Annotated in this window: 54 protein-coding genes and 1 pseudogene (1 of these 55 cut by a window edge); all 55 read right to left on the reverse strand. The window is 67.0% G+C overall.

The genetic code is table 11. The annotated features are described in order from the left end of the window. Positions 1-1,713 (reverse strand): methyl-accepting chemotaxis protein (locus N5D91_RS04185; RefSeq protein WP_279922661.1); only part of this gene is annotated, 1,713 nt, incomplete at its 3' end. Positions 1,714-2,105: 392 nt separating this feature from the next. Further along, positions 2,106-4,097 (reverse strand): chemotaxis protein CheA, encoded by a 1,992-nt coding sequence (locus N5D91_RS04190; RefSeq protein WP_180855437.1) that lies wholly within the window; start codon positions 4,095-4,097, stop codon positions 2,106-2,108. Between the two features lie 45 nt (positions 4,098-4,142). After that, complete coding sequence (locus N5D91_RS04195) at positions 4,143-4,508, reverse strand: response regulator (RefSeq protein WP_005409521.1); 366 nt, start codon at positions 4,506-4,508, stop codon at positions 4,143-4,145. Continuing rightward, the gene (locus N5D91_RS04200; RefSeq protein WP_005409522.1) at positions 4,505-4,813 is read right to left on the reverse strand and encodes an STAS domain-containing protein; all 309 of its coding nucleotides are present in this window, start codon (positions 4,811-4,813) and stop codon (positions 4,505-4,507) included. Before N5D91_RS04200 ends, N5D91_RS04195 begins: the two co-directional genes overlap by 4 nt. Positions 4,814-5,111: 298 nt before the next feature. Beyond that, on the reverse strand, positions 5,112-6,338 hold the full coding sequence (locus tag N5D91_RS04205) for a chemotaxis protein CheW (RefSeq protein ID WP_180855436.1): 1,227 nt from the start codon (positions 6,336-6,338) through the stop codon (positions 5,112-5,114). Next, the gene (locus N5D91_RS04210; protein WP_094001345.1) at positions 6,335-7,117 is read right to left on the reverse strand and encodes a ParA family protein; all 783 of its coding nucleotides are present in this window, start codon (positions 7,115-7,117) and stop codon (positions 6,335-6,337) included. Before N5D91_RS04210 ends, N5D91_RS04205 begins: the two co-directional genes overlap by 4 nt. A 154-nt stretch (positions 7,118-7,271) precedes the next feature. After that, positions 7,272-8,138 (reverse strand): annotated as a pseudogene (motD, locus tag N5D91_RS04215) (flagellar motor protein MotD); the annotation flags it as partial. Position 8,139: 1 nt separating this feature from the next. Beyond that, positions 8,140-8,880, reverse strand: coding sequence for a flagellar motor protein (locus N5D91_RS04220; RefSeq protein ID WP_049444851.1), 741 nt, complete (start codon positions 8,878-8,880; stop codon positions 8,140-8,142). 90 nt (positions 8,881-8,970) lie between these two features. Then, on the reverse strand, positions 8,971-10,815 hold the full coding sequence (locus N5D91_RS04225; protein ID WP_279907967.1) for a chemotaxis protein CheA: 1,845 nt from the start codon (positions 10,813-10,815) through the stop codon (positions 8,971-8,973). Between the two features lie 2 nt (positions 10,816-10,817). Then, positions 10,818-11,423, reverse strand: coding sequence for a protein phosphatase CheZ (locus N5D91_RS04230; RefSeq protein WP_006442968.1), 606 nt, complete (start codon positions 11,421-11,423; stop codon positions 10,818-10,820). Then, the gene (cheY, locus tag N5D91_RS04235) at positions 11,423-11,815 is read right to left on the reverse strand and encodes a chemotaxis response regulator CheY (RefSeq protein WP_006365466.1); all 393 of its coding nucleotides are present in this window, start codon (positions 11,813-11,815) and stop codon (positions 11,423-11,425) included. Before cheY ends, N5D91_RS04230 begins: the two co-directional genes overlap by 1 nt. A gap of 57 nt (positions 11,816-11,872) precedes the next feature. Continuing rightward, complete coding sequence (locus N5D91_RS04240) at positions 11,873-12,616, reverse strand: RNA polymerase sigma factor FliA (protein ID WP_110712211.1); 744 nt, start codon at positions 12,614-12,616, stop codon at positions 11,873-11,875. Continuing rightward, a complete protein-coding gene (locus N5D91_RS04245) occupies positions 12,613-13,500 on the reverse strand; it encodes a MinD/ParA family protein (protein ID WP_008267550.1) in 888 nt (295 codons plus the stop codon). Before N5D91_RS04245 ends, N5D91_RS04240 begins: the two co-directional genes overlap by 4 nt. Beyond that, entirely contained in the window at positions 13,487-15,109 is a 1,623-nt protein-coding gene (gene flhF, locus N5D91_RS04250; protein WP_180855433.1) for a flagellar biosynthesis protein FlhF, read from the reverse strand. Before flhF ends, N5D91_RS04245 begins: the two co-directional genes overlap by 14 nt. Before the next feature lie 145 nt (positions 15,110-15,254). Continuing rightward, the gene (flhA, locus tag N5D91_RS04255; protein WP_180855435.1) at positions 15,255-17,315 is read right to left on the reverse strand and encodes a flagellar biosynthesis protein FlhA; all 2,061 of its coding nucleotides are present in this window, start codon (positions 17,313-17,315) and stop codon (positions 15,255-15,257) included. Positions 17,316-17,359: 44 nt separating this feature from the next. Beyond that, on the reverse strand, positions 17,360-18,490 hold the full coding sequence (gene flhB, locus N5D91_RS04260; protein WP_110712214.1) for a flagellar biosynthesis protein FlhB: 1,131 nt from the start codon (positions 18,488-18,490) through the stop codon (positions 17,360-17,362). A gap of 138 nt (positions 18,491-18,628) precedes the next feature. Continuing rightward, positions 18,629-20,761 (reverse strand): bifunctional diguanylate cyclase/phosphodiesterase, encoded by a 2,133-nt coding sequence (locus N5D91_RS04265; protein WP_164162380.1) that lies wholly within the window; start codon positions 20,759-20,761, stop codon positions 18,629-18,631. A gap of 274 nt (positions 20,762-21,035) precedes the next feature. Further along, a complete protein-coding gene (gene fliR / locus N5D91_RS04270; RefSeq protein ID WP_094001353.1) occupies positions 21,036-21,827 on the reverse strand; it encodes a flagellar biosynthetic protein FliR in 792 nt (263 codons plus the stop codon). Positions 21,828-21,840: 13 nt separating this feature from the next. Continuing rightward, entirely contained in the window at positions 21,841-22,110 is a 270-nt protein-coding gene (locus N5D91_RS04275; protein ID WP_012510965.1) for a flagellar biosynthetic protein FliQ, read from the reverse strand. A 59-nt stretch (positions 22,111-22,169) separates the two neighbouring features. After that, entirely contained in the window at positions 22,170-22,949 is a 780-nt protein-coding gene (gene fliP / locus N5D91_RS04280; RefSeq protein WP_180855432.1) for a flagellar type III secretion system pore protein FliP, read from the reverse strand. Between the two features lies 1 nt (position 22,950). Beyond that, entirely contained in the window at positions 22,951-23,370 is a 420-nt protein-coding gene (gene fliO, locus N5D91_RS04285; RefSeq protein ID WP_110712217.1) for a flagellar biosynthetic protein FliO, read from the reverse strand. After that, positions 23,367-23,702 carry a flagellar motor switch protein FliN gene (gene fliN, locus N5D91_RS04290; RefSeq protein WP_005409543.1) on the reverse strand — a complete coding sequence of 112 codons (336 nt, stop codon included), beginning with the start codon at positions 23,700-23,702 and terminating at the stop codon, positions 23,367-23,369. Before fliN ends, fliO begins: the two co-directional genes overlap by 4 nt. Further along, entirely contained in the window at positions 23,699-24,703 is a 1,005-nt protein-coding gene (gene fliM, locus N5D91_RS04295; protein WP_049431106.1) for a flagellar motor switch protein FliM, read from the reverse strand. Before fliM ends, fliN begins: the two co-directional genes overlap by 4 nt. 10 nt (positions 24,704-24,713) lie before the next feature. Continuing rightward, positions 24,714-25,229: a flagellar basal body-associated FliL family protein gene (locus N5D91_RS04300; protein WP_164162381.1), complete on the reverse strand. Its 516-nt coding sequence runs from the start codon at positions 25,227-25,229 to the stop codon at positions 24,714-24,716. 192 nt (positions 25,230-25,421) lie between these two features. Continuing rightward, a complete protein-coding gene (locus N5D91_RS04305) occupies positions 25,422-26,558 on the reverse strand; it encodes a flagellar hook-length control protein FliK (RefSeq protein WP_180855431.1) in 1,137 nt (378 codons plus the stop codon). Continuing rightward, complete coding sequence (gene fliJ, locus N5D91_RS04310; RefSeq protein ID WP_110712220.1) at positions 26,558-27,025, reverse strand: flagellar export protein FliJ; 468 nt, start codon at positions 27,023-27,025, stop codon at positions 26,558-26,560. Before fliJ ends, N5D91_RS04305 begins: the two co-directional genes overlap by 1 nt. 3 nt (positions 27,026-27,028) lie before the next feature. Further along, positions 27,029-28,414, reverse strand: coding sequence for a FliI/YscN family ATPase (locus tag N5D91_RS04315; protein ID WP_088435729.1), 1,386 nt, complete (start codon positions 28,412-28,414; stop codon positions 27,029-27,031). Then, a complete protein-coding gene (locus N5D91_RS04320) occupies positions 28,411-29,052 on the reverse strand; it encodes a FliH/SctL family protein (protein WP_110712221.1) in 642 nt (213 codons plus the stop codon). Before N5D91_RS04320 ends, N5D91_RS04315 begins: the two co-directional genes overlap by 4 nt. Next, positions 29,049-30,035, reverse strand: coding sequence for a flagellar motor switch protein FliG (gene fliG / locus N5D91_RS04325; protein WP_024958226.1), 987 nt, complete (start codon positions 30,033-30,035; stop codon positions 29,049-29,051). Before fliG ends, N5D91_RS04320 begins: the two co-directional genes overlap by 4 nt. A 7-nt stretch (positions 30,036-30,042) precedes the next feature. Then, the gene (gene fliF, locus N5D91_RS04330; protein WP_110712222.1) at positions 30,043-31,689 is read right to left on the reverse strand and encodes a flagellar basal-body MS-ring/collar protein FliF; all 1,647 of its coding nucleotides are present in this window, start codon (positions 31,687-31,689) and stop codon (positions 30,043-30,045) included. A gap of 13 nt (positions 31,690-31,702) precedes the next feature. Beyond that, positions 31,703-32,068: a flagellar hook-basal body complex protein FliE gene (gene fliE / locus N5D91_RS04335; protein ID WP_005409552.1), complete on the reverse strand. Its 366-nt coding sequence runs from the start codon at positions 32,066-32,068 to the stop codon at positions 31,703-31,705. A 492-nt stretch (positions 32,069-32,560) separates the two neighbouring features. Next, positions 32,561-32,977: a hypothetical protein gene (locus tag N5D91_RS04340; protein WP_110712224.1), complete on the reverse strand. Its 417-nt coding sequence runs from the start codon at positions 32,975-32,977 to the stop codon at positions 32,561-32,563. 185 nt (positions 32,978-33,162) lie between these two features. Continuing rightward, entirely contained in the window at positions 33,163-34,668 is a 1,506-nt protein-coding gene (locus tag N5D91_RS04345; RefSeq protein ID WP_180855430.1) for a sigma-54 dependent transcriptional regulator, read from the reverse strand. Continuing rightward, positions 34,665-35,042, reverse strand: a complete 378-nt coding sequence (locus N5D91_RS04350; RefSeq protein ID WP_010485922.1) for a response regulator transcription factor — start codon at positions 35,040-35,042, stop codon at positions 34,665-34,667. The genes N5D91_RS04345 and N5D91_RS04350 overlap by 4 nt, the downstream gene beginning before the upstream one ends. 14 nt (positions 35,043-35,056) lie before the next feature. Further along, positions 35,057-36,466 (reverse strand): RNA polymerase factor sigma-54, encoded by a 1,410-nt coding sequence (rpoN, locus tag N5D91_RS04355; RefSeq protein WP_164162953.1) that lies wholly within the window; start codon positions 36,464-36,466, stop codon positions 35,057-35,059. A 322-nt stretch (positions 36,467-36,788) separates the two neighbouring features. Continuing rightward, positions 36,789-37,421 carry a response regulator transcription factor gene (locus tag N5D91_RS04360; protein WP_032970105.1) on the reverse strand — a complete coding sequence of 211 codons (633 nt, stop codon included), beginning with the start codon at positions 37,419-37,421 and terminating at the stop codon, positions 36,789-36,791. Positions 37,422-37,512: 91 nt separating this feature from the next. After that, the gene (locus N5D91_RS04365) at positions 37,513-38,091 is read right to left on the reverse strand and encodes a PilZ domain-containing protein (RefSeq protein WP_032127386.1); all 579 of its coding nucleotides are present in this window, start codon (positions 38,089-38,091) and stop codon (positions 37,513-37,515) included. Continuing rightward, positions 38,088-38,381: a hypothetical protein gene (locus tag N5D91_RS04370; RefSeq protein WP_180854442.1), complete on the reverse strand. Its 294-nt coding sequence runs from the start codon at positions 38,379-38,381 to the stop codon at positions 38,088-38,090. Before N5D91_RS04370 ends, N5D91_RS04365 begins: the two co-directional genes overlap by 4 nt. Continuing rightward, positions 38,378-38,794: a flagellar export chaperone FliS gene (fliS, locus tag N5D91_RS04375; RefSeq protein WP_005409561.1), complete on the reverse strand. Its 417-nt coding sequence runs from the start codon at positions 38,792-38,794 to the stop codon at positions 38,378-38,380. Before fliS ends, N5D91_RS04370 begins: the two co-directional genes overlap by 4 nt. Positions 38,795-38,922: 128 nt before the next feature. Continuing rightward, the gene (gene fliD / locus N5D91_RS04380; RefSeq protein ID WP_110712228.1) at positions 38,923-40,341 is read right to left on the reverse strand and encodes a flagellar filament capping protein FliD; all 1,419 of its coding nucleotides are present in this window, start codon (positions 40,339-40,341) and stop codon (positions 38,923-38,925) included. Between the two features lie 439 nt (positions 40,342-40,780). Continuing rightward, complete coding sequence (locus N5D91_RS04385) at positions 40,781-41,998, reverse strand: flagellin (protein WP_164162942.1); 1,218 nt, start codon at positions 41,996-41,998, stop codon at positions 40,781-40,783. A gap of 86 nt (positions 41,999-42,084) precedes the next feature. Then, positions 42,085-43,287: a flagellin gene (locus N5D91_RS04390; protein ID WP_180846575.1), complete on the reverse strand. Its 1,203-nt coding sequence runs from the start codon at positions 43,285-43,287 to the stop codon at positions 42,085-42,087. A gap of 72 nt (positions 43,288-43,359) precedes the next feature. Then, a complete protein-coding gene (locus tag N5D91_RS04395) occupies positions 43,360-44,586 on the reverse strand; it encodes a flagellin (RefSeq protein WP_279907995.1) in 1,227 nt (408 codons plus the stop codon). Positions 44,587-44,982: 396 nt separating this feature from the next. Continuing rightward, the gene (gene flgL, locus N5D91_RS04400; protein WP_180854440.1) at positions 44,983-46,185 is read right to left on the reverse strand and encodes a flagellar hook-associated protein FlgL; all 1,203 of its coding nucleotides are present in this window, start codon (positions 46,183-46,185) and stop codon (positions 44,983-44,985) included. Next, positions 46,182-48,062: a flagellar hook-associated protein FlgK gene (gene flgK / locus N5D91_RS04405; protein ID WP_153855277.1), complete on the reverse strand. Its 1,881-nt coding sequence runs from the start codon at positions 48,060-48,062 to the stop codon at positions 46,182-46,184. The genes flgL and flgK overlap by 4 nt, the downstream gene beginning before the upstream one ends. Positions 48,063-48,070: 8 nt before the next feature. Continuing rightward, a complete protein-coding gene (flgJ, locus tag N5D91_RS04410) occupies positions 48,071-49,270 on the reverse strand; it encodes a flagellar assembly peptidoglycan hydrolase FlgJ (protein ID WP_180854439.1) in 1,200 nt (399 codons plus the stop codon). A 1-nt stretch (position 49,271) separates the two neighbouring features. After that, entirely contained in the window at positions 49,272-50,408 is a 1,137-nt protein-coding gene (locus N5D91_RS04415; RefSeq protein WP_275942996.1) for a flagellar basal body P-ring protein FlgI, read from the reverse strand. A 2-nt stretch (positions 50,409-50,410) separates the two neighbouring features. Next, positions 50,411-51,103, reverse strand: a complete 693-nt coding sequence (gene flgH, locus N5D91_RS04420; protein WP_088025898.1) for a flagellar basal body L-ring protein FlgH — start codon at positions 51,101-51,103, stop codon at positions 50,411-50,413. Between the two features lie 22 nt (positions 51,104-51,125). Next, positions 51,126-51,911 (reverse strand): flagellar basal-body rod protein FlgG, encoded by a 786-nt coding sequence (gene flgG, locus N5D91_RS04425; protein ID WP_005409571.1) that lies wholly within the window; start codon positions 51,909-51,911, stop codon positions 51,126-51,128. 102 nt (positions 51,912-52,013) lie between these two features. Continuing rightward, the gene (locus N5D91_RS04430) at positions 52,014-52,763 is read right to left on the reverse strand and encodes a flagellar basal body rod protein FlgF (protein WP_180854438.1); all 750 of its coding nucleotides are present in this window, start codon (positions 52,761-52,763) and stop codon (positions 52,014-52,016) included. A gap of 32 nt (positions 52,764-52,795) precedes the next feature. Then, on the reverse strand, positions 52,796-54,019 hold the full coding sequence (gene flgE / locus N5D91_RS04435) for a flagellar hook protein FlgE (RefSeq protein ID WP_107431886.1): 1,224 nt from the start codon (positions 54,017-54,019) through the stop codon (positions 52,796-52,798). A 32-nt stretch (positions 54,020-54,051) separates the two neighbouring features. After that, positions 54,052-54,735: a flagellar hook capping FlgD N-terminal domain-containing protein gene (locus N5D91_RS04440; protein WP_164161868.1), complete on the reverse strand. Its 684-nt coding sequence runs from the start codon at positions 54,733-54,735 to the stop codon at positions 54,052-54,054. A gap of 23 nt (positions 54,736-54,758) precedes the next feature. After that, a complete protein-coding gene (gene flgC / locus N5D91_RS04445) occupies positions 54,759-55,166 on the reverse strand; it encodes a flagellar basal body rod protein FlgC (protein WP_005416461.1) in 408 nt (135 codons plus the stop codon). Positions 55,167-55,169: 3 nt separating this feature from the next. Next, the gene (flgB, locus tag N5D91_RS04450) at positions 55,170-55,565 is read right to left on the reverse strand and encodes a flagellar basal body rod protein FlgB (RefSeq protein WP_005409576.1); all 396 of its coding nucleotides are present in this window, start codon (positions 55,563-55,565) and stop codon (positions 55,170-55,172) included. A gap of 149 nt (positions 55,566-55,714) precedes the next feature. Beyond that, on the reverse strand, positions 55,715-56,464 hold the 3' portion of the coding sequence (locus N5D91_RS04455; protein ID WP_180846579.1) for a chemotaxis protein. The gene runs 195 nt beyond the window's last position; only the last 750 of its 945 coding nucleotides appear in the window; the start codon falls outside the window, past its right edge — the gene reads right to left on this strand; the stop codon is at positions 55,715-55,717.

Here is a 56,464-nt window from a genome sequence, read left to right on the forward strand (position 1 = left end):
GCCCTGTTCACCGGCACGCGCGGCTTCCACCGCCGCGTTCAGCGCCAGGATGTTGGTCTGGAAGGCGATGCCGTCGATGACGCTGATGATCTCGGCGATCTTCTTCGACGAGGCTTCGATGGCCGACATGGTGGTGACCACCTGGCCGACGACTTCACCGCCCTGCGAGGCGACGCCATGCGCGCCGATGGCGAGCTGGTTGGCCTGGCGGGCATGCTCGGCGTTCTGGCGCACGGTGGAGGTCAGCTCCTCCATCGAGGCGGCGGTTTCTTCCAGGTTGGCGGCCTGCTGCTCGGTGCGGCGCGACAGGTCGCTGTTGCCCGACGCGATCTCGCCGGCGGCCAGGGTGATGCTGGAGGCGCTGGCCTGGATCTGGCCGACGATCTGGGTCAGCTGCGCGACGGTGGTGTTGGCGTCGTCACGCATGCGTGCGAACACGCCATTGAACTGGCCATCCATGCGCGTGGTCAGGTCGCCGGCGGCGATCGACTGCAGCAGCTGCGAGAGCTGGCCCAGGTTGCCATCGGCGACCTGCATCATGGTGTTCAGGTGCTCGATCATCAGCTTGAAATCATGCTGGAAGCGCTGAGCGTCGCCGCGCTGGCTGAAGTCGCCGGCCGCGGCGGCCGAGGCCAGCTGCTGGATCTGGGTGTTGATCGCCAGCAGGCTGGCCTTGGCCGCATCCATCGATTCGTGCAGGATCGCGCGGCTGCCGGGCAGGCGCCGGGCGTCCGGGGCGAGGTTGCCGATGGCGTACTGGTTGAGCACGTCGATGGCATCACGGATCGCATCGAGGTGCTCGAAGATCACGGTATTGATGCCGCCGGCCAGCTGGCCATACACGCCCGGGAAGTCTTCCGGAATGCGATGGCCGATGTCCGGTCCGGCATGCATCTGCGCCATCAGCTGGGTCTGCTCGGAGAAGCGGCGCAGCATCGCGGTCATCTCGGCGGTGGCGGCCAGCATCTTGCCGGCTTCGTCCTTGCTGGTGGCCTGGGTGCTGACACTGAGGTCGCCACGGGCAACGGCCTGGATGGCATGCACGGCCTTGCCCAGCGGGCCGGTGACGGCGCGCGAGATGACCGTTGCCAGCGCGGCGGCCACCAGCGACAGCAGCACGATGCAGCCGATGATGGCGATCATGCTGGTGCGATGGGTGGCATTGGCAGCGGCGATCTTGCCGTCCATCAGGCCGGCGATGTGGGTGCCGAGGGTCTTCATCGCGGCGAACAGGTCACGACGGGCCGGGCGCGACTGTTCGTCGGAAATCTGTTGCGCCAGGGCGCCATCGCCGGCAGCCACGGCCTCGCGCATCGCCTTGTTGGCGGCGAAGTAGCGTTCCAGCTGCACGTTGGCCGCGCGATAGAGTTCGCGCTCCTTGTCCAGTGCCGGCAGCGCCGAGTACGCGGCCAGTTCGTCATGCACGGCCTTGGCGGTGTCGTCCATGCGCTTGTTGTAGTCGGCAACTTTCTCCGGCTGATCGAGCATGCTCAGCAGGGCCAGTTCGTAGGTGCGGAACTCGCCCAGCTGCGAGCGCGCCTCGCCCAGATGCTGGACCGACGGAATATCGTTGCCGGCCATCTCGCCCAGCTGATTGTTGGCCTCGCTCAGGCGCAACAGGGCGAAGGCGCCGAGGACCAGGGTCATCAACGTGGTGAGGGTGAACCCCACGGCCAGCTTGCGGGCGATGGGCAGATCTTGGAACCACTTCATGCAGGGTGCTCCAGGTGGGCAGGGTGCCGGCGTCGTTGCGTCGGCTGGGGGTGGTTGCAGAGCGAACGGGGGTGCCCGGTGGGGGTTCGGTGACGGCCGTCAAAGCGAGATAGCGGCGTGCTGTGGGCGGACTTTATGGACGCAGATCACATTCGGTTGCGTAGGGATGACCGCGCGAAAGTGCTGCAGTGGCGAGGCTTGCGCTTCGGTGGCGTGGTTGCGAACGAAACCAGCGCGGCGACGGAGATCACGGAATGGGTTCGGGCGCGGATTGGGGTCAGATCCCTTATCAAAGAAAAGGGATCTGACCCCGGCCACACATGGCCGGAGCGCACGCAAACAAAAACCGCCGCCCCGAAGGGCGGCGGTCCAGTGCACGCATGCAACGTGGATCAGGCGGCCTGCGACATCCGCAGCGAGCGCACCAGTCCGCCGATGTCGACGATCAGCGCGACGCGGCCATCGCCGAGGATGGTGGCGCCGGACACTCCGCCGATGCGGCGGTAGTTGTTCTCGATGTTCTTCACTACCACCTGCTGCTGGCCGACCAGCTCGTCCACTTCCAGTGCGATCTTCTGGCCATCGCCTTCCACCACCACCACCAGCGATTCGCTGCCCGGTGCGCGGTTGCCGTAGCCGTAGTACTCGCTCAGCGACAGGATCGGCAGGTACTCGCCACGCACGCGCAGCACGCGGCCCTCGCCGGCCATGCTGCGGATGTCCTCGGCCTGCGGCTGCAGGGCTTCCAGCACGTAGGCCAGTGGCAGGATCAGGGTTTCGCCGGCCACCGCCACGGTCATGCCATCGAGGATGGCCAGGGTCAGCGGCAGGCGGATCAGCGTGCGCGTACCAGCACCGAGGCTGCTCTCGATCTGCACCTCGCCACCCAGTGCCTGGATGTTGCGGCGGACCACGTCCATGCCGACGCCACGCCCGGACAGATCGGTGACTGCATCCGCAGTGGAGAAGCCCGGCTGGAAGATCAGGTCCCAGACCTGCGAATCGGTCGGGTTGTCCGGCACCGCCAGGCCGCGTTCGTGGGCCTTGGCCAGGATCTTGGTGCGGTCCAGGCCGCGACCGTCGTCGCTGACTTCGATGACGATGTGGCCGCCCTGATGCGAGGCCGCCAGGGTGATCGTGCCGGTTTCGTCCTTGCCCGCACCGCGACGCACGTCGGGCATTTCCAGACCGTGGTCGATCGAGTTGCGTACCAGGTGCACCAGCGGATCGGCGATCTTCTCGATCAGGCCCTTGTCCAGTTCGGTGCCTTCGCCGACGGTACGCAGGCGCACCTGCTTGCCGAGGCGGCTGGACAGGTCGCGGACCAGGCGCGGGAAGCGGCGGAACACCGCATCGACCGGCAGCATGCGCACGCCGATCACTGCTTCCTGCAGGTCGCGGGTGTTGCGTTCAAGCTGGTCCAGGCCGGCGAACAGGCTCTCGGCGTGGACCGGGTCCAGTGCGTGCGAGACCTGCTTGAGCATGGCCTGGGTGATGACCAGTTCGCCGACCAGGTTGATCAGTGCATCGACCTTGTCGACGCTGACCCGGATCGAGGTTTCGGCTTCCTGGGCAGCGCCGCCGCTGGCGGTCGCTGCAGCGGGTGCTGCGGATGTTGCGGCAGGAGGTGTGGAAGGGGCTGCTGCAACCGGTGCCTGGGTGGCCAGGCTCGGCGGCGCGGCGGGACGGATGTCCAGCTCGCAGTCGTCCAGCACCCAGGCAAAGGTGTCTTCGATCTTGCTGCGCGGCACCTTGCCGACCAGGCCCAGGTCCCACGCCAGGTGGGCTTCGAGCGGATCGAGCTGGGCGAAGCCCGGCAGGCGGTCCATGCGCGCGGCAACCTGCAGCGAACCCAGGTGCTCAAGTTCGCGGATGATGCGCAGCGGGTCGTTGCCGCTCATGAACAGCGATGGCGCCGGGGTGAAGCCGATCTGCCAGGCTTCCGGCGTATCGTCCACCTTGGCTGCGGCGGCCGCCGGGGCGCTCGCTGCGGCCTGACCGGAAAGAACCGCCTCCAGGCGCGCCTTCACCGCAGCAACTGCGGCGGGATCGGCGGCCTGGCCGTGTTCGGCTTCGCGCAGCAGGGCGCGCAGCACGTCCACCGAGGACAGCATGGCGTCGACGGCGTGGCCTTCCAGCGCCCGCTTGCCGGCACGCAGCTCATCGAGCAGCGTTTCCAGCACATGGGTCAGGCCGGCGATCGCATCGAAGCCGAAGGTGCCGGCGCCGCCCTTGATCGAGTGGGCGGCGCGGAACACCGAATTGATGATCTCCGCGTCCTGCTGCCCCGATTCCAGGGCCAGCAGGCCAGCCTCCATCGCGTCGAGGCCTTCGCGGCTCTCCTCGAAGAAGGTGGCGTGGAAGCGTTGCAGGTCCATGCTCATGGCAGTGGTGGTCCGGAAGCGAAGAGGGGGAGCGGTGGCGGGCGGTCAGCCCAGCACTTTCTGCACGGTGGCGACCAGCTGTTCCGGATTGAACGGCTTGACCAGCCAGCCGGTGGCACCGGCGGCCTTGCCTTCGGACTTCTTGTCGGCAGCCGATTCGGTGGTCAGCATCAGCAGCGGCGTGAACTTGTAGTCCGGCAGCTGGCGCAGTTCGCGGATCAGCGCGATGCCGTCCATGTTCGGCATGTTGACGTCGGTGACCACCGCATTGAAGCGCTGGCCCTTGGCGCGACCGAGCGCGACCGCGCCGTCTTCAGCTTCTTCGACGGCAAAACCGGCCGAGGTGAGGGCGAAGGAAACCATCTGGCGCATCGACGCCGAATCGTCCACCACCAAGATACGTGCGCTCATGCAGCGTTCTCCACAGATTTCAGGTTGTCATGGGTTACGTCCAGGCCCAGGGCCTGGGTGACGCCCAGCAGGCGCGCGGCGTCACGGAAGGTTGCGGTGCAACCGTGGAAGCCGGTGCCCAGGCCTGCCTCGCGGCGGGCCTGCACGAACGCACACAGCACCTGCACGGCGGCCGTGTGGATGCGGGCGACCTGGCTGGCATCCAGGGTCAGCTCGCCCGCCTGCGCCACCAGCGGGGCGAGGCGGTTCTTGAGCTCGGTGCTGCTCTCGATGCCGAGATCCTCACCCAGTTCGACAGTGCTCATCGTTGCTCCGGACAAACGGTTCCGTGATCCATAACGGCACCCCGGCGGGGTTCTTTAGAAGAATCGACGCGGCGCGTCGATGCGGTGTTCTTCGGGGACGCCATCCAAAAGGGGACGGAGGGGATTAAGTCGCAACTGGCTCGGCGCTTTGCGCCGATGCGGTGCCTGTCGGGGACGCAAGGAGTTGATCCGTTGGATCAACACCTTACGTCCCCACTGCGTGGTCGCCGTTGCCGAGGGTGGCTGCGGGAGAGCCTGGTCGATTGCGACTTAATCCCCTCCGTCCCCTTTTTTGCGCTCAGTTCAACAGCCGGGTGGCATCCAGCAGGATCATTGGCCGCTGGCTGACCCGGGCCACGCCACGGAACAGATCGTTGGAGATCTGGCAGATGCGCGCGGTATCGGGCGGCTCGATCTGCGAGTCGGTGAGGTTGGCAACGTCTTCCACTGCCGACACGCGCAGGCCGATGGTTTCGCCGTCTTCTTCCAGCACCACGATTCGGGTCTGCGAATCGTCCTCGGCGGGGGCGGCGCCGAGGTGCAGGCCGAGGTCCATCACCGGTACCACCTGGCCACGCAGGTTCATGATGCCCAGCATGGCCGGCGCAGTGCCGCGCAGGGGCAGCAGCGGCACTGGCAGCACCACTTCCTGCACTTTCAGCAGTTCCAGTGCATAGGCCTGGGTGCCGCAGCGCAGGCGCAGCCAGCGCGAGGTGCGCTCGCCGGCACGGCGGTTCTGCGGGTGTGGGCTGCGGGCCGGCTGGTGGGCCTGGGCCTGCAGTTCCTGCCAGTTGCTGGGACGGCTGCTGGCGGGGGCATCCACGGCCACGCGCGGCGGCGGCGCGGCGGCCGCGCGTGCGGCCGGGGCAGGGTGTTGCGCCCGCGCTGCAACCGGTGCTGCGACCACGGCCGGCGGCGGCGTGGCAACGTCCTCGCCACCGGCAGCGGCTTCGAACGCTGCCTGCAGGCCGGGGCTGTCGGTGTGGGCGAGTCGATGGCTGTCGGCCGTATCGGTCTCGTAGATCACTTCGTCCGGCAGATCGTCCCAGGTGGGTTCCGGGCCTGCCTGGGCGGTGGCAGGCGCAGGGGCCGTCTCGTGGATCACCTCGTCAGGCAGGTCATCCCAGGTCGGTTCGCGCTCGAGGGCGGCGACAGGCATTGCGGCGGCCTCGAAGGCGGCCTCCAGTGCTGCGTCGTCCTCTGCCGCGGCAGCAGAAGCAGTCCCCGTTTCGTAGATCACTTCGGCGGGCAGATCGTCCCAGGTGGGCTCGCGCTCGGCCGTTGCGGCGGCCTCGAAGGCGGCTTCGAGCGTGGCGTTGTCGACGGCAGGCGCAGCGGCGACGGTCTCGGTTTCGTAGATCACCTCGGCCGGCAGGTCATCCCAGGTCGGCTCGCGCTCCGGTTCCGATGCGCTGGCCGAAGCCGGGGCGGCGCTGTCCGGCGTTGGCAGCACGACGGCCGCCGGGGCGATCGCTTCGCCCAGCAGTTCGTCCAGATAGTCGTCCAGTACGCCGGTGCTGTTCATGCGGCCTGCTCCAGGGCACGGGCGTCCTCGCCGAGGATCCAGTTCAGGGCGCGGCGATAGGCGGCCAGGCCGCGGCCCGGGTAGTCCTCGCCGACGCTCGGCAGGGTCAGGCCCGCCGCGTTGCTGATGCGGGTATCGATCGGAATCGCGTCTTCCCACACGCGGCTGCCGTGACGATCCTGCATCGTGCGCAGCGACTCGTTGCCTGCGCGCGTGCGGCGGTCGAACAGGGTCGGCAGGATCGATATCGGCAGCGGACGGCGGCGCGAGCGCTCGACCATCTCGCCGGTGCGGACCATGCCATCGAGCCCATGCAGTGCCAGCGGCTCGGCCTGGGTGGGGATGATCAGGCGGTCGGCCGCGGCCAGTGCGTTGATCATCAGCAGGCCGAGGGTCGGCGCACAGTCCAGCAGGATGTAGTCGTGCTGGCCCTGGTGGCGTGCCAGCGCGTTCTGCAGGGCCAGGCCGAGGCCAGGCTGGTTGGCGCTGCGGCGCTCCAGCGTGGCCAGCGCCGACTGCGCACAGACGTAGTCCAGGCCATGGATGCTGCTGGCATGGCACAGGCTGGCGAGGTCTGCGGGCGGGGCGCCGAACAGTTCCAGTACGCCGGCCGGCGGCGGATCCACCGGCACGCCGAACGCGCGGCTGAGCGAGGCATGCGGATCGAGATCGATCAGCAGTACGCGATGGCCAAGTGCGGCCAGGCCGCGGCCGAGGGCGAGGGTGGTGGTGGTCTTGCCGACTCCGCCCTTCTGGTTGGCGACTGCCCAGATGCGCATCGGATTACTCCTTCATTGCCGGGGGAACGGCGGCGCCGACACGGCTGCCAGCCGGCACCGGCGGCAACGTCACCGGTGCGATGGGGGAAGTGGCGGTGCTGGCCGGCGTTGCGGCGGCCTGCTCGGTGCTGGTGCTGTCGGCGGCGCCGGTGGCAGCGTTCAGGCGCTGGCCCAGCGGATCCACCGAATGCGAGGTGTCAGCCAGGATGATGACCATCACCCGGCGGTTGCGGTTGCGGCCCTGCGCGCTGTCGTTCTCTTCGCGCGGGCGGAACTGGCCGTAGCCGACCATGGCCAGCCGTGACGGCTGCACGCCCTGGTCGGCGAACAGGTGCACCACGCTGGCCGCGCGCCCGGCTGACAGCTCCCAGTTCGACGGGAACGTGGCAGTGGCGATCGGCACGTTGTCGGTGTGGCCTTCCACGCGCACGCTGTTGGGTACGTCGCGCAGGACCTCGGCCAGGCTGGCCAGGGTCTGCCGCGCATGTACGTCCAGCGCCGCCGAGCCGGTGGGGAACAGGATGTCGCTGTTGATCTCGACTTCGATCCACAGTTCGGTGCGGCGCACGCTGATCATGCCGCGGTCGATCAGCGGCGCCAGTGCGGCGGTGAGGCGGTCAGCGATGCTGTTGAGCTGGCGCTCGGCGCGCGCGATCTGCTCCTGGTTGTGCACCGAAACAGGCATGCGCATCTGCGAGGCCATCGACGGCAGCAGGGTCGGGTCGTGCGACGGTGCCGGCGCGGACGGGCCGATCTTGGTACCGGATTTGATCACCGACGGGCTGTCCCAGCCACCGCCCTGCACCTGCTTGTTGCCGACCTGCACCGGATTGATCGTGCGTGGTGCGCCACCGAAGGCGTCGGTGAGCGCGTCGGCCATGATCCGGTACTTGCCCTCGTTCACCGAGGAAATCGCATACATGACCACGAAGAAGGCGAGCAGCAGCGTCATCAGGTCGGCATAGGGGATCGCCCATGCTTCATGGTTGGCGTGCTCTTCGTGGTGCTTGCGGCGGGCCATGTCAGTGCAGGAAGCCGGAGAGGTTGGTTTCGATGTTGCGCGGGTTCTCGCCCTGGGCGATCGAGATCAGGCCTTCGATGACCATTTCGCGGTCGCGGGTGTTGTGCGAGATCACACTCTTGAGCTTGGCCGAGATCGGCAGGAACAGCAGATTGGCCGAGGCGATGCCGTAGATGGTGGCGGTGAACGCGGCGGCGATGCCGTGGCCGAGCTTGCTCGGATCGGCCAGGTTCTTCATCACCGCGATCAGGCCGAGCACGGCACCGATGATGCCCAGCGTTGGCGCATAGATGCCCATCGCTTCGAAGACCTTGGCACCGGCCTGGTCCTGGTGTTCCTGGCTGCCCAGTTCGATTTCCAGCATGTGCCGCATCGATTCGGGTTCGACGCCGTCCACCAGCAGCTGCAGGCCCTTGCGCAGGAACGGGTCCTGCTGTGCTTCCACCTGCGATTCCAGGCCCAGCAGGCCCTGGCGGCGGGCGATGTTGCTCCACTCGACGATCTGCTGGATCAGTTCGCGGCGATCGCTGTGCGGCGGGCGCACGACCCAGCGCACGATCTTGAACGCATGCTTGAACACCGCCGGCGAGGTATGCAGCAGGATCGCGGCGATGGTGCCGACGATGACGATCACGAACGCCGCAGGCGACCACAACGACGCCAGGCCGGCGCCCTTGAGGATGCTGCCACCGACCAGCGAGGCCAGGGCGAGAAAGAGTCCAATGAGGCTGAGTCTATCCATGGATCCGGTATCGGCTTGTATGAATGGGACTTGAGACACCGGTACGGGCTACTGGTGCGACTTCACAGTTTTACGGGTTCAGCAAGCGGGTCAGTCATGTGGGCTGCGCAGTCCATCCACGTCCAGGATCAGCGCCATGCGACCATCGCCGATCAAGGTTGCACCGGCGTAACCGCGCAGGCCACGCAGGGCTTTCGGCAGCGGCTTGATCACCACTTCCTCGCGCCCGCGCACCTGGTCCACGACCAGGCCGAAGCGCGCTTCGCCGGCCTGCAGCACCACGATGGTCAGCAGGGTCGACGCGGCCGGCGTCACATCCAGCCACTGGCGCAGATCGACCAGCGGCAGGGTGTGCGAGCGGCGGTCAAGCACGGCGCGGCCGTCGAACCAGCCGAGCGACGTGCGCGGCGCGTGCAGCACTTCCATCACGCGCGCCAGTGGCAGCGCATAGACATCCTCACCGGCCTGCACCAGCAGGGTCGGCAGGATCGCCAGGGTCAGTGGTACTCGGATCATGAAGCGGCTGCCACGTCCCAGTTCCGACTGGATCTGGATCTGGCCGCTAAGCTCGCGGATCCGCGACTGCACCACGTCCATGCCGACACCACGGCCGGAGATGTCGGTGACCTGCTGCTTGGTCGAGAAGCCTGGCAGGAATACCAGGTGCAGGCATTCCTCGCTGCTCAGGCGGGCGGCGGCTTCCGGGTCGATCAGGCCCTTCTCGCGTGCCTTCGCGCGCAGCTTTTCCGGGTCGATGCCGGCGCCATCGTCCTGTACCTCGATGCTGACGTAGTCACCTTCCTGCTGTGCCGACAGGCGCACATGGCCCATCCGTGGCTTGCCCTGTGCTTCGCGCAGGTCGGGCATTTCCACGCCATGGTCGATGGCGTTACGGACCAGGTGCACCAGCGGGTCGGCCAGGGCTTCCACCAGGTTGCGGTCGAGCTCGGTCTCGGCGCCGATCAGCTCCAGGTCCACTTCCTTCTTCAGCGAGCGGGCGACGTCGCGGGCGACCTTGGGGAAGCGCGAGAACACCTTGCCCACCGGCTGCATGCGGGTACGCATCACGGCCGACTGCAGGCGGGCCGTGGCGATATCCAGAGTGGACACGGCGCGGTCCAGCTCCTCGTCGCGCAGGCGCGCACGCAGGGTCTTGAGCCGATTGCGCGACAGCACCAGTTCGCCGATCAGATTGACGATCGCATCCAGGCGCTTGGTGTCCACGCGCACGGTGTGTTCGGCTTCGGCCAGCGGCTTGGCGGCCGGCTTGGCCGCCGGTGCCGGTGCGGCCGCCGGGCGCGGGACGGCGGTCGGCGCCGGCGCCACTACCGCAGCGGGCTTGGCGCCCGGGGCGGCGCCACCGTGCAGCTGGTCGAGCAGGGCTTCGAATTCGTCTTCGCTGATCAGTCCGTCGTCAGCCTTCTTCGCTGGCGCGACCGCGGTCGGCGCGTTGCCGCCGTGCAGCTGGTCGAGCAGGGCCTCGAATTCGTCGTCGGTGATCAGGTCGCTGCCACCGGCAGCGGGTGCGGTGGTGGCCACGGGCGCGGCGGCGCCGCCGCCATGCACGTCGAACTGGGCGATCAGGTCCGGCGGTGCATAGCCCGGTTCTGTGCCGGAAGACACGGCATCCAGCATCGACTGCAGGTAGTCCAGCGATTGCTGGGCGGCATCGAAGTGGTGGGCCTGCAGCACGGCCTGGCCGGCACGCGCGGCGCCCAGCGCTTCTTCAGCGGCGTGGCACAGCTCGACCATGGCGGTGACGCCGAGGAAGCCTGCACCGCCCTTGAGCGTGTGGTAGCCGCGGAACACCGCGTTGAGCTGATCGCTGTCCTGCGGTGCCTGCTCCAGCGACACCAGCTGTTCGCCGAGGCGATCCAGGATCTCCTGCGCCTCGATGATGAAATCGGCAGTGATGTCGTCGGATACCGCGCTCATGCTTACAGCCCCAGATCCGACAACAGGTCGTCGGCGTCGTTCTGCGAGACCGCGTGGCGGTCCAGTCCCTTCAGTGCCGGCCCGGCCAGTTCCGGGTCGGTGCGATGCTGTTCCGGCGGCAGGCCGAGCGCGCCGAAACCTTCATGCACGCGGCGGACGATGCCGACCACGCGGCGGATGATCTGGCCGGTCAGGTCCTGGTAGCTCTGGGTCAGGGCGATCTCGGTGAGGTTGTGGCGGATGCGCTCGAGCTGCGCGTCCTGGCCCGGCTGCAGGCCTTCGGCGCGCAGCTGTTCGGTCAGGCTGCGGCATTCTTCGGCCAGGTCCAGGGTGCGGTGCGTGGCCTGTTCGGTCATCGCCACCACGTGGTCCAGGCGCGCGCAGGCATCGTCCAGTTCGCCGGCTTCGCTGGGTACGGTCGGCAGTTCACCCAGCGCCTGTCCCAGTTCGCGGGCCAGCCGCGAAAGGCCGCTCATCATCGGCTGCGTGCGCAGCGCGACCAGTCCGTCGATGCGCTGCCGCCAGGCGGCCTCGTCACCGGACTCCAGCGCATCCAGGGCTTCCTGCAGGCGCAGGGCGAGGGCGTTCTTGTCGACCGTGGTATCCATCAGGCGCTGGCCGCCAGGCGTTCGAAGATCTTGCCGAGCTTCTCTTCCAGCGTCTGTGCGGTGAACGGCTTGATGATGTAGCCGTTCACACCGCTCTGGGCGGCTTCGATGATCTGCTCGCGCTTGGCTTCCGCGGTGACCATCAGCACTGGCAGGGTCTTCAGCTTGGCATCGGCGCGGATCGCCTTGAGCAGCTCGATGCCGGTCATCACCGGCATGTTCCAGTCGGTGACCACGAAATCGAACGGCTGGCTCTGCAGCAGCGACAGCGCAGCATGCCCGTCCTCGGCTTCGGCGGTATTGGTGAAGCCCAGATCGCCCAGCAGGTTCTTGACGATTCGACGCATGGTCGAGAAGTCGTCGACGATCAGGATGCGCATGTTCTTGTTCAAAGCAGAATTCCTTTGTTGTTCATTCCGGGTGGCCGGGGGCAGCCACCTCGGGCATGTTCATTCTTCCAGGCCGGCGTCTGCCGCCTCGAAAATCTTCAGTCGACCACGCAGGCGCAGCACGGCCTGGCCGTGGATCTGGCAGACCCGCGACTCGCTCACGCCGAGCACCGCGCCGATCTCCTTCAGGTTCAGTTCCTGCTCGTAGTAGAGCGAAAGCACCAGCTGTTCGCGCTCGGGCAGGTGGCCAATGGCCTTGCCCAGTTCGCGACCGAATTCGCCCCGCTCCAGCACCTGCTGCGGGGTCGGTCCGCCTTGGGCGACGGTGTCCAGCTCGCCCTGGTCCTCGATGCGCGATTCCAGGCTCAGCACCTGGCCGCGCGCAGCGTCTTCCATCAGTCGCAGGTACTCGGGCAGCGGCATCTCCATCGCAGCGGCCACTTCGGTGGCGCTGGCGGCGCGGCCACTGCTCTGTTCCAGGCGGCGGATGGTGGCGGCGGCATCACGAGCACGGCGGTGCACGGAACGCGGCACCCAGTCACCACGGCGGATCTCATCGATCATCGAACCGCGGATGCGGATCGAGGCGTAGGTCTCGAACGAAGCACCCTGGTCGGCGTCATAGCTGCGCGAGGCCTCGATCAGTCCCATCATGCCGGCCTGGATCAGATCGTCGACTTCGACGCTGGCAGGCAGGCGTGCGGCGAGGTGGTGGGCGATGCGCCGCACCAGGTCCGAGTGCAGGGCGATGACCTCGTTGGCTGCCGAGCGCTGCACTTCCCTGTATTGGGCTGCGCCTTTCATGCCGCCACCCCGCGCTGCTTGAGGATGCGTTCGAGGAAGAATTCAACGCCGCCACGCGGTTCGGTCGGCGCCTGCCAGCGTGCGGTGCGGCGCGCGATCTCGGTGATCGCAAGCGCGGCGGGGCTGGACGGATAGGCCTTCACCACCGGCTGCTGGCGCTGCACCGACAGGCGCAGCCAGTCATCCTGCGGCACACAGCCCAGGTAGTTCAGTGAGACATCGGCGAGGAACTTCTCGCAGACGCGGGTCAGCTTCTCGTACAGCACGCGGCCCTCGTTCGGGTCGCGCACCATGTTGGCTACCACCTGGATACGGTCCACGCCGCGCTCGCGCGACAACACCTTGATCAGCGCATACGCGTCGGTGATCGAGGCCGGCTCGTCACAGACCACCACCACGGTGTCCTGCGCGGCCTGGCAGAAGGTCAGTACGCCGTCGGTGATGCCGGCGGCGGTGTCCACCACCATGATGTCCAGTTCGCGTTCCAGCTCGGAGAACACGTTGACCAGGCCAACGTGCTCGGCCGGGGCGAGCTCGGCCATGTGGCGGCGGCCGGACGCGGCCGGGACCACCAGCACGCCGTTCGGGCCTTCGACAATGACGTCTTCCAGCGAGCAGCGGCCGGCGACCAGGTCGGCCAACGTAAAGGTGGGGTTCAGCCCCAGGATCACGTCGATGTTGGCCAAGCCGAGGTCGGCGTCCAGCAGCAGCGTGCGCTTGCCCATGCCGGCCAACGCCACGGCCAGGTTGGCCGACACGTTGGTCTTGCCCACGCCGCCCTTGCCGCCGGTCACGGCGATGGTGCGCACAGGGCCGAGCGGCTCGCTGCGGGTGGCCGACAGCGGGAAGGTCTTGGTCAGCTTGGCGTACTCACGCGACGGCATGGTTCAACTCCGGGTTGCAGGGCATATCGGCCGCTCGGCGCAAATCTTCAAGGCGAAGTACAAGATTGGCTGCACTGGCCCGGTGCAGGTCCTCCGGGACGTCCTGGCCATCGGTCACCCAGGTGATCGGCAGGGCATGGTCCACGGCCACCGACAGGGCGTTGCCGAAGCGGCCGGTCTCGTCCAGCTTGCTCAGCACCAGGCCCTGCAGGTTGGCGGCGCCGAAGCGGCGGACCACCTCGTCCATGTCGCCGAAGCTGGTGTTGGCCGGCAGCACCAGCAGGGTGCGGACCTGGCGCGCGGCGCGCAGCCACTGCAGCTGGGCGGCCAGTGCGCGGTCGCGCGGGCCCAGGCCGGCGGTGTCGATCAGCACCAGCTTGTAGTCCTTCAGGCGTTCCAGCAGCTGGTCCAGGTCGGTGCCGCTGTTGGCCTCGTGCACGGCGATGCCGAGCTGGCGGCCGTAGCCGTACAGCTGCTCGCGGGCGCCGATGCGGGTGGTGTCGGTGGTGACCAGGGCGACGTCACGCGCAGCGTGCTTCTCGGCGAAGCGCGAGGCCAGCTTGGCGATGGTGGTGGTCTTGCCGGCGCCGGTGGGGCCGACCAGTGCGATCACACCGCCTTCTTCCAGCGGGTCGACCGGGGCGATCGGCAGCTTGCGCGAGATCAGCCCCAGCATCAGGCCACGGCCACGGTGGGCTTCGGTCTCCAGCGGGATCTGCATGGCCACGTCGCGGGCGAGGCCGGCATCGAAGCCATACTCGTCCATCAGGTCCAGTGCGGTGGCGCGCACCGGGCAGCCGCGCAGGCGCTCGTCGGTGAAGCGGTTCATCTCGCGCTCGATCACCTGGCGCATGCCGGCCACTTCCTGGCGCAGCTGGCGGATCTCGGCGTCGTCCTGGGCAACCAGGGTCAGCGCCGGGGCCGGGGCCAGCATGGGGGCCGGGCTGGCTTCGCCGGCGGCTTCGACCGCTGCCGGTTCGCTGGCGGCGATCGTGGGCTGCGCTTCGGTCACGGCAGCGGTCGGCAGCGGCGGCGGCTGCACGGCCGGGGCCGCGCTTTCGTGATGCGCCTCGTGCGGTGGGTCGATCTGGAAGCGGGCGCGGTTGGCCGGCGTGGCGCTGGCGGGTTCCGCTGCGACGATGGCCTCGGCGAACGGGGCGAAGATCTGCTCCGGCAGCGCCGGTTCGTTGACGGCGGCGCGTGCCAGGGTGGCGGCGAAGCCGGTGCTGCCGCGGGTCGGTACGATCTCGTCGGCACTGTCCAGGGTGCGCCCGGTGGCGCCGACGGCGGCGCGGGCGAGGGCGGCCACCGCCGAGGTGGTGGCGGCCACCGGTTCCGGCGCCGGGGTGGTGCTGCGGCGACGGGTGACCGCGGCGATCACTGCATCGGCAGCGGTGCGCGGCTTGGGTGCCGGCGGCGGCGCCACGTCGCGGCGCGAGGCTTCCAGTGCACGCTGCACGGCGCTCTCGTCGTAGTTGGCGGCGGCGACGATCTCGATGCCTTCCTCGATCCGGCGGTTGGACAGGATCACGGCGTCAGGACCATGTTCCTTGCGCACCAGGTTCATGGCCGAGCGCATGTCGGCGGCGACGAATCGTTTGATTTTCATGCTGTGGTCACGGGACGAAGACGGCGGGGTGGCGGTCGGAGAACTCGGGTGGTCGGTGGTCTGCACGGTGCGGGTTCCCCTTGGTATCTGTCTGTTGCGTTGGTTCGAAAGTGGTGTCTGTTTTCTGGCGCTTCGGAGGGCGGCGTCAGCTGATCGTTCCGACCAGCTTCAGGCGCTTGTCCTCCGGCACCTCGCTGTAGGCCAGGACCGACAGCGACGGAACGCTGTGGCGGACCAGGCGGGCCAGCGCGGCGCGCACCGGGCCAGGTACCAGCACGACCGCGGGCTCGTTGCGGGCTTCCTGCTTGCTGACACATTCGGCCAGGCTCTGGTGCAGTCGCTCAGCGAGTCCGGGTTCCAGCGCGGCGCCGTTGCCCTGCGTGGACTCCTGCAAGACACGTTCCAATTGCGGGTTGAGGGTGAACACCGGCAGCTCCGCCGACATTCCGGCGATCTCCTGCACGATGAAGCGGCCCAGCGCGGTGCGCACGGCAGCGGTCAGCACCGCCGGGTCCTGGCTGTTCGGAGCGTGTTCGACCAGTGCTTCGGCGATCTTGCGCAGCTGGCGGATCGGAATGCGTTCGACCAGCAGGTTCTGCAACACGCGCACCACGGCCGACAGCGGCAGCGCCTTCGGCGTCAGATCTTCGACGAGCTTGGGCGCGCTCTTGGCCAGGTTGGCCAGCAGGTGCTGCACTTCCTCGTGGCCGAGCAGTTCCGGCGCGTGCTCGCGGATCAGGTGCGAAAGGTGGGTGGCGACCACGGTGGCCGGATCGACCACGGTGTAGCCGAGCGTTTCGGCCTGGGCGCGCTGGTGCGGCTGGATCCAGGTGGCATCCAGGCCGAACGCGGGGTCCTTGCCGGCGATGCCTTCCAGTGCGCCGAGCGCGCTGCCCGGGTCCAGCGCCAGCTCACGGTCGGGGTGGATCTCGGCGGTGGCTACCGGTACGCCGTGCACCAGCACGCGGTAGCCGTTGGCCGGCAGTTCCAGGTTGTCGCGGATGTGCACCGACGGGATCAGGAAACCGACGTCCTGGGTGAGCTTGCGCCGCACGCCCTTGATGCGTGCCATCAGTTCGCCGCCCTGGCTGCTGTCCACCAGCGGGATCAGCCGATAGCCGACCTCCAGGCCCAGCGGATCGACCGGGCGCAGTTCGTCCCAGCTCAGTTCGGCAGTCGGAGCCGGTGCCGCCGGGCGGCCAAGTGCGTTGAGCGCGGCAGCGTCATTGCCTGCGGCTGCCGGATCGGTGGCCGCGGCCTTGCCCTTGCGGTAGACCTTCCAGGCGATGAAGCCGAGGATCGCGGACAGCGTCAGGAAAGCGACGTTGGGCATGCCCGGCACCAGGCCGACCACGCCGATGATGCCGGCGGTGATTGCCAGCGCGCGGTACTGGCCGAACACCTGGCCGGTCATGGCCTGGGCCATGTCCTGCGAACGTGAGGCGCGGGTGACCAGCATGGCCACTGCACTGGAGACCAGCAGGGCCGGCAGCTGCGCCACCAGGCCGTCACCGATGGACAGCAGGGTGTAGGTGGCAGCGGCTTCGCCGAACGGCATGCCATGCTGCAGCACGCCCACGGCCAGGCCGCCGAGCATGTTGATGAACAGGATCAGGATGCCGGCGATGGCATCACCACGGATGAACTTGCTGGCACCGTCCATCGCACCGTAGAAGTCGGCTTCCTCGCGGACTTCCTCGCGGCGCAGCTTGGCTTCTTCGCGCGTCAGCAAACCGGCGTTGAGGTCGGCGTCGATCGCCATCTGCTTGCCGGGCATCGCGTCGAGGATGAAGCGTGCGGTCACTTCCGAGACGCGGCCGGCGCCCTTGGTGATGACCACGAAATTGATGATGGTCAGGATCGCGAACACCACGATGCCGACCGCGTAGTTGCCGCCGATCACGAATTCGCCGAACGCGGCGATGACCTTGCCCGCGGCGTCGTGGCCGTTCTGGCCGTTCAGCAGGATGACGCGGGTGGAGGCTACGTTCAGCGCCAGCCGCAGCATGGTGGTGATCAGCAGCACGATCGGGAAGATCGTGAAGTCCAGCGGGCGCTTCACGTAGACCACCGCCAGCAGCACCATCAGCGAGATGGCGATGTTGAAGGTGAACAGGGCATCGAGCACCGGCGCGGCCAGCGGCACCACGACCATGGCCAGCAGGGCCAGCACGATCAGCGGTGCGCCAAGGCCCTGGCGGATCATTTCCAGGGCGCGGCGGGTGTTGAAACCGGTGGAGGGCTGGGCGCTCACGGGCGGCCTCCCTTGCCGAATTCATCCACCTGGATGTGCGGGGCGTCCGGCATCGGGCCAGTGCGCCAGGCGCGCAGCTGGTAGACGTAGGACAGGACCTGGGCGACGGCCGAATACAGTCTCACGGGGATTTCCTTTCCGAGTTGGCCTTCCCGATACAAGGCCCGTGCCAAAGGCGGGGCGGAGACGATCGCCACCTTGTTGCCGTCGGCCACTTCACGGATGCGCAGGGCGGTCTCGTCCACGCCCAGGGCGACCACGGTGGGGGCGTTCATGGCGCCGCCCTCGTACTTCAGGGCCACCGCGTAGTGGGTGGGGTTGACCACCACCACGTCGGCGGTGGGCACCGCCTCCATCATCCGGCGGTTGGCCATCTGCTGCTGCAGCTGGCGGATGCGGCCCTTGACCTCGGGGCTGCCCTCGCTTTCCTTCATTTCCCGGCGCAGCTCTTCACGCGTCATCTTCAGCTTGCGCATCCAGTTCCAGCGCTGGTAGGGCGCATCGATGGCGGCCAGCACCAGCATCGCGCCGGCGGTGGCCAGCAGCAGGCGCAGGGTGAAGCCTAGGCCGTCGGTGATGGCGGTCTCCAGCGGGTGGTGGATCAGCCCGCGCAGGGTGTCGAAGCCGGTCCACACCACCAGCCCGGCGGCGACGCCGACGAAGGCCACGCGCAGCAGCGATTTGGTGAACTCGGCGATGGCTTCAGGGCCATACAGGCGCTTGAGCCCGCTCATCGGGTTCATGCGGTTGAAGTCGGGCATCATCGCCTTCTGCGACCAGCGCAGGCCGCCCATCACCAGCGGGGCGACGAAACTGGCCAGCAGGCAGACCAGCACCAGCGGCGCGATCACCAGCATGAACTGCAGCAGCAGGTCGCCGAAGTGGCCGAACAGTTCCTTCGGGTTCTGCCGCAGGCTCTGCTCAGGGCTGAGTGCGTGCTTCATCCAGGCGCTTGCACCACGGCCGATCGAGCCGCTCATGGCCATCACCGCCAGCACGCCGGCGCCGAACACGGCGGCCGTGCCAAGTTCGCGCGAGCGCGGCAGGTTGCCCTGTTCACGGGCGTCGCGCAGGCGTTTTTCGGTAGGTTGTTCGGTCTTTTCGCCGGCGGATTCGTTCTCGGACATCACGGGCACTGCGGCAGGGGATGCCGGGGTGCGTGCAAGAACCGTTCCGTGATGGGTTCATGTGCCAACCAAGGTTGGCACCTACCAGAGCAGGTACCGGCAGCCCCGGGGCGTGCCCGGTGGGCGCGCGGCCCGGTGTCAGCCGGGCGGGTGCTGCGTCGGCGGGCTCTGCGCCAGCTCCACCCGTGGGCGAGGCAGGTCGTGCAGCTGCATGAAGCGGGCGGCGTCGACCGGGCGGCCGAGCAGGTAGCCCTGCAGGAAGTCGCAGCCCAGGCGCTCCAGGTAGGCGCGCTGTGCGGCGGTCTCCACGCCCTCGGCCACGATGTCCATGTCGAGCGCGTGGCCCAGTGCCACGATCGCCGAGACGATCACCACATCCTCGGCGCTGTGCTCCAGATCGCGTACGAAGGCATGGTCGATCTTGATCTCGGTGGCGGGCAGCCGCTTCAGGTACAGCAGGCTGGAGTAGCCGGTGCCGAAGTCATCGATGGAGATGCCCACGCCCAGCGCCGACAGCGCCTGCAGCAGGCGCAGGCTGGCATCGGTATCGCGCATGACCGTGCTTTCGGTGATTTCCAGCACCAGGTGGCGTGGGGCAATGTCGTAGCGTTCGATCACTTCGCGCACATCCTGCAGCAGGTGCGGCGAACTGAACTGCACCGGCGACAGGTTCACCGACATCGACCAGCCCTCGTGGCCGGCATCGTGCCAGCGCCGCAGCTGCAGGCAGGCCTGGTCCAGCGCCCAGCGCCCGATGTCGTTGATCGCACCGCTGCGTTCGGCCAGCCGGATGAAGCGGTCCGGCGGGATCAGGCCATGCTCCGGATGGCGCCAGCGGATCAGCGCTTCGGCACCGGCCACTTTCTGCGTGGCTACCTGGATCTTCGGCTGGTAGTGCAGGAACAGCTGCTCGCTGCCGATGGCCCGGCGCAGGTCGGCCAGCAGCCGGAACTGTTGTTCGGCGCTGTCATTCATCCAGTCGGCGAACAGCACGAAGGCGTTGCGTCCGGATTCCTTGGCCTGGTACATCGCTGCATCGGCAAAGGCCATCAGCTGTCGCTCGCTGGCAGCGTGGTCGGGACAGATCGCCACGCCGATGCTGGCGGTCACCTGCAGTTCGTTGTCGGCCAGCAACGGACCGCTGCCGACCGCCTGAAGGATGCGCCGGGCCAGGGTCGGCAGGTCCTCATCGTGCTCGATGCGTACCACCAATACGAATTCGTCACCGCCCAGACGGGCCAGCATGTCGTTGGGTCGAAGCAGCTGGCGCGTGCGTTCGGCCACTGCCACCAGCAGTGCATCACCGGCCTGGTGGCCATAGGCATCGTTGACCTGCTTGAAGCCATCCAGGTCCATGAACATCACCGCGAAGCGGCTGCCGCCCTGTTCGGCCTCGGCCAGCGCCTGCACGATGCGACGCTGCAGCAGCAGGCGGTTGGGCAGGCGGGTAAGCGGATCGTGCAGTGCGGCCTGGGTCAGTTCCTGCTGTGCGTCGGTCAATGAGGTACTCAACAGGGAATTGCGCAGGCGCAGCAACTGCGCCTCCACCCGCTGGTCCAGCCAGGAGACCACCAGCACCACGGCCAGGATGGCGACGGTCAGCACCACCACCAGCATGGCCAGCCATTCGCTCTGCAGCCCATCGCCGACGGCTGCGCCGCAGATGCTGCCTTCCGGAAAGCGCGCGGCGGCCATGCCGGTGTAGTGCATGCCAACGATGGCCAGGCCGAGCAGGCCCGCCGCCGCCAGACGATCACCGATGCGGGTGCGCTGCGCGCGCAGGCGGAACGCCACGTACAGCGCAGTCCAGGAGGCGGCCACCGCCACCATCAGCGAGAACAACAGCCAGCCCGGGTCGTAGTCGATGCCTGGCTGCATGCGCATCGCCGCCATGCCGACGTAATGCATGCCGGCGATGCCGGTGCCCATCAGCAGGGCGCCGCCGGCCAGCCGCGGGTGGGGCAGGGTGCGTAGCGAGACCAGCCACAGCGCGAACACCGATGAGGCGATGGCAAGCGCAAGCGAGAGCAGGGTGATGGGAAGGTCGTAGCCCAATGGAATGGGCAGGTCGAAGGCGAGCATGCCGATGAAGTGCATCGACCAGATGCCCAGGCCCATGGCGAAGCCACCACCGAGGCGCCACCACCAAGCCGCGCCCTTGCCGGGTGCAGTGACCGTGCGCCCGGCCATGGCCAGCGCGGTGTACGAAGCCATCACGGCAACCAGCAGCGAGATCGCCACCAGCCACGGGTTGTACGTGCCTACCAGCATTCGTCAGTCTCCCGGACCTGCCTGTCGACGGAAACCACGGTGGGGCATGCATGAGGCAGGCCGACGCAGGGCGGCGGCCACGTGCGGCATCCCCCCGGTTGCCGCGCATTCACTCTAACGCGCAGACCCGGGGGAAGGGCAAGCAGCAAAGCGTGAAATTGCGCCCCCTGTAGAGCCGGGCCCATGCTCGGCTAGTGTTCCGGCCAATGGCAGCCGAGCATGGGTTCGGCTACAGAAACGAATGCATGGCAAGCGGCAATGCGTGATGACAGGGTCAGTGTGTGACCGCGTCTGCAGCCTGGAAGGCGGCATCGAACAGGCGCTGTACCGGCGGGCCCATTTCCCCGGCCAGCAGCGCCAGCAGGAACAGGCCCAGCAGCAGCGAGACCGGCAGGCCGAGCTGGATCGGGTTCAGCGCCGGGGCGGCACGGGCCAGGACGCCGAACGCCAGATTCACCGCCAGCATTGCCACGGTCAGCGGGATCGCCAGGGTCAGTGCGCCGCGCAGCACGGTCAGCAGGAAGGTCGGGGCGATGCTGAAGAAGGCGTGCGGGTCCGGCAGCGGGGCGCCGATCGGCAGCGCCCGGTAGCTGTCCACCACCAGCGAGATCAGCGCCAGGTGCCCGTTGGCGGTGAAGAACAGCAGGCCGAACAGCAGATAGAACCACTGGCCGATCACGCCGGAGGTGCCGCCACGCAGTGGGTCACTCATCTGCGCGAAGGCCAGGCCGGTGCCCTGGGCGATCAGTTCACCGGCCATCGCGCCGGCTTCGAACACCAGTCGCAGCAGGAAGCCGATGGCCACGCCGATGGCCAGTTCACGGGCGATGGTCAGCACGGTGGCGGCATCGAAACCGGTCCAGTCCGGAACCGGCGGCAGCAGCGGCGCCAGCGCGATGGCCAGGGTCCCAGCCAGCACCACGCGCACCCGCGCGGGAACGGCACGGGTACCGACCATCGGCATGGCCATGGCCACTGCGCCGATGCGCAGCATGGTCCATAGCACGGTGCCGATCATGCCGAAGGCCTGCAGGCCGTCGGCAGCCATCTGGGTGGCGGCGTCCATCGAGGCGCGTGTCCTAGCCGATCAGGTGCGGGATGCGCTGGAACAGCAGCGTGGTGAATTCAACCAGGTGGCCGATCAGCAGGCTGCCCAGCGCGAACAGCACCGCGGTCAGCGCCGCTGCCTTGGCGACGAAGGCGATGGTCGGTTCGTTCAGCTGGGTCGCAGCCTGTACGACACCGACCACCACGCCGACCACCAGCACGGTGAGCAGCAGTGGGCCGGCCACCCACAACACAGTAATCAGGCCGCCACGCAGTTCGGTCAGGGCAAGTTCGGGAGTCATTCGGGTTCCATCTGCTTATGTAGCGTCGAGCGATACTCGACTGCGCTTTGCGGGGGATATCAGGCCGGATTGAAGCTCGCCGCCAACGTGCCCACGGTCAGCACCCAGCCATCCACCAGCACGAACAGCAGGATCTTGAACGGTGCCGACACCAGCATCGGCGACAGCATCATCATGCCCATCGACATCAGCACGCTGGCCACCACCAGGTCGATGATCACGAACGGGATGAAGATCAGGAAGCCGATCTCGAAGGCGGTCTTCAGCTCGCTGGTGACGAACGAGGCGACCAGCACCGGGAATGGGATCGCATCGGGGCTGGCGTAGGTGCCATGCCCGGCGATGCCGGCAAAGGTCATCAGGTCGGTCTCGCGGATCTGCGCCAGCATGAAGCCGCGCAGCGGCGTGGTGGTCAGCGTCCAGGCGGTCTGGAAGTCGATCTCGCCGTTGAGGTACGGCGCCATGCCGGTGCTCCAGGCCTTGTCCCAGGTCGGCATCATCACCATCGCGGTGAGGAACAGGGCCAGGCCCAGCAGCACCTGGTTGGACGGCGTCTGCCCGGTACCCAGCGCCTGGCGCAGCAGGCCCAGCACGATGATGATGCGGGTGAACGAGGTCAGCACCAGCAGCATCGACGGGATCAGGGTGATCGCCGTCATCAGCAGCAGGGTCTGCAGCGGCAGGCTGACCGGCGCACCACCGATCTTGCCGACGTTGATGTCCGGCAGCGGGGTGGTCGGCGCGCCGGGTGCGGCGAATGCCAGCGCCGGCAACAGGCACAGGGCGAACATCAGCAGCCACGGCATCAGGGTGGCAAGACGGGTACGGGTGACACGCATGTCAGGGGTCCTTGCGCAGCCGCTGTTGAAGCAGCTGGGCGAAATTCGGAAGATTCTTGAAGTCCGGCACGCGCACCGGCGCGGGCGGCGGCAGCGGTTCGGGCAGGGTGTGCAGGGTGTTGATGCCGCCAGCGGTGACGCCCAGCAGCAGCTGCTGGCCATTGACCTCGACCACCACCACGCGCTCCTTGGCACCGACACTCAGGCTGGCGACCACCTTCATGCCTTCGGCCGGGCGGAAGCCGCTGCCGGGCAGGCGCTTGAGCAGCCAGCCGAGGCCGATGACCAGCGCCAGCACTGCCAGCAACGCCAGCACCGCACCGAACAGGCTCGGTGCGGCGGCTGCGTGCTGGCCGATCTGCGGGCCGACCGGAGCGGCGGTCTTGCCGACCGCCAGCAGGGTGGAGGCCAGCAGGCTCAACGCAGTCTCCGGATCCGCTCGCTCGGGCTGACCACGTCGGTCAGGCGCACGCCGAAGCGGTCGTTGATCACCACCACCTCGCCGTGGGCGATCAGGGTGCCGTTGACGAAGACATCCAGCGATTCGCCGGCGCCGCGTTCCAGTTCCACCACCGAGCCCTGGTTGAGCTGCAGCAGGTTGCGGATCGGCAGGCGGGCGCGACCGACTTCCAGTGACAGGGTCACCGGCACGTCAAGGATCACGTCCAGGTTCAGGTCCGGACCGTTCGCCTCATCGGCCTGCAGGCTGCTGAACTGGGCCGGGGTGGGTTCGAGGGCGTCGATATCGTTCATTGCGGGTCTTCCTGGATGACGGGTACGCGCGGGCGGGTGCCCGGCGGATGGGTAGCAGTGATCTTCACGGCGTTCATGCCGTTGGCGATGCCGAACTCGCCGGTGAACACCGGGATGTTCTCCACGCACAGCGGCACCTGCGGGCTGAGCTCGATCGGCAGGATGTCGCCGACCTTCAGCTGGGTCAGGTCACGCAGCGTCATGCGCTTGCTGGCCAGCACGCTGGACAGGGTCACCTCGGCGATGTTGAGCTGTTCGCGCAGGGTCTGGCCCCAGCTCTCGTCGCGATCATTGCGGTCGCTCTGGATGCCGGCGTCGAGCAGTTCGCGGATCGGCTCCAGCATCGAGTACGGCAGGGTCACGTGGATGTCGCCGCCACCGCCGTCGAGCTCGACGTGCAGGCGGCACACCACCACGTACTCGCGCGGCGTCACGATGTTGGCGAAGTGCGGGTTGATCTCCGAGTTGATGTACTCGAAGTCGACGTCCATCACCGGTGCCCAGGCCTCGCGCAGGTCGGCGAAGGTCTGCTTCAGCAGCAGGTGGATCACCCGCATTTCGGTGGCGGTGAACTCGCGGCCTTCGATACGGGTCGGGTAGCGCCCATCGCCGCCGAAGAAATTGTCGACGATGGCGAACACCAGGGTCGGCTCGAACACGATCAGGCCGGTACCGCGCAGCGGCTTGAAGCGGATCAGGTTCAGGTTGGTCGGCACATACAGCGAGTGCATGTAGTCGTTGAACTTGATCAGTTCGATGCCACGCACAGACAGTTCCGCCGAACGGCGGATCAGGTTGAACAGGCCGATCCGCCACAGGCGCGCGAAGCGCTCGTGGACCATTTCCAGGGTCGGCATGCGACCGCGGATGATGCGGTCCTGGCTGGCGAAGTCGTAGGAACGCGCCTCGCCTGACGGCGGTTCCGGATCGGTTTCGACCGCGCCACTGTCCACGCCGTGGAGCAGGGCATCGATCTCATCCTGGGACAGCAGGTCATTCATCGGTGGGCCCTTACTGGGTCACGAAGCTGGTGAACAGCAGATCGTCGGCGCCGTTGCTGCCGGTCTCGGCCTTGAGCACTTTCTGCACTTCGGCCAGCGAAGCGGCCTGCAGCTTCTGCTTGCCGGCGATGTCGGCGATCTGGTCGGGGCTAACCTGCGAGAACAGCATCAGCAGGCGTGCGCGGATGGCCGGGGCATGCGTCTTGATCGCTTCCAGTGCGGCCGGGTCGCGGGTCATCAGCTGCACTTCCAGCTGCAGGTAGCGCGGGCCGTCGACCGGGCCGTTGAGATTGACCACGAAGGCCGGGTCCAGCGCGAAGTACTGGGCCGGTGCCGGGGTCGTGGTCTTCTTCGGGGCCTGCGCGGCCTTGTCTTCGTGCTTGGACTGGGTGAAGAACCAGACGCCGCCACCGGCGGCAGCGGCGGCCAGCACGGCCACCAATGCGGTGATCAGGATCGGACTACGCGGCTTGGCGGTCTTGTCCTTCTCGGCGGTCTTCTTGGTTTTGTCAGCGGCTGCGGCCACGAGGTGAAGCTCCTGAGGGTTGCTTCACCGGGATATGCAAGGGGTGTGCCGGAGCCGGGGCAGAGGGGGGCGACGGAATTCCGTCGGGGTGCCGGTGGGGCCGTGCGGAGCAAGCTCCGCACCCACCAACGCGATACGGGTAGGTGCCAACCGTCCCGCTCTGGTGGGTGCCAACCTTGGTTGGCACGTCTGTCAGGCGTACGCGTCCAGCAGCCCGCGCTGGCGGATCAACTGAGTGGACGACACGCTGGTGTCACCCGGCGACGGTTCTCCGTCACCCGCGATGCCGCCACGACCGGCCTGGCCCGACGCATTGCCGTCACCACCGGGGCCCTGGTGGCCAACATCGGCGTGGGCCAGCTGGAAACCCTGTTCGCCCAGCAGTTCACGCAGGCGTGGCAGGCTGCTTTCCAATGCCTGGCGCACCTCCACGTGCGGACTGCTGAAGCTGGCGTGCACCTTGTCGCCGTTCAACTGCAGGCGAACATCCACCGGGCCCATGTCATCCGGACTCAGCCGGATGTGGGCGTGGCCGATCTTCTGGTCGGCCAGCCAGCCCAGGCGCGCACCTATGGCCTGGTCGAAACCATCGTCACCGAGCACCGGCTTCGGCGTCGGCTCGCCATTGAAGATGGCATTGCCGGTGGCCAGCGCGGCCTTCAGATCCTGCACGGCCGCGTTGCCCGGCGCATGCAGCAGCGGCGCCATGGCGCGGTCGCCGATGAGGGATGCGTCGCTGCCTTCGCCACGCTCGCTGCGCTTGCCGGGCAGCACCATCTCAGGCAACGGCAGCGTGGCCGCCTGGTCAGTGGCGCTGCTGGCGGTGGACGATGTGGCAGCCGCCGCTATGGACGGCAGGGCCGCTGCGACCGGCGCTGCAGCGGGCGCGGGCAGGGCGTTGCCGCCTGCGTCGCTGGCCGTCACTGCCGCGGCTGGCAGAGCGCTGGCAGGATCGGCAGGCGCCAGTACCGCCAGCACCAGCCCGGCCAGGCCGAGTGGCGGCCACGGGGCTTCCTCGGTCGCCGCCGGGGTGTCCTTTCCGGCAACCGGCTTGGCCGGTGCTGCGGGCACCGTGGCGGCGGGCTCGTCGGGGGCGGCAGCGCTGTCCGGCCTGCGATCGGCGCCGGCCTGGCCGTTGCTGTCGGACGCTGGACTCTGCGTGGACGGCGTCGGCGTACTCGACGGCTTGGCAGGCGCATCGGCGCCCGTGGCGCCCCCCTGCAGCAGCTGGCTGAACTCTTTGCTGCCGTCACCGCGTGGCGCGCGCGTTGCGCTGCTGCCGGAATTCTGTGGCTGCGCGTTGGCACTGCCGGCCAATGGGGTGGGCATCACGAGCGGCCTCCCTGCTCGGTGCCGTCCTGGTCTTCGGCCTGCACCAGTCGTGCGCGACGCGCGCCAATGTCATCCATCTCGCGCTGGTCACGGCGGTCGGTCACCACCTTTTCCTGTGCGCGGTAGCTGGCAGCCAGCTGTTCCAGCACGGCCTTGTCACGGCTGGCCAGGATCAGCCGCGCGCGCTCGGCTTCCACTTTTTCGCGGTTGCCATCCACGGTGCGCTGCTGCTGCTCCACCGCGCTGTCGAGGCGGTCGAGGAAGGCACGCCGGTTCAGCAGCTGCGCCGGACTGGTCGCCGCCATCTGGGCGTTGGCGTACTCCTCGGCGTAGCGGCGCAGTTCGTCCAGTCGCGATAGATGGGTGTCGAGCACGCGCTGGCGTTCGGCAAGGTCACGGGCAACCGCGTCCTCGTGTTCCTGGGCCCGCTTGAGCAGGGGATCGATGCGCTTGGACTGGTTCATGGCTTAACTCTCTTGTTCCACCAGGCGCTGCAGTGCCGCCTGGCTGTGCGGGAGATCTGCGGCCTTGGCAACGTCCTGGCCGAGGAACTCCATGATTTCCGGCCAGCGTTCCAGGGCTTCGTCGGTGGCCGCGTCGTTGCCACGCTGGTAGGCACCGATGGCGATCAGGTCGCGGTTGGCCGAGTAGGCCGAGACCAGCCGCTTCAGCTTGCGGATGCGCAGGCGCCACGGTTCGTCGGCGATTTCCGTGACCACGCGGCTGACCGACGATTCGACGTCGATGGCCGGGTACAGGCCACTGTCGGCCACGCGCCGCGACAGCAGGATATGGCCGTCGAGGATCGCGCGCGCCGCATCGGCGATCGGGTCCTGCGGATCATCGCCTTCGGTCAGCACCGTGTAGAACGCGGTGATCGAGCCACGGCCCTTGGCACCATTGCCGGCACGCTCGACCAGCGCCGGCAGCTTGGCGAACACCGACGGCGGATAGCCGCGGGTGGTCGGCGGTTCGCCCACCGACAGGCCGATCTCGCGCTGGGCCTGGGCGAAGCGGGTCAGCGAGTCCATCAGCAACAGCACGTTCAGGCCCTGGTCGCGGAACCATTCGGCGATGGCGGTAGCGCGATAGGCACCATGCAGGCGCGCCAGCGGCGGCCGGTCGGCGGGACTGGCCACCACCACGGCGCGGCGCAGGCCTTCCTCGCCCAGCGTGGTCTCGACGAAGTCGCGTACTTCGCGGCCACGTTCACCGATCAGGCCGACCACGATCACGTCGGCGGCGGTATAGCGGGTCATCATGCCCAGCAGCGTCGACTTGCCGACGCCGGAACCGGCGAACAGGCCGACACGCTGGCCGCGGCCGATCGGCAGCAGCGCGTTGATCGCGCGCACGCCCACGTCCAGCGGCTGGGTGATCGGTTCACGCGCCAGCGGATTGATCGACACGCCGGCCATGCCGACGTGGCCTTCGGCGCGGATCGGGCCCTTGCCATCCAGCGGCACGCCGTCGCTGTCGATGACGCGGCCGAGCAGGCCTTCGCCCACTTCCACGCCACCGCGGCGCGCCGATGGCACCACCCGTGCATTGGGCAACAGGCCATGCAGCTCTGCGCTGGGCATCAGGTAGGTGCGCTCGCCGGCGAAGCCGACCACTTCGGCATCGACCCAGCCACCATCAACCACTTCCACCTTGCAGCTGGCGCCGAGGGGCGCCTCGCAGCCGACGGCTTCCAGGGTCAGGCCGACCGCGCGGCGCAGTACGCCTTCGCGGATCAGGCCGCGGCCATGGGCGGTATCCACACGCAGGCCATCGAGGCGACGGGCCAGGCGCAGGTTGCGGGCCATGGCCCAGTCGGCCGGTGGCGGCGTCGGCTGCGGATCGGGGGTCATGCATTGGCTCCGGTCTGGCGGATCACCGCGTCCAGCGCGCCTCGCAGGCGGGCTTCCAACGTGCCGTCGATGCGCACTGCTTCGGCGTGCACGCGAAGATCGCCGCGGCTCAGGCTGGTATCGGGCACCAGGCGCTGTTGCGGCGGCAGGCTCAACAGCGGGGCGAGGGCGGCGATGTCGTCCGGGTGCAGTCGCACTTCGACCTCGCGGGTGCTGCCACCCACCGCGTCAATCGCTTCACCGACCAGCTGCGCCAGTAGTGCCGGGTCAGCTTCATAGGCGCGGCCGACCAGCGCGCCAGCGATGCGTACCGCCAGCTCGCCCAGTGCGCCGACCACTTCGTTCTCCAGCCGCACCAGCGGCCGGCTGAAGTTGTCGAGGATGCCTTCGATCTGCGCGGCGAGGCGACGCACTTCGGCCTGGCCCTGGCCGTAGCCTTCGGCATGGCCGTGCTGGAAGCCTTCCTTCTCGGCGCTGTCCTGGATCGCCTGGATCTCCTCCAGGGTCGGTAGTTGCAGCGGCGGTTCGGGTTCGTGTTCCGGGTCCGGCTCGGTGAGCTCGAACGCATCCTCCTGCTCCAGCGCCGGTTCGGGCTGGGCCAGCAGGTCCGGGGCGAGCCAGCGCACGACGTTGCTCACAGCATGGCCTCCGCGCTGCCACCAATGGTGACGGTGCCTTCATCGGCCATGCGCTTGACGATGGCCAGGATCTCGCGCTGCGCGCCTTCCACGTCGGACAAGCGCACCGGGCCGCGGGCTTCCATGTCTTCCAGCAGGATTTCCGCCGCGCGCTGCGACATGTTGCGGGTGATCTTGTCGCGCACCTTGATGTCAGCACCGCGCAGGGCCAGGCCCAGGCGCTCGCCGCTCACTTCACGCAGCACCAGCTGCATTTCGCGGTCGTCGAGGTCGACCAGGTCGTCGAACACGAACATCAGGTCCTGGATGCGGTTGCTCAACGGCGCATCGATGCGCGCGATTTCGCCCAGGATCGCCTGGTCCTGGCCGCTGTCCATGAAGTTCAGGATGTTGGCCGCGCACTGCACGCCGCCAATGTTGGACGACTTCAGGTTCTGGTTGCCGGCGAACTGGCGCTCCATGATCTCGTTGAGTTCATTCAGCGCATTCGGCGGAATGCCGTCGAGGGTGGCGATGCGCAGCAGCACGTCCACGCGGGTACGGTCCGGCAACAGTTTCAGCGCGTCGGCGGCCTGGTCGGTTTCCAGGTGCGCCATCACGATGGCGATGATCTGCGGGTGCTCGTTGCGCACCAGATCGGCCACCGCACGCGGGTCCATCCACTTCAGTGCGTCCAGGCCGGTGGTGTTGCGGCCGAGCAGGATGCGGTCGATCAGGTTGCCGGCCTTCTCGCTGCCCAGCGCCTGCACCAGCATGTTGCGGATGTAGTCGTCGGAGCCCACGCCCAGCGAGGTCTTCGAGCCCAGTTCCTGGCCGAACTGGTCCATCACCCGTTCCACCTGTTCGCGGGTGATGTCGGTCATGGTGGCCATGGCGATGCCGATCTTCTGCACTTCCTTGGGTTCCATGTGGCGCAGCACTTCGGCTGCGTCCAGCTCACCCAGGGACAGCAGCAGCACAGCCGCGCGCTGCACACCGGTCAGTGGCGCCTCAGTCATTGGCCACCCAACCCTTGACCACCTGGGCCACGCGCTTGGAGTCGGTCTTCACGGCTTCACGCGCCATCCGCAGTCGTTCCTCATATGAATCCACCGGCAGGGCCAGCGCATCCGGCCCGCCCAGGCTGGCCCGGTCGGCGCCGAGCGCCGGCAGTGGCATGCCATCGTCATCGACCAGCTGCACGTCCGCGGTATGCGGTTCCAGTGCCTGCGGGTCGTCCTTCTTGTTCTGGCCAGTGATCGCACGCAGGGCCGGGCGCAGCACGCCGAACAGCAGCGCCAGCACCACCACCGCGCCCAGCAGCATGCGGCCGGCATCGTGCACCCACGGCAGTTCCCACCAGGCCGGGCCTTCTTCGGGCGTGATCTCGCGCACGAACGGGGCGTTCATCACCGACACGGTGTCGCCACGCTCGGCATTGAAGCCGACGGCCTGCTTGACCAGCGCTTCGACGCGGGTCAGTTCGGCAGCCGACAGCGGCTGCGGGCTCATCTTGCCGTTGGCGCCGGCGCGCGGCACGTTGTCCACCAGCACCGCCACCGAGACGCGCTTGATGCGGCCGGCCGGCTGGCGAGTGTGCTGCAGCGTGCGGTCCAGCTCGTAGTTGCGGGTCGCGTTCTTGCTGCTTTCGGTCGGGGCCTGCGCAGTGGCCGGCGCGGCCTGCTGGCCCGGCGGGCTGTTGCTGGTCGCGCCCGGCACGCCCTGCGGGCCCGGCGTGCTGGTGGTGTTCTCGCTCATCTGCTCGCTGCGCAGCTTCTGCGGTTCACCGTTGTAGAGCTCACGGGCTTCCTCGGTCACCGAGAAATCCATGTCCACGCTCACTTCCGGATTGACGCGGCCGGGGCCGGTCATCGGTTCCAGCAGCTCGCGGATGCGCTGGTTGAACGAGGTTTCCTGGCGGCGCACCTGCTCGAACTGGGCCGCGTTGACCGCCGCCTCGCTGTTCGGGTCGGTGATGCTGAGCATGCGCCCGCTCTGGTCGACCACGGTCACGCGTTCCGGAGCGAGGTCCGGAATGCTGGCCGCGACCATGTGCACGATGGCGTCGACCTGGCTGCGTTCCAGCTGCTGGCCGCCACGCAGTTCCAGGGTGACCGAGGCGCTGGCCACGTCACGCTGCCGGGTGAAGGCGCTGGGCTTGGGAATGGCCAGGTGCACGCGCGAATCGCGCACCGGGCGCAGCGTGTTGATGGTGCGCGACAGCTCGGTTTCCAACGCATGCTGGTAGCGCGCGCTTTCCACGAACTGGCTGACGCCGAAGCCCGGGTCGCGCTCCATCAGCTCGAAGCCGAGCTTGCCGCTGTCGGTCAGGCCGGAGCCGGCCAGCTTCAGGCGGGCGTCGTGCAGGTTCTTTTCCGGCACGGTGATGCCACCGGTGGCCGGGTCGAGGGCGAACGGGATCTGCGCGGCGCGCAGCAGGTCGGTCGCTTCAGCGGTCGCCTTCTGGTCCAGACCGGTATACAGCGGGACCATGCCGGGCTTCTGTGACCAGAAGAACACGGACAGGCCTGCCGCCACCGCCACCGCGATCATCGCCATCAGGCCCAGCCGACGGGTGATCTGCAGACTCTGCAGGCGGTCGAACCATTGCCCGGCCTTCTCGGCGTTCAGGCTGTCCTTGGAGAGCGTCAGTGCCATGCGTCAACGTTCCTTACAGCGGCATGTTCATCACGTCCTGGTAAGCCTGGACGAGACGGTTGCGGACTTCCACGGTGGCGCGGAAGGCGATCTGGGACTGCTGCGAGGCGACCATCACCTTGGCCAGGTCGGCGCTGGGGTCGCCCATTTCGAAAGCCTTGGCGAGAGCGCCGGACTTCTGTTGCGCGTCGTTGACGCCGGCAATCGCACCACGCAGGGTTTCGGTGAAGCTGGCCGGCTGGGCCTGCGGTGCGTCCAGCACCGTGCCCGGCAGAGCATTGCTGCGCGGCGTTTCGCCCAGCGGGTTGAGCGCCGGCTGTCCCATCTGGGTCTGATAGGAGCGGATCTGCGAAAGGATCGAAGTGACGGAGTGGGACATCTGCAACGGTTCCAGAAACAGGGGATGGGGTTGTCTGCTGGAGCAGGTGCAAGTGCCGTGCCGAAACCGGTTTTCGATTCAGTGAAGTGAGGAGGTTGGGTGTGCGTGCGGGGTTGCACCCCGCTCCCCGCGGTAGCGCCGGCCGCTGGCCGGCAACCTCAGCAGCAACGGCCGAAGCCGAAGCAACGGCAGAAGCTGGCTATCCGTGGGGTGGCGCGGTGGATCCGGTTGCGGGGGACGCCGTAAACCCGTCCCTGGGGGCTTGGCCGCGGCATCCATGCCGCGGACACCCCCGCAACCGGACCCACCCCGCCTTCGACAGTTTCCCGCGATCTGTCGGAATTGCATGGGCTGCTCTTGGTGGGTGTCGACCTTGGTCGACACGGCTCTTCTGGGGTCGGATCCCGTTGCTGCGCAACGGGCTCTGACCCCATGGTCATGTGTGGACGAGGCGTCGACGAGGCGCCATTTAACCGGCGTCGGTTTTCTGGCCTATGGCTGCAGGGTCCAGCGGCCGGAATTCTGGCGCTGGCGCGGTGCGATGGGGCCGTCGTGCTGGGTGTAGATGAAGCGGCCCTGGCGGTCGCTCAGGCAGGTCAGCAGCAGGGTGTAGCGGGCAGGGCCTGCCGGGTGGGCTTCGGTCATCTGGATCTCGGCGATGTGCGGGGCCAGGCGCTGGTAGCGGTAGCTGCCGCCGATGCGCAGATCGGTGCCGAGAACGTCCAGCACGTACTGGTTGCCGGCGAAGCTGAGCTGCACCATGCGTCCGGCATTCGGATTATCTGGCTGGTACAGCGGATCGCTGAGGTTGGTGAACTGGCGCTGGTCCAGCGTGGTGGGCAGGGTGCAGTCGGCGGCGGTGGCCAGGGCCGGGAAGAGCAGGGCGGCGAGCAGGGTGAGGCGATGCATGGTCGGAGCTCCTTGGGATGTCCTTGCCATGCTCCGCACTGCGGCGGTGATGTCTTTAGGAAAACGTGCAAATGCAATGGGGTCAGATCCCTTTCCGCAGGAAAGGGATCTGACCCCAGGTACTGGAAGCACCAACGCCCGGGCAAGCCCAGGCGTTCGTGCCCCCTTCATGCTGGTCGCGAGCTTCAGCCGGCCAGTTCGGCCTGCTCGCGTTCGATGCCGTACTTGCGCAGCTTTTCCACCAGGGTGGTGCGGCGCAGGCCGAGCAGCTGGGCGGCGTGGGCGACCACGCCCTGGGTGCGTTCCAGTGCTTCGTTGATCAGGCCCAGTTCGATGTTGGCCATATGGTTGCGCAGGTCCATGCCTTCATCGGGTAGCGCCGCCGGTGCTGCGGCGCGATTGACGGCAATGCCGTGCTCCAGTGCCGGTTGGCTGCCGCCGCCCGGGGTGTGGAACGAGAAGCTGCGCAGGTCCAGGCGTTCTTCGCTCGCCGTCGGCTGTACCGGTGCCGGTGCGGCCACCGCTGCCAGTGCAGCGTCGCCACGGTAGCGGGCCGGCAGGTCCTGCACGCGCACCGAACCGCCCGGATGCAGCACCGCCAGGCGCTCGACCAGGTTGGTCAGCTCACGCACGTTGCCCGGCCACTCGTAGCCGGCCAGTGCCTGCAGGGCTTCCGGAGTGAAGCGCACTTCGCCACGGCCGGTACGGGCCAGCTGCGCGGCAATGGTTTCGACCAGTGCCGGCAGGTCTTCGCGACGCTCGCGCAGGGCGGGCACGTCGATCGGGAACACATTGAGGCGGTAGAACAGGTCCTCGCGGAACTTGCCTTCGGCAATACGGGTTTCCAGGTCGCGGTGGGTCGCTGCAACGACGCGCACGTTGCAGCGGATGGTCTGGTTGCCACCGACGCGCTCGAAGCTGCGCTCCTGCAGCACACGCAGCAGCTTCACCTGCATCGGCAGGCTCATGTCGCCGATTTCGTCCAGCAGCAGGGTACCGCCTTCGGCCATTTCGAAACGACCCTTGCGCGCGGTCAGTGCGCCAGTGAAGGCACCCTTTTCGTGGCCGAACAGTTCGCTTTCCAGCAGGTCGGCCGGAATGGCGCCGCAGTTGATCGCCACGAACGGGCCATCACGGCGCGGCGAGCGCTGGTGGATCGCGCGCGACACCACTTCCTTGCCGGTACCGGATTCGCCCAGCACCAGCACGGTGGTGTCGAATGCGGCCACCTGTTCGATCATGGTGCGAAGTTCGGTCACCGCCGGGCCGTTGCCGGTCGGGCCCTGGTCCTGCGCGGCGCCGGCCTGGTGCTCGGCATCCAGGCGCTTGAGGCTGGCGCGGCGCAGCAGGGCTTCCATCTGCGCATGGCGCAGCGGGGTTTCCAACGGCCAGATATTGGCTTCGTGCAGGCCGTGTTGGTGGGCAAAGGCTACGGCATCACCGTCGGCCAGCAGTACCGGCGGCGGCAGGCTGCTGCCGCCCAGCCAGTTGTACAGTGCGGTGCTGCCGGCGTTGTCGTCCAGAGTGCCGACGATCACCGCCATCCAGTCGTTCTGGCGCTGGCGGCCCAGGTCGAAGTCGGCCGCGTCGGAAACCCAGCGCGGGTTGAAGTCCATGAATTCCAGCAGGGCAACGGTGCGCTCGGCACGCACGGCGTCGTTGTCCAGCACCAGGATGCGCGATTCGCTCACGATCGATCCTCCCTGAGGCCTTCCAGGATCGGCATGACTTCCTGGATGTAGGACAGCTTGCTGACAAAATTGTCGGCGCCGGCACGCAGCGCGTGTTCGCGGTGTTCGGCGTCGTCGAAGTGGCTGGCGATCACGATGTACGGTGCATCGTCCTGCGACTTGATCAGGCGGGTGGCCTGCAGGCCGCCCATTTCCGGCATTGCCAGGTCCATCAGCACCACCTGCGGGCGCAGCGTTTCCGAGCGTTCGATCGCTTCCAGGCCGTTGCCGGCGCTGCCGACGATCTGCAGCCAGTCGATCTTGCGGAAATGGCGCATCGCCGCGTTGATGAAGCCCTCGTGGTCATCGACCAGCAGGACCGTGAGCTTGTTCATGTCCAACATCCTTTTCAGCCCACCCGGGCCAGCTGCGGTTGCCTGGCGCCAAGCCGGCGCCGTTCACGGGCCGGGGCGATGTCCAGTTGTTCTCGGTATTTTGCGACGGTTCGGCGGGCAATGTTCACCCCCTGGCGCGACAGCAGACCGGCGATGGCCTCGTCGGCCAGCGGCCGGCCGGCGGGTTCGGCGTCGATCAAGCGGCGGACCATGGCCTTCACGGCCTGGCCGGAGACGCTGGCACCTTCCAGGCGCACGGCGAAGAAGTGCTTCAGTTCGAAGGTGCCGCGCGGGGTCTGCAGGAACTTGCCGGTGGTGATGCGCGAGACGGTGGACTCGTGCATGCCGATTTCCTCGGCCACTTCCTTCAGGGTCAGCGGCGCCATGGCCTCCTCGCCACGCACCAGGAACGCGGCCTGGCGCTCGACGATCACTCGCGCGGTGCGCAGCAGGGTGTCATAGCGCATCGACAGGCCGCGGCTGAACCAGCGCGCTTCCTGCAGCATTTCGCGCAGTGCCGGTGCGGCCTCGCTGGTCTCGGCCAGCGCCTGTTCGTACTGGCTGTTGATCGAGACGCGGCGGCTGGTGGCCGGGTTCAGTGCCACCTTCCACTGGTCGTCGGCGTGCCAGGCGATCACGTCAGGTACCACCACGGCATTGCGTTCGGGCAGCAGGCTGTCGCCCGGCCGCGGCTGAAGCGACAGGATCAGGCGCACGGCTTCGCGCACGTCGTCGATCTCGGCATCGTGCTGGCGGGCGAGGGCGGGGTAGTCGTGCGCGGCCAGCGCGTCGAGCGCGCCATCGAGGATGCGGGCGGCCAGGTGGCGGGCGGGGACTACGCCGTGCAGGCTGCGCAGCTGGGCCTGCAGGCCTTCGCGCAGGTCCTGCGCGGCCATGCCAGCAGGTTCCCCGTGCAGCAGCTGCTGGCGGATGGCTTCGACGCCGTCGGCGGCGATGTCGAACTGGGCGCTGGCCAGCAGCTGCAGCTGGTCCAGCGGTGCCTGCAGGTAGCCTGCCTCATCGCAATGGTCCAGCCAGAATGCGGCCACGGCCAGCTCGCGGTCGTCCATGTCCAGCGCCAGGCGCTGCAGTACGCGCAGCTGCGGGTCGGTCGATTCGCCGGCGGCGATGCGCGCCATGCGGTCGTCGTCGCCGTCCTGCCAGCTGGCGCCGGCCACATCCCACATGGAAGACTCCGGCAGTTCGTCGAACGCAGCGGTTTCCAGCGTGGTGGCGACGGCCTCGGTGGCTTCGGCGGCGGGGGCTTCAGCCTCTTCGATTTCCAGCAGGGGATTGGAGTCCAGCAGGCGCTGGATTTCCTGTTCCAGGTGCAGACCATCGAGCTGCAGCAGCCGGATCGACTGCAGCAACTGCGGGGTGAGGTGAAGTTGTTGGCCCAGCTGGGCCGAGAGTGCAGCCTTCATCGTGGTTCCCCGGCACCGCTCCCCGGCGCCTTGTGGAACGCATCTTGCTTTTGATCCGGCGGGGGCGGAATCAGGGGGTTCCTGAGGGGCTTCGTGAATGTCCTGACAGGGTGTAGGGGTATTCCCTACATTGTCGCGGAATGTTGACGATGATCGCCGCTAAGTTGCTGATTTCCGGTGTGGGTCCCGGATTGATCGGGCTGCGCCGTGTACGGATTCCTGTCGGGGCCTGTCAGGGTGACGGGAATTCGTCGCAGATGAGGGGTGTCGCGGGGTCAGATCCCTTTCCATGGGAAAGGGATCTGACCCCACTGGCAGGCAATCACTCCAGCTCGTGCTGGTGGCGTGCGGCCAGCAGCAACAGGTCATTGGCGCGCCGACAGCCCAGCGATTCCATCATGCGTGCGCGGTGGGTTTCCACCGTCTTGACGCTGATGCCGAGGTCGGCGGCGATTTCCTTGTTGCTCTCACCCTTGCCGATGCGGCGCAGGATCTCGCGCTGGCGCGGCGACAGTGCGGCGATGCCGGTGGGTTTCTCGCGACCGAGCATCGGTGCCAGCATCTTGGCGGAGATCTGCGGGCTCAGGAACACCTGGCCGGCGTGCGCGGCACGCAGCGCCAGTTCAAGCTCCTGCGGTGCGGCATCCTTGACCAGGAACCCGACCGCACCGCGATCGAGTGCATCGCGCACGTGGGCGGCGTCGTCGTGCATGGTCATCATCACCACCCGCGTGCCGGGGGCGCGCAGGCGGATGTCGCTGAGGGCTTCCAGGCCGGTGCGGCCGGGCAGTGACAGGTCCATCAGGATCACGTCCGGGGCGTGCTGCAGGGCCAGCTGCAGTGCCTGCTCGGCATTGCTGGCCTCGGCGACGAGCTGCACGTCGGCAAACCCCTGCAGCAGCCGCGCCAGGCCGGCGCGGACCAGGGTGTGATCGTCGACGATGAGAACTCGCACAGGCACGTTGGAGGTCCGTGAGGGGAGTCCACCTTAACTTAGCTGAACGGGCGCGCCAAGGGTTGCCCATCCGGCGTCATGGTGGCAGGTTTCAGCGGGCGCGGCGTGCTTCGGCCACCTGGCGGCGATGCAGGCGGAACAGATGCCGCTCCATTGCCATCTCCAGGCCATCGCCAAGACGCTGGAAACGCAGCCACAGGTAGTGACCACCGCCACCGTCCGCCGCTTCGGCGATCACTTCCACGGGCAGGTCGATATGGTCAGGCAGCCAGTCGCTGGGCTGCAGACGCACCAGGCCGGCCTGACCAGGGCTGGCGCCGCTGCGCGGCCCCAGCTGCAGGCGGATGCCGCGGCGTGACCAGCGCACGGGGCGCAGCGTCAGTTCCTGGCCCTGCTGGCGCACCAGCCGGCCGAGCAGCACCATCGCCAGATCCACCTTGGCTTCCAGCCGCTGCAACTGCAGGCTGGACTCATTGCGGTCGTCGTGCTCGTCAACGCGGCTGTCCTCGACCAGGGCCAGGCTGCGCAGCAGGCCTTCGGCACTGCTGGTACGACCGGCGGCGCTGCCTGCCTGGAACTCGGCCGGCAAGGCCAGCTCGCAGCTGAGCGTTTCGTCGAACAGCTCGCTTTCGGCGGGGTGGTGCAGCGACGTGGTCGGCAGTTGGGTCATGCGAGTGATTCTGCCTGCAGGTAGGCATGCGCCGCGCGAAGGGAGCGCTGGCCATCGTTCATCAGTGCGGCCACTGCATCACGACGCTGGCGCAGCAGGCCGAGCAGATCCTGCTGGCGTTCGAACAGCGCGGTCAGCGGTGCGTGGTCGGCGGCGGTCAGCGGCTGGCTGAGCAGCGCATGCAGCGTGCTGTCATGACCGTCTAGCAAGCTGTCGGCCTGGTCGAGGGACTCTTCGCCCAGGGCCTTCTCGAAGGCGTCCAGCTGGGCGTGTAGTTCGTGCAGGCTCATGGCGCCACCGCGGCCGGGCGGCGCTGTTCCTGCGGAATTGCATTCCAGGCGCTGTCGATCTCGCCCAGCAACTGCAGCGACTCATCCAGCGCGGCGCGGTCGTTGTGCAGGTTGGCCTCGGTCAGGCGCTGCAGCACATAGTCATACAGCGCCGACAGATTTCCGGCGATCTCGCCGCCGGCTTCATGGTCCAGCGAGCCGTTGAGGTGGCCGACGATCGCACAGACCTCGCCGATCGCCTTGCCCTTGCCGGCCTGGTCGCCACGCTCGAGGCTGGCCAGGGCCCGCCGCACGCGCTCCAGCGCGCCGGCCAGCAGCATCGCCACCAGCTTGTGCGGATCGGCATCGGCGACCGCACTGGTCACTCCCACCTGGCGGTACTGCTCGGCATATTGACGGCTGGAACCGTACATTCGTGATTCTCCTTGCGCGGGGTGCCGCCGGGCGGTCGTGGGGACCGCTGCCGGCGGTGCGGCGTTGATTGCTGTTGCGTCCGTTATCGGTGCGTTACACGCCAAACTTGAGCGTCGAACGCATTCCTTTAGCGGTTCAGCTGTGCCAGCTGCTGCTGCAATGCGGTGTTGCTTTGCTGCAGTTTGCCCATCAGGCTGTCCAGCGCCAGGAACTGCTTCTTGTAGCGTTCCTCGACGTTCTTCATGCGGACGTCCAGGTCCTTGCGTCGCTTGTCGATGTTGTCCAAGGTGGTGTTCAGGCCCTTGGTACGGGCGACGAAGGCGCCTTCCTTGCCCGTGGTCGTACTGACGTAACCGTCCACCATCGTGTAGAGCTTGCCGGCGCCGCCGGTATCACCGGTGATCGCCGAGCGGATCTTCTCCGGCTGGCTGGCGAGCGCCGCTGCGAATTTGGTCGCGTCCAGCACCAGGCTGCCGTCGGCATTGGGATAGCCACGGGTCTGCAGGCCGAGCTTCTTCGGATCCAATCCATCCGCGGACAGATCCTTCAGTACAGCGCCCATCATCGAACGCAGCTGACTGGATGCGCCGCGCATCTGCGCATCGCCCGTCAGCGTCGCCGCTTCCTTGGTCTTGGCGTCGTACTTGGTCTCGGTATTGATGGCGGCGATCGCATCGTTGTAGGCCTTGACGAAGTCCTGCATCACCTTGGTGGCTGCAGTGGTGTCGGTACTGATCACGACCGTGCTCTTGCCCTTGACCTTGAGGTTCAGGGTCAGGCCCGGTACGGCGTCGGTCACGGTGTTGCTGTCGCTGATCACCGTGACGCCATCGATGGTCAGCTCGGCATCGGCTGCCGCGGTGTTCTCCTGAAGGCTGCCAATCAGTGCGCTCAGCTTCGGGTCGCTGCCGCCATATTCCAGCTTGATCGCGTTGGCGGCGCCGGTTTTCTCCTGGGCGATCGACAGGTACTGGCTATCGCCCGAAGCGATCAGGGTCGCCTGCACGCCTTCCTTGCGGCCTGCGGCATCTATTTTGTTGCGCACGGTGGTCAGCGTATCTCCGGCCTCCACCTCGACCTTCATCGTCTTTGCCTTGTCGCCCACGCCAACGGTCAGCGTCAAGGTTCCGGCGCCGAAGGTGTCGGTCTTCGGCACCGAGGCGTTGGCAATCAGCTTGTGTGCCGTGGCGAGGGATTTCACCTCCACCTGGTGCGTGCCGTTGGAGGCCGCTGCCTTGGTCGTGCCTTGGTCGTACAGCGCCACCGATGCCGTCAGCACATCGTCGGTGTTGCCTGGCTGTGCTTTGCCGGTGGCGGTGACGGTGCGGGTGTCGAAGGCTGTCGTGGCCTTCAACGCGGTCAACGCGGTCTTCAGCTTGTCAAAGGCCGAGGTGACGGTGCCGATCGACGACAGCTGCATCTTGGCCTTGGACTGCTGCAGGTTCAGCGCGTTGTCGGCTGGCTTGCGGTCGGCCGCCACCAGCTGGCTGACGATGTCTGAAATGTTCAGGCCCGAGCCGATGCCACCGTATCCAAAGCTTGCCATGTGATTCTCCTGGTATCGGGCCTGGCCGCTAGGCGCTGGCCCGTCGTCAACGAAAATAGCGGCCTGCGCCGCTGGGTCTTGAGGACTTCGTTGATGCATGCGCCGTGCCAATGCTCTGGCGCAGGTTCTGGCACGCAGGTTGCAGGAGGGTTGGGGCAGGGTGCGGGGAGATTCACCGCGGGCTGCCGGGAGTCTGCAAAAAACCCTCCCCCAATGCAGGGGAGGGCACAGGCTACTGACAATCGGGGGGAGACGAAGCCGCCCGGTACGTACAGTCAAAGGTACAGCGCTGAAAGAGAGGTCCGCAGGAGCGGGCGATGCCAAGCCGGTTCGGGAGTACTCCCGGGCCGGGCATGGCCCGCGCCTTCGTGCATCGTGGCTTCCCGGTTGCCGCTACCGTCGGGACTAACCGACGGTAGCGGCGCCTTCTTGCCGTGGATCAGCGCAGCAGGCTGAGCACGCCCTGCGGCACCTGGTTGGCCTGGGCCAGCATGGCCGTACCGGCCTGCTGCAGGATCTGGGTGCGGGTCAGCTCGGCGGTTTCCTTGGCGAAATCGGTATCCTTGATGCGGCTACGCGAGGCCGACAGGTTTTCCGTCGAGGTCTGCAGGTTGGCGACGACCGAGGTGAAACGGTTCTGGATCGCACCGAGGTCAGCACGGGTGCTGTTGATGCCCTCCAGTGCCTTGTCCACGATCTGCAGCGCCTGTTGAGATTTGCCGTAGCTGGTGACGTCAAGGTCAATGGCATGCTTGGCATCGGTAGCAACCAGAGCTGCGTCGTCTGCGAGGGTTACGCCGGTTGCGGTGATCTGGTCGCCGACTTTCCCCTCTTTCCAGGAGCTGATGGTTACCTTGCCCGCGGAGTCCACTTCGGCAGAGACTCCGAGGTCGGCCGACTTCTGATTAATGGCCTTTGCAATGGCATTACCTTGGGAAACCACGCTGGCAGCCTCACCTGCGGCCTGCGTTGATGCGCTACCTGCGTCGAACTTCACACCACTGAAGTTCACCGTCGCGCCATTTGCGGAGATCGAGAAATCGGCAACGGTACCTGCAGCGAACGCAAATACCGAGGAACCGGCGGGAGTTTCTGCAACGGCAGTGGTGGTCGCTGTAGTGGTCGCCGAGGAGAACAGGGTGCCGCCCAGCGAATCAGTCTTGGCGTTGGTAATCTTGTCAATTGCGATTGCTTGGCCAGCATTTGCGCCAACCTGGAACAGCTGGCTGGAGAACGAGCCGTCCAGCAGCTTGGTGCCATTGAAATCGGACTGCTTGGCCACACGATCAATCTCGCTGACCAGCTGATTCACTTCCGACTGCAGTGCCTTGCGATCACTTGCCGAGTTGGTCGCGTTGGACGACTGTACAGCCAGCTCACGGATACGCTGCAGGTTGTTGCCGATCTCGGTCAGCGAACCTTCGGCGACCTGGGCCAGCGAAATGCCGTCATTGGCATTGCGGATGGCAACGTCGGTACCGCGGATCTGGGTGCCGAAGCGCTCGGAGATCGCCAGGCCAGCGGCGTCGTCCTTGGCGCTGTTGATGCGCGAACCGGAGGACAGGCGCTGGATGGTGGTGGCCAGCGAGCTGCCGCTGGTGCTCAGGTTACGCTGAGCATTCAACGACATCGTGTTGGTGTTGATGACTTGTGCCATGGTGCTTTTCCTTTGGCGGAGGTGATGCGTGGTTCAGTATCCGGGCACCGGATCAACCGGTGCCCGGAAGACGATCAGGAAGAGGATCAGCGCAGCAGGCTGAGCACGCCCTGCGGCACCTGGTTGGCCTGGGCCAGCATGGCCGTACCGGCCTGCTGCAGAATCTGGGTGCGGGTCAGCTCCGCGGTTTCCTTGGCGAAATCGGTATCCTTGATGCGACTACGCGAGGCCGACAGGTTTTCCGTCGAGGTCTGCAGGTTGGCAACGACCGATGTGAAGCGATTCTGCACCGCACCAAGGTCCGCACGGGTGCTGTTGATCGACTGCAGAGCGTTATCGACGATTTCCAGGGCCTTCTGAGCACCGGCCACGTCGGTGATCTTGACGTCCTTCAGAGTCGAGGCAGTGGTGCCAGCCTGGATCTGAGTGCCGACGGTGACGCTACCGGTGCCGCCGGCGACGGTCAGTGCCGTGATGTCGGCCGCCTTGAGGTCGGCCTTGACCGAGGTCAGGGTGATCGACCCAGCAGTGAACACCGGCGGGCTGGCCCCGTCATTTGTCTGCTGTGCGTAAACGCCGGTTTCACCCATCTTGGCGTTGATCGCCGCGATGGTGGCATTTGTGGCGTTGGCCTGGGTAGCGGTCGCATCGGCACCCTGCTCGTATTTCACAGTACCAAGATCCACGCTACCGATCTTCAGACCGGTGATTTCGCCGCTGGTCAGTGCGGTGCCGGCAGCCATCGTCAGGGTGCCGTTCTGAGCGAAGGTCGAGGAACCGATCGAACTCGCTTGGGCGTTTGTAATCTTGTCGATCGCAATGGCCTGGCCAGCGTTGGCACCCACCTGGAACAGCTGGCTGGAGAACGAGCCATCCAGCAGCTTGGTACCATTGAACTCGGACTGCTTGGCGACACGGTCTATTTCGCTGACCAACTGGTCGACTTCCGACTGCAAGGCCTTGCGGTCGCTACTGGAATTGGTGGCGTTGGCCGACTGCACCGACAGCTCACGGATGCGCTGCAGGTTGTTGCCGATCTCGGTCAGCGAACCTTCGGCGACCTGGGCCAGCGAAATGCCGTCGTTGGCATTGCGGATGGCGACGTCGGTACCGCGGATCTGCGTGCCGAAGCGCTCGGAGATCGCCAGGCCAGCGGCGTCGTCCTTGGCGCTGTTGATGCGCGAACCGGAGGACAGGCGCTGGATGGTGGTGGCCAGCGAGCTGCCGCTGGTGCTCAGGTTACGCTGAGCATTCAACGACATCGTGTTGGTGTTGATGACTTGTGCCATGAGGAGAGGTCCTTGAGCGGTTGCACGTGAGTTGGGTTAGACGCCCCCGACGTGCCCCGGGGGCGGCTCATGTCAGCGCTGCAACAGGCTGAGCACGTTCTGCGGTACCTGGTTGGCCTGGGCCAGCATGGCCGTACCGGCCTGCTGCAGGATCTGGGTGCGGGTCAGTTCGGCGGTTTCCTTGGCGAAGTCGGTATCGCGGATGCGGCTGCGCGATGCCGACAGGTTCTCCGAGGAGGTCTGCAGGTTGGCCACCACCGAGGTGAAGCGGTTCTGGATCGCGCCGAGGTCGGCGCGGACGCTGTTGACCGATTCCAGAGCCTTGTCGACGATTGACAGTGCTTGCTGGGCACCCTCAACGGTGCTCACATTGAGGTCCTCGACGTGGCGTGCGGTTGCGCCGGTCAGCGTGCCACCGGTTCCGGCCGCAACCTGCTGCAGGCCGATGTTGGCAAAGTTCGCGTCCACTGCTGTAGCGCCGGTGGTCGGAGTGGCGCTGACAGACAGCGCGAAAGTTTGGCCTGCCGTGGCTGAGTGCAGGGAGAGCTTACCGGCGTCCACCTTCGCCATGACGCCGGTCTCACCGAGGCGACTATTAACTGCTGCAGCTGTGGCGGCGGTGATCGATTCGCCGGCCTTCACAGTGAAGTCGGGAATCTTGATGGTGGTCGGGGTGGCCGCGCCCTGCGGGGTGATGCCGATCTGCAGGCCGGAGAAGGTCGTATCGGCCGTGGCCTTGTCGGCCCCGATGGCCTGGGTGTTGTAGACGTTGGCAAAGGTTGCCGCGCCCAGTGTGTCTGCCTTGGCATCGACCACGCTGTTGATGGCAATGGCCTGGCCGGCATTGGCGCCCACCTGGAACAGCTGGCTGGTGAAGGAACCGTCCAGCAGCTTGGTGCCGTTGAAGTCGCTCTGCTTGGCGACGCGGTCCACTTCGGAGATCAGCTGGGTCACTTCGGCCTGCAGGGCCTTGCGGTCGCTGCTGGAGTTGGTGGCGTTGGAGGCCTGCACGGCCAGTTCGCGGATACGCTGCAGGTTGTTGCCGACTTCGCTCAGCGAACCTTCGGCGACCTGGGCCAGCGAGATACCGTCGTTGGCGTTGCGGATGGCCACGTCAAGGCCGCGGATCTGGGTGCTGAAGCGTTCCGAGATCGCCAGGCCGGCGGCGTCGTCCTTCGCGCTGTTGATGCGCAGGCCGGACGAGAGGCGCTGGATGGTGGTGGCCAGCGAGTTGCCGCTGGTGCTCAGGTTGCGCTGAGCGTTGAGCGACATCGTATTGGTGTTGATTACCTGTGCCATGGGGTCGTCTCCTCTTATATGGAACCCGTTGGTGAATGAAACGAAGCGCCGCCTGTTTTTTTGTGTGGCTGTGTGCTTCGCTGTTGCCAAATGAATAACGGCGCTTTGTCAACAACCTTTAGCCGTGAATTCCGTTGGAGCCGTAATTCGTTGCCGGAGGCTGTTTTTCCGGGGTTTTCCAGCCCTGGAGGGGCGTGAAGGCGACCCCGGAGGGGGCGGTTGGGCAAGCCCAGCCAGCGCTGATGAAGGTATCGGCGGGGGCCAGCCGGGCTTGATGGGCAATCACGGAAAATCCCTGGTAGCCCGCCTGGCGCGCGCCTTGGCAATGGACCGCAGAAACGAAAAAGGCCGCGATGCAGGGCATCGCGGCCTTTCAGGACTGAGGTGGGAGAGCTGTCAGCCGATCTTGTTGAACAACGACATCGACTGCATCTGCGAGAAGATCGTCTGCGCCGCCTGCAGTGCGGTGCTCTGCAGTTGGTACTGGCTCAGCGCATCGGCGTAGTCCAGGTCGCGCATCTGCGACAGCGTGGTCTTCAGGGTCACACTGTTGGCTTCACGCATGTCGGCGGCATTGTCCAGCGCCTTCAGCTGGGCGCCGCCGGCCGCACGCGAGTCGATCATCCGCTCCGACGCCCGCGCGACGTCGCGCAGCACGCTTTGCAATTCGTTCTGCTGTGCGCTCATCTTCGCGGTGGTACCGGTGTCGGCATCCAGCGCGGTGATCAGCTTGTCCATGGTGTCGAAGATGTCGCGGCTGCTCGCCGGCTTTACGTTGAAGCTGTCGCCTGCGGCAGGCGCACCGGTGATCTGCAGGCGTACGCCGTTCACTTCCAGATCGTCACCGGCCTTGTAGGTGCCGGTGCCGGTCACATTGCCCGCACCATCCAGCACCTCGTACTGGTTGGCGGCGGTGAAGCGGACGCTGAAGCTCTGGCCGTTCCAGCTGTCGCTGCCATCGCGGGTGATGTTGGTCAGCACGCCGTTGCCGGTATTGCCGGCGGCGGCAGCTCCATCAACGAAGCCGTCGCCGGTGGGGATGCGCATGAAGATCTCGCTGCCGGGCAGGGCATCGCGGACGTAGGTATCGGGGCCGACCTCGATCTGGCGCTGGGTCTGGTCACCGCGGTAGACCACCTTGCCGTTGATCTTGGCGAACGGCGGGTCACCATCGTTGGTGCCGCCGAACACATAGCGGCCGGTGCCGTCTTCGGCGTTGGCCAGCGACAGCAGGCCGTCGCGGATCTGGTTCAGCTCGGTGATCAGCGTCTTCTTGTCGGACGCGCTCAACGCGGGGTTGCTGGCCTGGATGGTCAGGTCGTTGACCCGACCCATCAGGTCGTTGACCTGGGCCAGGGTATTTTCCTGCACGCCCAGCCGGTTCTGTACGTTGCCGGCATTGAGCTTCATGCGGTCCAGGGCGGCCAGGCTGCGATCAAGGCCCACGGCAGCACCGGCGCCGACCGGGTCGTCCTTGGCGCTGACGATCTTGCTGCCGGTGGCGATCTGCTGCTCCAGATGGCTGAGCTTGGCCTGCTTGGCCATCATCAGCGACACCGACTGGTTGTACATCATGCTGGTGGAGATGCGGCTGCTCATCGGCGGACGGCTCCCAGGATTGTCTGGAACATGCTGTCGGCGGTGGAGATCAGCTGCGAGGCGGCCTGGTAGGCCTGCTGCAGGCGCAGCATGTCGGCGGCTTCCTCGTCCAGATTGACGCCGGACACCTCGTCACGGGCTTCCTGCGCCTTGTCATTGATCACCAGCTGCGCCTCCAGCGAGTACTCGGCCGAGCGCGCGGCGGCACCGACCTGGGTGGTGAGGCCACCCAGTGCGCCGTTCAGGGTCACGGTGCCGGCATTGAAGGCCTTCGCGCTTTCCACCTTGGCCAGCTTGGAGGCATTGCTGTTGTCCGAGGAGCCGGCCGGGGTCGGGGTGATGTTGAAGGTGTCGCCGACCTTCGGTGCGCCATCCAGCACGAAGCTCCACCCGTTGGCACTGATGGTCTGGCCGGGGGTGTAGGTCTGCGGCGGGCCGCCATCGATGGTGTAGGTGGTGGCCGAGGTGAACACGATCGCGGCCGGATTGCGCAGGTTGGCGTTGGTCGAATCGCTGACGGTGACCCCACTCAGTTTGCCGGTACCGGTGTTGGAGGTCGCGGCCGCGCCCTTCACCGCAGCGGCCGCAGCGATGCGCGAGGGATCGGTGATCGCCACTTCCATGGTGCCAGCCACGCCTGCGGTGGGCTGCAGCAGGAACCGATCATTGGCGGCCGGGGTGCCCCCGACCACCATCTTGACGCCGTTGATCACCAGCGGATCGGCAGCGGTGCCGGTACCGGTCAGCGGAACGTTGGCGCCGGTGTCGGCACGGCTGGCCTTCCAGTTGGTGCCATCGAACTGCAGCACCACGTTCTGTGCTTCCAGCTTGCCGAGGTCGCCATAGGTGGCGCTCAGGCTGGCGCTGCCGGTATTGGCGTTGTTGGCGGTGACGCGCGGGTTGCCGATGTTGAAGAAGTCGCCACCCAGCTGGCCATACATGTCCACGCCCTGGTGATGGGCCTGGTTGAACGTTTCGGCCAGGCCCACTGCGAGCTTGCCCAGTTCGGCCTGGGCCGGGGTCAGCACGGTGTCGCGGAATTCCAGCAGGCCACCGATCTGGCCACCGACCGCCTTTGCGTCAAGCCTGATCGTGTTGCCCTGGGTCTCCAGCGCCAGCTGCAGGCGCTCGGGCTGGTACGGGTCGGCCACGGTGGTGACCTTGGTCGCCGTGGTACCCACCACCAGCGCGTTACCGCCGGCGGTGTAGACATTCATGATGCCGCCGTCCTGGATCACTGCCGTGCCACCGGTGTAGCCGATCAGCTGGGTGATCAGCTGGTCGCGGCGATCGAGCAGGTCAGGCGCAGCCGTGGCGATGTTGGTGCCGATGGCGCCGTTGATCTGCGCGATCTCCTGCGCCAGGCGATTGACCTCGGTGGCACCGGCCATCAGGCCGTTGTTGACCTCGCTGTTGAGGTTGTTCAGGTGCGTGTTGAGCTGCACGAAGCGGTTGGCCAGCGCCTTGCCACCGTCGAGCATGTTCTGTCGGTCGGCCGTGCCGGAGGCATTGGAGGACAGGCCGCTGACCGAGTCGAAGAAGTTCGACCACACGCCGGCCACGTTGGTGGCGGCTTCGGAGAACAGCGAGTTGACCCGGTCGGCCATGCCGGAGAGCTGCTTCAGGCGCGCCAGCTCACCGCTGCTGTCGAGCAGGCGCGAGATCGCCAGCTGGTCGGCGGTGCGGCGGATGTCGGTGATGCGGGTGCCGTTACCGACCGTGCCATAGCCGTAGTTCTGCGGATCAGCGGTGGCGAAGTTGACCTTCTGCCGGCTGTAGCCGGGGGTATTGAGGTTGGCCACGTTGTGGCTGGTGGTTGCCAACGCACGCTGGAAGGCGAGCAGGGCACCAGTACCGGTGGAAAGTACGCTGGACATGGGGTTCCTCAACGACGAGTGATACCCAGCGCCGCGGTTGCGGTGCTGGCGAAGGTCTGGCCAAGGCGCAAGCCGGCATCGGCCACGGCACTGACGGCGCGCTCGATGGTCGGGCCGCCGGCGATCGCGGCGATCTTGGCCGCGTAGCGCGGATCGGTGGCATAGCCGGCGCGCTGCAGGCCGCGGGCGAAGCCCTGCACGTCGGTGCCGGCCTGCAGGGCCTGCTGATAGCGCGGGCTGGTCTTCAGCAGGCGCACGTAGTCGGCGAAGCTCTCGGCCGGCGAGCTGTAGGCGCGGAAGCTGGCGGTCTCATTGCGGCGTACGCCGTCGACGTATTCATGGGTGCCGGCCACGGCGCGCTGGCCGTTCCAGCCATTGGCCTTGATGCCGAACAGGTTGTGCGAGGTGCTGCCGTCGGCATGCTTGATGTGGCGCTTGCCCCAGCCGGTTTCCAGCGCGGCCTGGGCGACCAGGGCGCGGGCATCCACGCCCAGTTCCTTGGCCGCACTCTGCGCGTGCTGCCAGATGCTGGCGACGAAGCCTTCCGGGGTGTGCTCGCCCAGCTGGGCGACGGCGGTACGGGTGGCCATTGCATCGGCCGGGCTGATCGCGGTGCCGCGATTGCTGGCGGTGGCCGACCACTGGTCGCTGTTGGCGGCCCAGTCCTCGCCCTGCAGGCTGCCGATGTACGGATCGTCGGTGCCCAGCGAGCGGTGCATGCTGTTGCTTTCGCGCCCGGCGATCAGGTCCAGGGCTTGTTCCATCGGCGCAACCGCGGCCTGCGCACCGTGCTGCGCACCGGCGGCCATCTGCTGCAGCAGGCGCACCGCCTGGCTGCCGTCTTCCAGCGGCAGCGACGGTGCCGGCTTGGCCGGTGCATTGAGCTGGTAGGCACGACTGGCCTTGGCCGGGTCCACGCGGGTATCCAGCGCCGGGCCCTCGGCGGCCTGGCCGGACAGCTGCCGGCTGATCATGCCCGACAGGCCCAGGCCCTTGCCGCGGGTCATCGCCTCGGCAATCTTCTGGTCGTACATCTCGCGGAACATCTTGTTTTCGCCGGGGAACAGCGAGTCGCCGAAGCTGGCGTCACGCATGCTCTTGACCAGCATCTGCGCGAACTGGCCTTCCAGTTGGAGCGCGACCTTGTCGATCTTGGCCGGATCGTTCTGTTGCGCCGGGTGCAGATCGAATGCGGGAGTGATGCGCATATCAGATCACCTCGAGCTCGGCACTCAATGCGCCGGCCTGCTTCAGGGCTTCCAGGATCGCGATGAGATCGCCCGGTGCCGCGCCAACCGCGTTCACCGCGTGCACGATCTCGTCCAGGGTGGTGCCGCCGCTGAACTTGAACATGCGGCTGCCGTCGTTGGTGGCGGTGATGGTCGACTGCGGGCTGGCCACGGTGCGGCCGCCGGACAGCGCATTGGGCTGGCTGACGTTGGTGTTTTCCTGGATGGTCACGGTCAGCGAACCATGCGAAATCGCCGCCGGTCCCACGCGCACCTGCTGGCCGATGACCACGGTGCCGGTACGCGAATTGACCACCACCTTGGCCGGGGCGCTGCCCGGGGTCAGCTCCAGGTTCTCGATGCGCGCCAGCAGGCCGATGCGCGCGCCCGGGTCGGTCGGTGCGGTGACCGCGACGGTCACGCCATCGACCGCACGCGCCGCGCCTTCGCCGAAGGCGTTGTTGAGCGCGGCGACCATGCGCGAGACTGTGGTGAAGTCGTTGTTGTGCAGGTTCAGGGTGATGTCGCCGCCGTTGGCCAGCGGATCGGGCAGGGCGCGTTCAACCGTGGCACCGTTGGGAATGCGGCCGACGCTGGGCACGTTCACCGAGACACGGGAACCATCCTTGCCCTGCGCACCGAAGCCGCCGACGATCAGGTTGCCCTGGGCGATGGCATAGATCTGGCCATCGGCACCGCGCAGCGGTGCCATCAGCAGCGAACCGCCGCGCAGCGAGACCGCGTTGCCGATCGAGGAGACCGTGATGTCGATCGGCTGGCCGGGCTTGGCGAACGGCGGCAGCTCGGCGTGGATGGCGACCGCCGCCACGTTCTTCAGCTGCGGATTGACGTTCGGCGGCACATTGACGCCCAGCTCGCCGAGCAGGTTCTTCAGGCTCTGCACGGTGAAGGGGGCCTGGCTGGTGCGGTCGCCGCTGCCGTCCAGGCCGACCACCAGGCCATAACCCACCAGCGCATTGCCGCGCACGCCACCGACCTGGGCCAGGTCCTTGATGCGCTCGGCGCTGGCCGGGGCTGCCACGACCAGCAGCATCAGCGCGACGAACGACGCCATGCGGCGCTGCCAGGAAAAAGAGAGGAAGAGTTTCATGGCCATACTCAGAACGGCGTCAGGCCGGAGTTGAAGAAGCGGCTCAGCCAGCCCATCGCGTTGGACTGCGCGACGGGACCGCGGCCGCCGTAGACGATGCGGGCCTCGGCCACGCGGCTGGACGGAATGGTGTTGTCCTGGCTGATGTCGCCCGGGCGCACGATGCCCTGCACCTGCACCAGTTCATCGCCCTGGTTCAGCCGCAGGTTCTTCTGCCCCTGCACCACCAGGTTGCCGTTGGGCAGGCGCTGCACCACGGTGACGGTGACGCTGCCCTGCAGGCGGTTGCTCTGCGCGCTGTTGCCCTTGCCGGTGAAGTCACGCTTGCCCGCCGCCGATGCGCTGAGGATGTCCTTGCCGCCGAGGGTGACCGGTGCGCCGAGAATGGACGGTGTGCCCAGGCTCAGGTTCGATTCCTTGTTGGTGGCGGTGTTGGCACTGGTCTGCGCGGTGGTGTTTTCCAGCAGCGTGATGGTCAGCAGGTCGCCGACATCGCGTGCGCGCCGGTCCGAATACAGCTGCAGCGTCGGGCCGGCAGCGTAGATCGCACCGGCGGTCGGCTGTGCCTGCGGCGGCATGATCGGCTGGATCGGTGCCATCGTCGGGTAGGGGCGCACGTCGCCCGCGATCACGCAGCCACCGAGCAGGGCGGCCACGGCGCAGGCGAGGGCAGTGCGGGCGAAGTTGGAAATGGGCGACATGGCGGTTTCCCGGTTTGGCCGGTCAGAGCTTGTTGTTGAGATAGCCGAGCATCGAATCGGTGGTGGAGATCGCCTTGGCGTTCATTTCGTAGGCGCGCTGGGTTTCGATCATCGACACCAGCTCTTCCACCACGTTGACGTTGCTGCCTTCCAGCGCGCCCTGCACCACGGTGCCGAGGCCGTTGAGGCCGGGGTTGCCGTTCTGTGCCGGGCCGGACGCAGTGGTCTCGAGGAACAGATTCTCGCCACGGGCCTGCAGGCCAGCCGGATTGACGAAGTCGGTCAGGGTCAGCGCGCCGACTTCCACCGAAGCGGCGCCGTCGGCCATCTTCACGCTGATGGTGCCGTCGGTACCGATGGTTACCGATTGCGCGCCTTCGGGAATCTGGATGCCTGGCTGCACCGGGTAGCCGCTGTTGGTGACCAGCTCGCTGTCCTGGTTGATCTTGAACGAGCCATCACGGGTGTAGGCCGAGCTGCCATCAGGCATCTGAACTTCGAAGAAGCCGCGGCCATTGACCATCACGTCCAGGGCGCGGCCGGTCTGCTGCTGGCCACCCTGTTCAAAGTTCTTGGCGGTGGCGACCACGCGCACGCCGGTACCCAGCTGCAGGCCGGTGGGCAGCTGCGTCTGCGCCGACGAGGAGCCGCCGGGCTGGCGCACCTGCTGGTACAGCAGGTCTTCAAAACTGGCACGGTCCTGCTTGAAGCCGGTGGTGTTGGTGTTGGCGAGGTTGTTGGAAACCACCGACATGCGCATCTGCTGCGCATCCAGTCCGGTTTTCGCGATCCACAATGCCTGGTTCATCTTCGATGTCCTGTCTGCTGAAGCCGGCCGCGTGGTGCGGCCCTTGTATGCGGGTGTGCAAGCGGTGTGCCAGCGCCGCCGTCAACCGGCGCCGGAATTCCGTCAGCTGCCCAGGCGCAGCATGCTGTTGGCGCTGCGCGCGTTTTCGTCGCCGTGCTTGATCACCTGCACCTGCATTTCGTACTGGCGCTGCAGCTGGATCATCTGCACCAGCGCGCCAGCGGCATCCACGTTGCTGCCTTCCAGCTGGCCGCTGTGCACGGCCGCGCCCTGCGCCGGTGCGAACGGCTGGCGTGGATCGGTGTTGCGGAAGAGGCCATCGAGGCCGCGCTCCAGGCGCTCGTCGGGCGCCTGCACGACCTTGATCCGGCCGATCTGCGCCATGGTCTGCGGGCCTTCGCCCTGCGGAATGATCGAGATCGTGCCGTCGGCACCGATCTCCATGGCCTGGTAGGGCGGAATGGCGATCGGGTTGTTGTTGTCATCCAGTACCGTGCGGCCACTGGAGGTCACCAGCTGGCCGTTCGGCGTCACCGACAGCGCGGCGCCACGGGTGTACGCCTCGCTGCCGTCGCTGGACTGTACCGCCAGCCAGGTGCCGGTCTGCAGCGAAAGATCCAGCGGCTTGCCGGTGATGTGCTGCGAGCCGGGCGTGCGGTTGAACCCGGCATCGACATGCAGCGCATCCACCCGCGAGGCAAAGCCCGGGCCACGGATCGGGAAGGCTTCGGTGTTGGCCAGCGCTTCCTTGAAGCCGGGGGTATCGGAATTGGCGAGGTTGTGGCTGAGCGTGCCCTGCGCCTGCAGGGAGGCGCGGGCACCGGTCATCGCCACGTAAAGGGCTTTATCCATGCGGGGAGTTCCGTGACGGGGTCAGCAGGTCATCAACGGATGTTGATGACGGTCTGGGTGATCTGGTCCTGCGTGGTGATCATCTGCGCGTTGGCCTGGAAGTTGCGCTGCGCGGTGATCATGTTGACCAGCTGCTCGGTGAGGTCGACGGTGGACGCTTCCAGCGAGCCGGCCTGGATCTTGCCGAGGTTGGAGGTGTCCGGCATGCCGGTGCGCGGGGTGCCCGACTCGAACGTCTCCACCCACAGGTTGTTGCCCTTCTGCTCCAGACCCTGCGTGTTGTTGAACGTGGTCAGTGCGACCTGGCCGAGGGGCTTGTCGTCGCCGTTGGAGTAGCGGGCATAGACCACGCCGGTTTCCGACACGGTGATCTCGTTGAGCTTGCCGGCGGCATAGCCGTCCTGCTGGGTGTTGCGCAGCGCGAACTTCTCGCCGTACTGGGTCGAGCCGCTGATATCCAGCGTCATGTTCAGCTGGCCCGCGCCGGTGGTCGGGGTGAAAGTACCGAGGCTGACCTTGCCGTTGGCAGGATTGGTCAGCTTGCCGCTGTTGTCGAACGTCACCGGGGTCGGTGCGCCGGCCGGCTGGCCATCCACGTAGTTGCGCACGGTCCACTCGTTGGGGTTGGCGCCCTTCACGAAGTACGAGACCTGGATGTGGCTCACGCCCAGCGAGTCGTACACGGTGATGCCGCCGCTGGAGTGGTTGTAGCTGTTCGAGTCGGTCGGATCGAAATTGGTGACCGTCGGTTGCTTGGCGTTGGCGGGCAGGGTGAAACCGACCTTCACTTCGCTGGTCTGCTTCGGCGCGCTGTCGGTAGTCAGCAGCTGCAGGTCGACCAGGCGGCCGGCATCGAAGTTGGTGCCATCGGCGTTCGGCGCGAACACCTGCAGGCGCGCGCCCTGCGGGTTGATCACATAGCCGGCGGAATCGGTCTGGAAGTTGCCGGCACGCGAGTACACGCGCGAGCCGTTCATGTTCATGGTGAAGAAGCCCTCACCGGAGATCGCCATGTCCAGGCTGCGGCCGGTCTGCTCGTTGTGGCCCTGGATGAACTGTTGGGCCACGTTGGAAACGCGCACGCCCGAGCCGGTCTGGTTCTTCGACAGGCCGTAGCTGGTGGAGGCGAACAGGTCAGCGAACTCGGCGCGTGATTGCTTGAAGCCGGCGGTATTGACGTTGGCGACGTTGTTGGCGGTGACGCTCAGGTCGGTATTGGCGGCATTGATGCCGGACAGGGAGACGTTGAAGCCCATGGGATGCTCCTGGTAAGTACGGGGTGTGCGGCTCAGCTGACGCGGAGCACGTAGTCGATCGGGGCCGTGCCCAGGCCCTTGAGGTTCAGGTACAGGCCGTCGGAACCGACGGTCACGCTCTCCACCGGGGCCTGCACGTAGGTGGACAGCTTGGTGCTCTTGCCGGTGGTGTCGACGTGGTTGGCGACAACCGAGTACTTGCCCGGTTCCATCCGCTTGCCGTTGGCGTCCTTGCCGTCCCACTTGAAGGCGGTTTCGCCGGCGGCCTTGGCTTCAACGCTCAGCGAGGTGACCTTGGCGCCGTTGGCATCGGTGATGTCCACGGTGATGATGCCGGCCGACGGTGCGGCCACCGTGCCCTCGACGCTGCCTTCCTTTTCCAGCACCAGCTTTTCCGATGGCACCAGTACCTGGTGGCCGACCAGCGCAGCACCACGCAGCACCTGGTCGCTGGCCATCGACTCCTGGAAGCCCTTCACCGTCTTGTTCAGATCGGTGATGCCCTGCACGGTGGACATCTGCGCCATCTGCGCGACCATCTGCGTGTTGTCCATCGGCTTCAGCGGATCCTGGTGCTGCAGCTGCTCGGTCATCAGGCGCAGGAAGTCGGCCTGGTCCAGCGTGTTCTTCTTCTTGGTGGCGTTGCTGTTCGGGGCGTTCAGGCCCAGCGCGGAATAGACGTCCTGGCTGGTCTGGTTGTTGACGGCGGTGGTCATGGCGGTATCCGGTGCTGCGGGCCTCAGCGGCCCATGGTCAGGGTGGCCAGGGCCAGTTCCTTGGCGGTGGTCAGCATTTCCACGCCGGCCTGGTAATTGCGCGAGGTCGAGATCAGGTTGACCATCTGTGCCACTGGATCGACGTCGGGCTGGTAGATGTAGCCATCGGCGTCGGCCAGCGGATGGCCGGGCTCGTAGCGCTTGATCGGCGCTGCCTCGCTCTGGGTGATCTCCTTGACCTTCACCGACGTGATGTTCGGATCGTTCTTGCTGGTCACGGCCTGGAAGATCGGCTCCAGCGGCTTGTACACGGCATCGGCGGAACCGGCGACGGTGTCGGCGTTGGAGAGGTTGGAGGCGATGGTGCTCATGCGCACCGACTGCGCCTGCAGCGCGGAGCCGGCGATATCGAAGATCGGCAGGTTGCTCATGGCTTATTGCCCCGTGATCGCGGTCAGCATGGAACGCACCTTGCTCTCGACGAAGCTGAGCGAGGCGCGGTACTCGAGCGCGGCACGGCCATAGGCGGCACGCTCGGCATCGGGATCGACGGTGTTGCCGTCCAGGCTGGGCTGCACGCCTTCGCGCGCGATCTGGAACGGATTCAGGCCACTACTGATTTCGTAGTGCTGCTCGTGGGTGGTGGCCATCAGGCCATTGGCATCCTGCCCCTGGGCGTGGCGCAGGGCGGCATCGAAGTCCAGGTCCTGGGCCTTGTAGCCGGGAGTGTCGGCATTGCCGAGGTTGCTGGCGATCAGCTTCATCCGCTGTTCGCGCAACGGCATGGCCTGGGCATGGACGCCCAGGTAGTCGGTAATCAGGTTGCGCACGGTGCACTCCCACGGGAACGTTGCCCAGGAAGCTGCAAGGGGTGTGCCAAAGGCGTGGGGTCAGATCCCCGCAGGGGCTCTGACCCCGTGGTCGACGCGTTGCGATGCGGGGTCGGAGCCCGTTCCGGGATCCGACCCCGCGGCCGGCCTTACGCCGCCATCGCCACCTTGCGCAGGCGGTCCAGCACGAAGTCGGCCAGCTCGTGCGGCGAGTACTTGGCGACGAAGGCGTTGGCACCGACGCGCTCGACCATCGCATTGTTGAAGACGCCCGACAGCGAGGTATGCAGCAGGACGTACAGGCCGGCCAGGCCCGGGTGGCGCCGGATTTCCGTCGTCAGCGTATAGCCGTCCATGGCCGGCATCTCGATGTCCGAGATGACCATGGCGTAGCGTTCGGCCGGGTTCTCGCCCGAGGCATGGATCTGCAGCAGGTGGTCCAGCGCCTGCCTGCCGTCGGAGAGCAGGGTGGCGCCCACCCCCAGCTGGTCCAGCACGCTGCGGATCTGCTGGCGGGCCACGCGCGAGTCGTCCACCACCAGCACCTGCAGCTGCGGGCCGTCGGCCGGCATTGCCAGTGTCGGGTCCAATACCGCCTCGCCACGCACCTGGGCGATGTCGGCCAGCACGCTTTCAACGTCGATCACCTGGATCAGCTCGCCCTGGAAGCGGGTGACTGCGGTCAGGTAGCTGGATTCGGCGCCCAGTTCCGGCGGCGGGTGGATGTCTTCCACCGCGATGTTGACGATCCGCTCCACGCCGCTGACCAGGAAGCCCTGGATCGAACGGTTGAACTCGGTGACGACCAGGTAGCCGGGCGAGGTGTCCGCATCGGGCTCACGCTCGGGGTGGCCGATCGCCAGGCCCAGGTCCAGCACCGGTACCGAGCGGCCGCGGAC

This window comes from Stenotrophomonas sp. GD03794 (assembly GCF_029842145.1).
Classification (GTDB): Bacteria; Pseudomonadota; Gammaproteobacteria; order Xanthomonadales; family Xanthomonadaceae; genus Stenotrophomonas; species Stenotrophomonas riyadhensis.

What these genes read in the sequence shown, in the direction of transcription:
- N5D91_RS04190 (WP_180855437.1), bottom strand. Translation starts at nt 4,097, where the DNA reads ATGAGCATGGACCTGCAACGCTTCCACGCCACCTTCTTCGAGGAGAGC.
- N5D91_RS04195 (WP_005409521.1), bottom strand. Translation starts at nt 4,508, where the DNA reads ATGAGCGCACGTATCTTGGTGGTGGACGATTCGGCGTCGATGCGCCAG.
- N5D91_RS04200 (WP_005409522.1), bottom strand. Translation starts at nt 4,813, where the DNA reads ATGAGCACTGTCGAACTGGGTGAGGATCTCGGCATCGAGAGCAGCACC.
- N5D91_RS04205 (WP_180855436.1), bottom strand. Translation starts at nt 6,338, where the DNA reads ATGAACAGCACCGGCGTACTGGACGACTATCTGGACGAACTGCTGGGC.
- N5D91_RS04210 (WP_094001345.1), bottom strand. Translation starts at nt 7,117, where the DNA reads ATGCGCATCTGGGCAGTCGCCAACCAGAAGGGCGGAGTCGGCAAGACC.
- N5D91_RS04220 (WP_049444851.1), bottom strand. Translation starts at nt 8,880, where the DNA reads ATGGATAGACTCAGCCTCATTGGACTCTTTCTCGCCCTGGCCTCGCTG.
- N5D91_RS04225 (WP_279907967.1), bottom strand. Translation starts at nt 10,815, where the DNA reads ATGAGCGCGGTATCCGACGACATCACTGCCGATTTCATCATCGAGGCG.
- N5D91_RS04230 (WP_006442968.1), bottom strand. Translation starts at nt 11,423, where the DNA reads ATGGATACCACGGTCGACAAGAACGCCCTCGCCCTGCGCCTGCAGGAA.
- N5D91_RS04240 (WP_110712211.1), bottom strand. Translation starts at nt 12,616, where the DNA reads ATGAAAGGCGCAGCCCAATACAGGGAAGTGCAGCGCTCGGCAGCCAAC.
- N5D91_RS04245 (WP_008267550.1), bottom strand. Translation starts at nt 13,500, where the DNA reads ATGCCGTCGCGTGAGTACGCCAAGCTGACCAAGACCTTCCCGCTGTCG.
- flhF (WP_180855433.1), bottom strand. Translation starts at nt 15,109, where the DNA reads ATGAAAATCAAACGATTCGTCGCCGCCGACATGCGCTCGGCCATGAAC.
- flhA (WP_180855435.1), bottom strand. Translation starts at nt 17,315, where the DNA reads ATGATCCGCCAGGGCCTTGGCGCACCGCTGATCGTGCTGGCCCTGCTG.
- flhB (WP_110712214.1), bottom strand. Translation starts at nt 18,490, where the DNA reads ATGTCCGAGAACGAATCCGCCGGCGAAAAGACCGAACAACCTACCGAA.
- N5D91_RS04265 (WP_164162380.1), bottom strand. Translation starts at nt 20,761, where the DNA reads ATGCTGGTAGGCACGTACAACCCGTGGCTGGTGGCGATCTCGCTGCTG.
- fliR (WP_094001353.1), bottom strand. Translation starts at nt 21,827, where the DNA reads ATGGACGCCGCCACCCAGATGGCTGCCGACGGCCTGCAGGCCTTCGGC.
- N5D91_RS04275 (WP_012510965.1), bottom strand. Translation starts at nt 22,110, where the DNA reads ATGACTCCCGAACTTGCCCTGACCGAACTGCGTGGCGGCCTGATTACT.
- fliP (WP_180855432.1), bottom strand. Translation starts at nt 22,949, where the DNA reads ATGCGTGTCACCCGTACCCGTCTTGCCACCCTGATGCCGTGGCTGCTG.
- fliN (WP_005409543.1), bottom strand. Translation starts at nt 23,702, where the DNA reads ATGAACGATATCGACGCCCTCGAACCCACCCCGGCCCAGTTCAGCAGC.
- fliM (WP_049431106.1), bottom strand. Translation starts at nt 24,703, where the DNA reads ATGAATGACCTGCTGTCCCAGGATGAGATCGATGCCCTGCTCCACGGC.
- N5D91_RS04305 (WP_180855431.1), bottom strand. Translation starts at nt 26,558, where the DNA reads ATGCCCACCCCATTGGCCGGCAGTGCCAACGCGCAGCCACAGAATTCC.
- fliJ (WP_110712220.1), bottom strand. Translation starts at nt 27,025, where the DNA reads ATGAACCAGTCCAAGCGCATCGATCCCCTGCTCAAGCGGGCCCAGGAA.
- N5D91_RS04315 (WP_088435729.1), bottom strand. Translation starts at nt 28,414, where the DNA reads ATGACCCCCGATCCGCAGCCGACGCCGCCACCGGCCGACTGGGCCATG.
- fliF (WP_110712222.1), bottom strand. Translation starts at nt 31,689, where the DNA reads ATGGCACTGACGCTCTCCAAGGACAGCCTGAACGCCGAGAAGGCCGGG.
- fliE (WP_005409552.1), bottom strand. Translation starts at nt 32,068, where the DNA reads ATGTCCCACTCCGTCACTTCGATCCTTTCGCAGATCCGCTCCTATCAG.
- N5D91_RS04340 (WP_110712224.1), bottom strand. Translation starts at nt 32,977, where the DNA reads ATGCATCGCCTCACCCTGCTCGCCGCCCTGCTCTTCCCGGCCCTGGCC.
- N5D91_RS04350 (WP_010485922.1), bottom strand. Translation starts at nt 35,042, where the DNA reads ATGAACAAGCTCACGGTCCTGCTGGTCGATGACCACGAGGGCTTCATC.
- rpoN (WP_164162953.1), bottom strand. Translation starts at nt 36,466, where the DNA reads ATGAAGGCTGCACTCTCGGCCCAGCTGGGCCAACAACTTCACCTCACC.
- N5D91_RS04365 (WP_032127386.1), bottom strand. Translation starts at nt 38,091, where the DNA reads ATGACCCAACTGCCGACCACGTCGCTGCACCACCCCGCCGAAAGCGAG.
- N5D91_RS04370 (WP_180854442.1), bottom strand. Translation starts at nt 38,381, where the DNA reads ATGAGCCTGCACGAACTACACGCCCAGCTGGACGCCTTCGAGAAGGCC.
- fliS (WP_005409561.1), bottom strand. Translation starts at nt 38,794, where the DNA reads ATGTACGGTTCCAGCCGTCAATATGCCGAGCAGTACCGCCAGGTGGGA.
- fliD (WP_110712228.1), bottom strand. Translation starts at nt 40,341, where the DNA reads ATGGCAAGCTTTGGATACGGTGGCATCGGCTCGGGCCTGAACATTTCA.
- N5D91_RS04385 (WP_164162942.1), bottom strand. Translation starts at nt 41,998, where the DNA reads ATGGCACAAGTCATCAACACCAACACGATGTCGTTGAATGCTCAGCGT.
- N5D91_RS04390 (WP_180846575.1), bottom strand. Translation starts at nt 43,287, where the DNA reads ATGGCACAAGTCATCAACACCAACACGATGTCGTTGAATGCTCAGCGT.
- N5D91_RS04395 (WP_279907995.1), bottom strand. Translation starts at nt 44,586, where the DNA reads ATGGCACAGGTAATCAACACCAATACGATGTCGCTCAACGCTCAGCGC.
- flgL (WP_180854440.1), bottom strand. Translation starts at nt 46,185, where the DNA reads ATGAGCAGCCGCATCTCCACCAGCATGATGTACAACCAGTCGGTGTCG.
- flgK (WP_153855277.1), bottom strand. Translation starts at nt 48,062, where the DNA reads ATGTCCAGCGTACTTTCCACCGGTACTGGTGCCCTGCTCGCCTTCCAG.
- flgJ (WP_180854439.1), bottom strand. Translation starts at nt 49,270, where the DNA reads ATGCGCATCACTCCCGCATTCGATCTGCACCCGGCGCAACAGAACGAT.
- N5D91_RS04415 (WP_275942996.1), bottom strand. Translation starts at nt 50,408, where the DNA reads ATGGCCATGAAACTCTTCCTCTCTTTTTCCTGGCAGCGCCGCATGGCG.
- flgH (WP_088025898.1), bottom strand. Translation starts at nt 51,103, where the DNA reads ATGTCGCCCATTTCCAACTTCGCCCGCACTGCCCTCGCCTGCGCCGTG.
- flgG (WP_005409571.1), bottom strand. Translation starts at nt 51,911, where the DNA reads ATGAACCAGGCATTGTGGATCGCGAAAACCGGACTGGATGCGCAGCAG.
- N5D91_RS04430 (WP_180854438.1), bottom strand. Translation starts at nt 52,763, where the DNA reads ATGGATAAAGCCCTTTACGTGGCGATGACCGGTGCCCGCGCCTCCCTG.
- flgE (WP_107431886.1), bottom strand. Translation starts at nt 54,019, where the DNA reads ATGGGCTTCAACGTCTCCCTGTCCGGCATCAATGCCGCCAATACCGAC.
- N5D91_RS04440 (WP_164161868.1), bottom strand. Translation starts at nt 54,735, where the DNA reads ATGACCACCGCCGTCAACAACCAGACCAGCCAGGACGTCTATTCCGCG.
- flgC (WP_005416461.1), bottom strand. Translation starts at nt 55,166, where the DNA reads ATGAGCAACCTGCCGATCTTCGATATCGCCGGCTCCGCGCTGCAGGCG.